Origin of the sequence: Phytomonospora sp. NPDC050363 (genome assembly GCF_040655735.1) — a bacterium.
GTDB lineage: Bacteria > Actinomycetota > Actinomycetes > Mycobacteriales > Micromonosporaceae > Phytomonospora.
On record NZ_JBFAKK010000004.1, the window covers coordinates 572,537 to 628,465 of the forward strand.

Annotated in this window: 54 protein-coding genes, 3 tRNA genes and 2 pseudogenes (2 of these 59 only partly in view); 27 read left to right on the top strand and 32 right to left on the bottom strand. The window is 68.3% G+C overall.

What is annotated here, in order from left to right:
• Together AB0I28_RS14055 and AB0I28_RS14060 are read left to right on the top strand one after the other, a co-directional pair.
• Positions 1-999, top strand: the 3' portion of a protein-coding gene (locus tag AB0I28_RS14055) for a sigma-70 family RNA polymerase sigma factor (protein WP_357493126.1). It extends 531 nt beyond the left edge of the window; only the last 999 of its 1,530 coding nucleotides appear in the window; its start codon lies beyond the left edge, outside the window; it ends in the stop codon at positions 997-999.
• A gap of 204 nt (positions 1,000-1,203) precedes the next feature.
• Entirely contained in the window at positions 1,204-3,942 is a 2,739-nt protein-coding gene (locus tag AB0I28_RS14060; RefSeq protein ID WP_357493128.1) for a beta-L-arabinofuranosidase domain-containing protein, read from the top strand.
• A 97-nt stretch (positions 3,943-4,039) separates the two neighbouring features.
• Here AB0I28_RS14060 and AB0I28_RS14065 read toward each other — a convergent pair whose 3' ends face one another.
• The 3 genes from AB0I28_RS14065 to AB0I28_RS14075 are packed head-to-tail and all read right to left on the bottom strand — an operon-like array spanning position 4,040 to position 6,235.
• Complete coding sequence (locus AB0I28_RS14065) at positions 4,040-5,176, bottom strand: hypothetical protein (protein WP_357493130.1); 1,137 nt, start codon at positions 5,174-5,176, stop codon at positions 4,040-4,042.
• Positions 5,173-5,676 (bottom strand): SigE family RNA polymerase sigma factor, encoded by a 504-nt coding sequence (locus AB0I28_RS14070; RefSeq protein WP_357493132.1) that lies wholly within the window; start codon positions 5,674-5,676, stop codon positions 5,173-5,175. The genes AB0I28_RS14065 and AB0I28_RS14070 overlap by 4 nt, the downstream gene beginning before the upstream one ends.
• Positions 5,660-6,235, bottom strand: a complete 576-nt coding sequence (locus AB0I28_RS14075; RefSeq protein WP_357493134.1) for a hypothetical protein — start codon at positions 6,233-6,235, stop codon at positions 5,660-5,662. The genes AB0I28_RS14070 and AB0I28_RS14075 overlap by 17 nt, the downstream gene beginning before the upstream one ends.
• Before the next feature lie 147 nt (positions 6,236-6,382).
• Between AB0I28_RS14075 and AB0I28_RS14080 the strand changes: the two genes are divergently transcribed.
• Positions 6,383-6,805, top strand: a complete 423-nt coding sequence (locus tag AB0I28_RS14080) for a hypothetical protein (RefSeq protein WP_357493136.1) — start codon at positions 6,383-6,385, stop codon at positions 6,803-6,805.
• Between the two features lie 13 nt (positions 6,806-6,818).
• Here AB0I28_RS14080 and AB0I28_RS14085 read toward each other — a convergent pair whose 3' ends face one another.
• The 6 genes from AB0I28_RS14085 to AB0I28_RS14110 all read right to left on the bottom strand — a co-directional run bounded on the left by AB0I28_RS14085 (position 6,819) and on the right by AB0I28_RS14110 (position 11,505).
• Entirely contained in the window at positions 6,819-7,631 is an 813-nt protein-coding gene (locus tag AB0I28_RS14085) for a M23 family metallopeptidase (protein ID WP_357493137.1), read from the bottom strand.
• A 198-nt stretch (positions 7,632-7,829) separates the two neighbouring features.
• Positions 7,830-9,074 (bottom strand): cation:proton antiporter, encoded by a 1,245-nt coding sequence (locus AB0I28_RS14090; protein ID WP_357493139.1) that lies wholly within the window; start codon positions 9,072-9,074, stop codon positions 7,830-7,832.
• 4 nt (positions 9,075-9,078) lie between these two features.
• Positions 9,079-9,549: a TrkA C-terminal domain-containing protein gene (locus tag AB0I28_RS14095; RefSeq protein ID WP_357493141.1), complete on the bottom strand. Its 471-nt coding sequence runs from the start codon at positions 9,547-9,549 to the stop codon at positions 9,079-9,081.
• A gap of 45 nt (positions 9,550-9,594) precedes the next feature.
• The gene (locus AB0I28_RS14100; RefSeq protein WP_357493143.1) at positions 9,595-10,131 is read right to left on the bottom strand and encodes a hypothetical protein; all 537 of its coding nucleotides are present in this window, start codon (positions 10,129-10,131) and stop codon (positions 9,595-9,597) included.
• A gap of 115 nt (positions 10,132-10,246) precedes the next feature.
• Positions 10,247-10,537 (bottom strand): hypothetical protein, encoded by a 291-nt coding sequence (locus AB0I28_RS14105; protein ID WP_357493146.1) that lies wholly within the window; start codon positions 10,535-10,537, stop codon positions 10,247-10,249.
• A gap of 41 nt (positions 10,538-10,578) precedes the next feature.
• Positions 10,579-11,505, bottom strand: coding sequence for an alpha/beta hydrolase (locus tag AB0I28_RS14110; protein ID WP_357493149.1), 927 nt, complete (start codon positions 11,503-11,505; stop codon positions 10,579-10,581).
• A 90-nt stretch (positions 11,506-11,595) separates the two neighbouring features.
• Here AB0I28_RS14110 and AB0I28_RS14115 point away from each other — a divergent pair.
• From AB0I28_RS14115 to AB0I28_RS14125, 3 genes are all read left to right on the top strand, one after another.
• A tRNA-Gly gene (locus AB0I28_RS14115) sits at positions 11,596-11,668 on the top strand.
• 58 nt (positions 11,669-11,726) lie between these two features.
• A tRNA-Cys gene (locus tag AB0I28_RS14120) sits at positions 11,727-11,798 on the top strand.
• A gap of 1 nt (position 11,799) precedes the next feature.
• A tRNA-Val gene (locus AB0I28_RS14125) sits at positions 11,800-11,874 on the top strand.
• Between the two features lie 165 nt (positions 11,875-12,039).
• On the opposite strand, the gene AB0I28_RS14130 is transcribed toward AB0I28_RS14125, so the two are convergent.
• Positions 12,040-12,474, bottom strand: coding sequence for a hypothetical protein (locus AB0I28_RS14130; protein ID WP_357493151.1), 435 nt, complete (start codon positions 12,472-12,474; stop codon positions 12,040-12,042).
• A gap of 15 nt (positions 12,475-12,489) precedes the next feature.
• Between AB0I28_RS14130 and AB0I28_RS14135 the strand changes: the two genes are divergently transcribed.
• Positions 12,490-12,666 (top strand): hypothetical protein, encoded by a 177-nt coding sequence (locus tag AB0I28_RS14135; RefSeq protein WP_357493153.1) that lies wholly within the window; start codon positions 12,490-12,492, stop codon positions 12,664-12,666.
• Between the two features lie 6 nt (positions 12,667-12,672).
• Here AB0I28_RS14135 and AB0I28_RS14140 read toward each other — a convergent pair whose 3' ends face one another.
• The 5 genes and pseudogenes from AB0I28_RS14140 to AB0I28_RS14160 form a co-directional block, all read right to left on the bottom strand.
• A complete protein-coding gene (locus AB0I28_RS14140) occupies positions 12,673-13,932 on the bottom strand; it encodes a hypothetical protein (RefSeq protein WP_357493156.1) in 1,260 nt (419 codons plus the stop codon).
• A gap of 247 nt (positions 13,933-14,179) precedes the next feature.
• Positions 14,180-14,857 carry a hypothetical protein gene (locus AB0I28_RS14145; protein ID WP_357493158.1) on the bottom strand — a complete coding sequence of 226 codons (678 nt, stop codon included), beginning with the start codon at positions 14,855-14,857 and terminating at the stop codon, positions 14,180-14,182.
• A 432-nt stretch (positions 14,858-15,289) separates the two neighbouring features.
• A pseudogene (locus AB0I28_RS14150) lies at positions 15,290-16,155 on the bottom strand (IS5 family transposase).
• Positions 16,156-16,398: 243 nt separating this feature from the next.
• Positions 16,399-17,202 carry a hypothetical protein gene (locus AB0I28_RS14155; RefSeq protein ID WP_357493160.1) on the bottom strand — a complete coding sequence of 268 codons (804 nt, stop codon included), beginning with the start codon at positions 17,200-17,202 and terminating at the stop codon, positions 16,399-16,401.
• A 279-nt stretch (positions 17,203-17,481) separates the two neighbouring features.
• On the bottom strand, positions 17,482-18,414 hold the full coding sequence (locus tag AB0I28_RS14160; RefSeq protein ID WP_357493162.1) for a family 43 glycosylhydrolase: 933 nt from the start codon (positions 18,412-18,414) through the stop codon (positions 17,482-17,484).
• Positions 18,415-18,906: 492 nt separating this feature from the next.
• On the opposite strand from AB0I28_RS14160, the pseudogene AB0I28_RS14165 reads away from it, so the two are divergent.
• From AB0I28_RS14165 to AB0I28_RS14175, 3 genes and pseudogenes are all read left to right on the top strand, one after another.
• Positions 18,907-19,011: pseudogene (locus AB0I28_RS14165) on the top strand (IS5/IS1182 family transposase); the annotation flags it as partial.
• A gap of 288 nt (positions 19,012-19,299) precedes the next feature.
• Positions 19,300-19,572, top strand: a complete 273-nt coding sequence (locus AB0I28_RS14170; RefSeq protein ID WP_357493267.1) for an ATP-binding cassette domain-containing protein — start codon at positions 19,300-19,302, stop codon at positions 19,570-19,572.
• Positions 19,573-19,592: 20 nt separating this feature from the next.
• Positions 19,593-20,225 carry an ABC transporter ATP-binding protein gene (locus AB0I28_RS14175; RefSeq protein ID WP_357493268.1) on the top strand — a complete coding sequence of 211 codons (633 nt, stop codon included), beginning with the start codon at positions 19,593-19,595 and terminating at the stop codon, positions 20,223-20,225.
• Positions 20,226-20,962: 737 nt separating this feature from the next.
• Here AB0I28_RS14175 and AB0I28_RS14180 read toward each other — a convergent pair.
• The gene (locus tag AB0I28_RS14180) at positions 20,963-21,826 is read right to left on the bottom strand and encodes a hypothetical protein (RefSeq protein WP_357493164.1); all 864 of its coding nucleotides are present in this window, start codon (positions 21,824-21,826) and stop codon (positions 20,963-20,965) included.
• 486 nt (positions 21,827-22,312) lie between these two features.
• Between AB0I28_RS14180 and AB0I28_RS14185 the strand changes: the two genes are divergently transcribed.
• Positions 22,313-22,468 (top strand): hypothetical protein, encoded by a 156-nt coding sequence (locus tag AB0I28_RS14185; RefSeq protein WP_357493166.1) that lies wholly within the window; start codon positions 22,313-22,315, stop codon positions 22,466-22,468.
• Positions 22,469-22,712: 244 nt separating this feature from the next.
• Here the strand turns inward: AB0I28_RS14185 and AB0I28_RS14190 are convergent, their stop codons facing one another.
• Together AB0I28_RS14190 and AB0I28_RS14195 are read right to left on the bottom strand one after the other, a co-directional pair.
• Positions 22,713-23,294 (bottom strand): hypothetical protein, encoded by a 582-nt coding sequence (locus AB0I28_RS14190; RefSeq protein ID WP_357493168.1) that lies wholly within the window; start codon positions 23,292-23,294, stop codon positions 22,713-22,715.
• A gap of 30 nt (positions 23,295-23,324) precedes the next feature.
• Positions 23,325-24,218 (bottom strand): universal stress protein, encoded by an 894-nt coding sequence (locus AB0I28_RS14195; protein WP_357493170.1) that lies wholly within the window; start codon positions 24,216-24,218, stop codon positions 23,325-23,327.
• A 199-nt stretch (positions 24,219-24,417) separates the two neighbouring features.
• Here AB0I28_RS14195 and AB0I28_RS14200 point away from each other — a divergent pair, with 199 nt between their 5' ends.
• From AB0I28_RS14200 to AB0I28_RS14215, 4 genes are all read left to right on the top strand, one after another.
• Positions 24,418-24,930 carry a cyclic nucleotide-binding domain-containing protein gene (locus AB0I28_RS14200; protein WP_357493172.1) on the top strand — a complete coding sequence of 171 codons (513 nt, stop codon included), beginning with the start codon at positions 24,418-24,420 and terminating at the stop codon, positions 24,928-24,930.
• On the top strand, positions 24,927-25,781 hold the full coding sequence (locus tag AB0I28_RS14205; RefSeq protein WP_357493175.1) for a universal stress protein: 855 nt from the start codon (positions 24,927-24,929) through the stop codon (positions 25,779-25,781). The genes AB0I28_RS14200 and AB0I28_RS14205 overlap by 4 nt, the downstream gene beginning before the upstream one ends.
• Positions 25,782-25,929: 148 nt before the next feature.
• Entirely contained in the window at positions 25,930-26,880 is a 951-nt protein-coding gene (locus AB0I28_RS14210) for a universal stress protein (protein ID WP_357493177.1), read from the top strand.
• Positions 26,881-26,922: 42 nt separating this feature from the next.
• Entirely contained in the window at positions 26,923-28,650 is a 1,728-nt protein-coding gene (locus AB0I28_RS14215) for a GAF domain-containing sensor histidine kinase (protein WP_357493179.1), read from the top strand.
• A 5-nt stretch (positions 28,651-28,655) separates the two neighbouring features.
• Here AB0I28_RS14215 and AB0I28_RS14220 read toward each other — a convergent pair whose 3' ends face one another.
• From AB0I28_RS14220 to AB0I28_RS14260, 9 genes are all read right to left on the bottom strand, one after another.
• The gene (locus AB0I28_RS14220; RefSeq protein ID WP_357493181.1) at positions 28,656-29,309 is read right to left on the bottom strand and encodes a response regulator transcription factor; all 654 of its coding nucleotides are present in this window, start codon (positions 29,307-29,309) and stop codon (positions 28,656-28,658) included.
• A gap of 108 nt (positions 29,310-29,417) precedes the next feature.
• Positions 29,418-29,924, bottom strand: a complete 507-nt coding sequence (locus AB0I28_RS14225; protein WP_357493183.1) for a flavodoxin domain-containing protein — start codon at positions 29,922-29,924, stop codon at positions 29,418-29,420.
• Positions 29,921-30,802 carry a universal stress protein gene (locus AB0I28_RS14230; protein ID WP_357493185.1) on the bottom strand — a complete coding sequence of 294 codons (882 nt, stop codon included), beginning with the start codon at positions 30,800-30,802 and terminating at the stop codon, positions 29,921-29,923. Before AB0I28_RS14230 ends, AB0I28_RS14225 begins: the two co-directional genes overlap by 4 nt.
• A complete protein-coding gene (locus AB0I28_RS14235) occupies positions 30,799-33,288 on the bottom strand; it encodes a cation-transporting P-type ATPase (RefSeq protein ID WP_357493187.1) in 2,490 nt (829 codons plus the stop codon). Before AB0I28_RS14235 ends, AB0I28_RS14230 begins: the two co-directional genes overlap by 4 nt.
• The gene (locus AB0I28_RS14240; RefSeq protein ID WP_357493189.1) at positions 33,276-35,672 is read right to left on the bottom strand and encodes a phosphoketolase family protein; all 2,397 of its coding nucleotides are present in this window, start codon (positions 35,670-35,672) and stop codon (positions 33,276-33,278) included. Before AB0I28_RS14240 ends, AB0I28_RS14235 begins: the two co-directional genes overlap by 13 nt.
• Before the next feature lie 161 nt (positions 35,673-35,833).
• Positions 35,834-36,868 carry an alcohol dehydrogenase catalytic domain-containing protein gene (locus AB0I28_RS14245; RefSeq protein WP_357493190.1) on the bottom strand — a complete coding sequence of 345 codons (1,035 nt, stop codon included), beginning with the start codon at positions 36,866-36,868 and terminating at the stop codon, positions 35,834-35,836.
• Positions 36,865-37,743, bottom strand: coding sequence for a universal stress protein (locus AB0I28_RS14250; RefSeq protein ID WP_357493192.1), 879 nt, complete (start codon positions 37,741-37,743; stop codon positions 36,865-36,867). Before AB0I28_RS14250 ends, AB0I28_RS14245 begins: the two co-directional genes overlap by 4 nt.
• A gap of 323 nt (positions 37,744-38,066) precedes the next feature.
• A complete protein-coding gene (locus AB0I28_RS14255; protein ID WP_357493194.1) occupies positions 38,067-40,703 on the bottom strand; it encodes a GNAT family N-acetyltransferase in 2,637 nt (878 codons plus the stop codon).
• 40 nt (positions 40,704-40,743) lie between these two features.
• Complete coding sequence (locus AB0I28_RS14260) at positions 40,744-41,634, bottom strand: universal stress protein (RefSeq protein ID WP_357493196.1); 891 nt, start codon at positions 41,632-41,634, stop codon at positions 40,744-40,746.
• Positions 41,635-42,080: 446 nt separating this feature from the next.
• On the opposite strand from AB0I28_RS14260, the gene AB0I28_RS14265 reads away from it, so the two are divergent.
• The 12 genes from AB0I28_RS14265 (at position 42,081) to AB0I28_RS14320 (ending at position 52,631) form a co-directional block, all read left to right on the top strand.
• Positions 42,081-42,758 carry a hypothetical protein gene (locus AB0I28_RS14265; protein ID WP_357493198.1) on the top strand — a complete coding sequence of 226 codons (678 nt, stop codon included), beginning with the start codon at positions 42,081-42,083 and terminating at the stop codon, positions 42,756-42,758.
• Between the two features lie 306 nt (positions 42,759-43,064).
• Positions 43,065-43,340 carry a hypothetical protein gene (locus tag AB0I28_RS14270; protein WP_357493199.1) on the top strand — a complete coding sequence of 92 codons (276 nt, stop codon included), beginning with the start codon at positions 43,065-43,067 and terminating at the stop codon, positions 43,338-43,340.
• Positions 43,341-43,413: 73 nt separating this feature from the next.
• Positions 43,414-44,088: a DUF4389 domain-containing protein gene (locus AB0I28_RS14275; protein ID WP_357493201.1), complete on the top strand. Its 675-nt coding sequence runs from the start codon at positions 43,414-43,416 to the stop codon at positions 44,086-44,088.
• Positions 44,078-44,518, top strand: a complete 441-nt coding sequence (locus tag AB0I28_RS14280) for a flavodoxin domain-containing protein (RefSeq protein WP_357493202.1) — start codon at positions 44,078-44,080, stop codon at positions 44,516-44,518. The genes AB0I28_RS14275 and AB0I28_RS14280 overlap by 11 nt, the downstream gene beginning before the upstream one ends.
• Before the next feature lie 250 nt (positions 44,519-44,768).
• A complete protein-coding gene (locus AB0I28_RS14285; protein WP_357493204.1) occupies positions 44,769-45,413 on the top strand; it encodes a hypothetical protein in 645 nt (214 codons plus the stop codon).
• Between the two features lie 167 nt (positions 45,414-45,580).
• Complete coding sequence (locus tag AB0I28_RS14290; RefSeq protein ID WP_357493206.1) at positions 45,581-45,859, top strand: hypothetical protein; 279 nt, start codon at positions 45,581-45,583, stop codon at positions 45,857-45,859.
• A gap of 397 nt (positions 45,860-46,256) precedes the next feature.
• Positions 46,257-46,886 carry a TetR family transcriptional regulator gene (locus AB0I28_RS14295; protein ID WP_357493207.1) on the top strand — a complete coding sequence of 210 codons (630 nt, stop codon included), beginning with the start codon at positions 46,257-46,259 and terminating at the stop codon, positions 46,884-46,886.
• Positions 46,883-48,145: a glycosyltransferase gene (locus tag AB0I28_RS14300; protein WP_357493209.1), complete on the top strand. Its 1,263-nt coding sequence runs from the start codon at positions 46,883-46,885 to the stop codon at positions 48,143-48,145. Before AB0I28_RS14295 ends, AB0I28_RS14300 begins: the two co-directional genes overlap by 4 nt.
• On the top strand, positions 48,142-49,335 hold the full coding sequence (locus AB0I28_RS14305) for a cytochrome P450 (RefSeq protein ID WP_357493211.1): 1,194 nt from the start codon (positions 48,142-48,144) through the stop codon (positions 49,333-49,335). Before AB0I28_RS14300 ends, AB0I28_RS14305 begins: the two co-directional genes overlap by 4 nt.
• A gap of 88 nt (positions 49,336-49,423) precedes the next feature.
• Positions 49,424-49,870, top strand: coding sequence for a CBS domain-containing protein (locus tag AB0I28_RS14310; protein ID WP_357493212.1), 447 nt, complete (start codon positions 49,424-49,426; stop codon positions 49,868-49,870).
• A 184-nt stretch (positions 49,871-50,054) separates the two neighbouring features.
• Positions 50,055-51,341, top strand: coding sequence for an ArsB/NhaD family transporter (locus AB0I28_RS14315; protein WP_357493214.1), 1,287 nt, complete (start codon positions 50,055-50,057; stop codon positions 51,339-51,341).
• A 387-nt stretch (positions 51,342-51,728) separates the two neighbouring features.
• Positions 51,729-52,631: a hypothetical protein gene (locus AB0I28_RS14320; RefSeq protein ID WP_357493216.1), complete on the top strand. Its 903-nt coding sequence runs from the start codon at positions 51,729-51,731 to the stop codon at positions 52,629-52,631.
• A gap of 31 nt (positions 52,632-52,662) precedes the next feature.
• Here the strand turns inward: AB0I28_RS14320 and AB0I28_RS14325 are convergent, their stop codons facing one another.
• From AB0I28_RS14325 to AB0I28_RS14345, 5 genes are all read right to left on the bottom strand, one after another.
• Entirely contained in the window at positions 52,663-53,184 is a 522-nt protein-coding gene (locus tag AB0I28_RS14325; protein WP_357493217.1) for an STAS domain-containing protein, read from the bottom strand.
• Between the two features lie 68 nt (positions 53,185-53,252).
• Positions 53,253-53,663, bottom strand: coding sequence for an arsenate reductase ArsC (locus AB0I28_RS14330; RefSeq protein WP_357493219.1), 411 nt, complete (start codon positions 53,661-53,663; stop codon positions 53,253-53,255).
• Complete coding sequence (arsB, locus tag AB0I28_RS14335; protein WP_357493220.1) at positions 53,660-54,736, bottom strand: ACR3 family arsenite efflux transporter; 1,077 nt, start codon at positions 54,734-54,736, stop codon at positions 53,660-53,662. The genes AB0I28_RS14330 and arsB overlap by 4 nt, the downstream gene beginning before the upstream one ends.
• Positions 54,733-55,086, bottom strand: a complete 354-nt coding sequence (locus tag AB0I28_RS14340; protein ID WP_357493222.1) for a metalloregulator ArsR/SmtB family transcription factor — start codon at positions 55,084-55,086, stop codon at positions 54,733-54,735. The genes arsB and AB0I28_RS14340 overlap by 4 nt, the downstream gene beginning before the upstream one ends.
• A 98-nt stretch (positions 55,087-55,184) precedes the next feature.
• A protein-coding gene (locus AB0I28_RS14345) for an NAD(P)-binding domain-containing protein (RefSeq protein ID WP_357493223.1) crosses the window boundary here: on the bottom strand, positions 55,185-55,929 show its 3' portion. 296 nt of this gene lie beyond the right edge of the window; 745 of the gene's 1,041 nt are visible here — the last part of the coding sequence; its start codon lies beyond the right edge, outside the window; it ends in the stop codon at positions 55,185-55,187.

Consider the following 55,929-nt stretch of genomic DNA (forward strand, 5'->3'; position numbering starts at 1 on the left):
CAGCGTATGCGCGAACAACTCGACCAGGGACGCTCGATCGTGGCGGCACTGGCCGCCGCGCCGAGATGCCGACGGCTGGCGGCGACGATCGGCGACTGGAACGGAGACCGGAACCCGCTGTGGCGCAAGCGCATCACCCGGCACGTCCGCGACTGCGCCGAATGCCGGGCGGCGACCGGTGAGCAGATCCCCCTCGAACGGCTGCTGTTCGCCTTGGCGCCGCTGACCGTCCCGGCTGGACTCGCCGCCGGAATAGCCGCCGGGATCGCCGCCGTCGAACTCACCTCGGCCGCGGTGGGCTCGACGGCCGCCGCGCAGGTCTCCGTGCTCGGAAAGCTGCTCCAAGCCGTGCTGTCGCACCCGGCGGCCGGCATCGCCACAGGTACGGCGGTCGCGATCGCCGGGACGGTCATGTACGTCGCCACCCCCGAACCGGCACCTCGACCACCGGTCGCCGTCACCGCTCCGATGGCGGGGAAGGCCGAACCGGTGCCGGCCACCCCCGACGACACCCCCGCCTCCCCGTCGCGACCGTCGCCCTCTGAGTCGACCCCGCCGAACGGCCCGCTCGTTCCACACGGTTCCTGGTCACTGGAATCGGTGGCGGCGGACGGCGAGTACCTCACCTACAACGGGGACTTGGCCGCGCTCGCGCTTCCCGGTGACGAGCAGAACCGTCAGCGCGCCACCGTGACCATCGTCGAAGGGCTCGCCGACGCGGACTGCGTCACTTTCCGCGCCTCCGACGGCCGCTACCTGCGCCACTATGAACTCCGTCTGCGCCTCGACGCCGACGAGGGCACCGACCTGTTCCGCGAGGACGCGACCTTCTGCCCCGTCGCCGGCGCGACCGAAGGGTCGGTGACCCTGCGGGCGCACAACTATCCGGGGTCGGTCCTGCGATACCGCGACGGCGGCGTCCATCTCGACGGCTCCGACGGCAGCGAGACCTTCGGACGCGAGAGCTCCTTCGTCGTCCGCGACCCCTTGAGCGGCTGAAGTCGGCATCGCGGGTGCGGCGCACCGGCCCCTGCCGGCATAACGCCTTTTCGCGGTGACTCCTCTCACCAAGGTGACAAGGCGATGACGCCTGAGTTTCCGTTACGCGAACGTGACGCGCGAAGCCTCCTGTCACAGATGGGTTCGTCCACGTCGCCGACCGGCTCGGGCCGGCCGCGTCCCCCGAGTCCCCCAGGAGCACCCATGTCCTCACCCCTGAACCGCCGTCGGCTACTCCAGGTGGCCGGCGCCACGGCCGTCGCCGCGTTCGTCCCGGACGTCGAGAGCGCCGCCGGTCCGGCGGCACTCGCCCCCGCACGCCCCGACATCGGCGTGTCCGCCTACCCCTTCGAGCTCGGCCACGTGCGACTCACCGCGAGCCGCTGGCTCGACAACCAGAACCGCACGCTGTCGTACCTGCGCTTCGTCGACGTCGAACGACTGCTCTACAACTTCCGGGCCAACCACCGGCTCTCGACCAACGGCGCCGCCGCCAACGGCGGCTGGGACGCCCCCACCTTCCCGTTCCGCACCCACGTTCAGGGACACTTCCTCACCGCCTGGGCCCAGGCCCACGCCGCGCTCGGCGACACGACCTGCCGGGACAAGGCGAACCGGATGGTCGCCGAACTCGCACGCTGCCAGGCCAACAACGCCTCAGCCGGGTTCGGCGCCGGCTACCTCTCCGGCTTCCCCGAGTCCGACTTCGCCGCCCTCGAAGCAGGCACACTGTCCAACGGCAACGTGCCGTACTACTGCGTCCACAAGACCCTCACCGGCCTCCTCGACGTCTGGCGCCACCTCGGCAGCACGCAGGCCCGCGACGTCCTCCTCGCGCTCGCCGGCTGGGTCGACACCCGCACCGGGCGGCTGAGCCCCGCCCAGATGCAGGCCGTGCTGCGCACCGAGTTCGGCGGGATGAACGCGGTCCTGACCGACCTGTACCAGCAGACGGGCGACGCGCGCTGGATGGCCGCCGCGCAACGCTTCGACCACGCGGCGGTCTTCGATCCGCTGGCGTCCGATCAGGATCGGCTCAGCGGGCTGCACGCCAACACGCAAGTGCCCAAATGGATCGGGGCCGTGCGCGAGTACAAGGCCACCGGTACCAGCCGCTATCGCGACATCGCGGCGAACGCCTGGAACATCTGCGTGGGAGCGCACACCTATGCCATCGGCGGCAACAGTCAGGCCGAGCACTTCCGCGCACCCGACGCGATCGCCGGTCACCTGTCGGCCGACACCTGCGAACACTGCAACACGGCCAACATGGTGAACCTGACCCGTGAACTGTGGCTGCTCAACCCCGACCGGGCCGAGTACTTCGACTACTACGAGCGGGCGCTGCTCAACCACCTCATCGGCGCGCAGAACCCCTCCGACGGCCACGGGCACATTACTTACTTCACCTCGCTCAACCCGGGCGGTCGGCGCGGTGTGGGCCCCGCCTGGGGCGGCGGGACCTGGAGCACCGACTACCAGTCGTTCTGGTGCTGCCAGGGCACCGGCGTCGAGACCAACACCAAACTCATGGACTCCGTCTACTTCCACAACGGCACCACGCTGACCGTGAACCTGTACCTTCCATCCGTCCTGGACTGGAGCCAACGCGGGATCACGGTCACGCAGACGACGGCCTATCCGGCCGGCGACACAACGACCCTTCAGGTCACCGGCGAGGTCGGCGGATCCTGGTCGATGCGGATCCGCATTCCCGCCTGGACCTCGGGCGCCACGATCAGCGTCAACGGAACCGCCCAGAACATCACCGCCACACCCGGCACCTACGCGACCCTCACCCGGGCCTGGGCCTCCGGCGACACCGTCACCGTCCGGTTGCCCATGCGGGTCATCGCGCGCGCGGCCAACGACAACGCGGCCATCGCCGCGATCACCTATGGACCCGTCGTCCTGTCGGGCAACTACGGCAACTCGGCCCTGAGCGCGCCGCCGGCCCTCGACGTCGGATCGATCACCCGCACGAGCACGACGGCCCTGGCGTTCACCGCGACCGCCAACGGCTCGGCGGTCGGTCTCGCCCCGTTCTACGACGCCCACGGCTTCAACTACGCGGTGTACTGGAACACCAGCGGCTCGGGCGGCCCCTCCGGCGGCTCCGGATTCCGGCTGGTCAACGCGGCCAGCGGACTCGTCCTGGGTGTGCAGAACATGTCGACGGCCGACGGCGCCCCGGCGATCCAGTGGCCGGACAACGGCACGGTCGACCACCTCTGGGAGCTGCTCGCCGACGGCTCCGCGCTCAGGTTCCGCAATGCCAACAGCGGCAAGGTCCTCGGTGTGGAGAACATGTCCACCGCGGACAACGCGCGTGTCCTGCAATGGGCCGACAACGGCACCGCCGACCACCGCTGGACCGTCCTCGACGCCGGCGACGGCGGCCACAAGATCCGCAACGCGCACACGGGCAAGCTGCTGGCCGTCCTCAACGGCGCGAGCACCGTCGGCGCCCCGGCGGTCCAGGATCCCGACAACGCCACGCCGGACAACCTGTGGCGCTTCGTGCCCGACGGGGCCAGACGCATCCAGAACAAGGCCAGCGGCCTGGTCCTCGGCGTGCGGGACATGTCCACCGTCAACGGCGGCGGCGTCGTCCAGTGGGACGACAGCGGCACCGCCGACCACCTGTGGACCGCCGTTCTGGACACCGGAGGCCATCTCCGGTTCCGCAACGGTCACAGCGGCAAGGTCCTCGGCGTGGAGAACGCGTCCCCGGCCAACGGCGCCCGCGTCGTCCAATGGGACGACAACGGCACCGCCGATCACCGCTGGCGGATCCGCCACGGCACCGACGGCCACTTCCGGATCCAGTGCGCCAACGGCGGCCGCGTCCTCGGTGTCACCGACGCGTCCACCACCCGCGGTGCGCAGGTCGTGATCTGGGACGACAACGGCGCGAACGACCACCTCTGGCGTTTCATCTGAGCCCGCTCCTCCCGACGAAGCCGGCCGCGCCGCCCCATCGGCTCCGGCGCGGGCACCGGGGGTCTTCGGCGCACCGAAGACCCCCGGCCCCGCTGGGTCAGAAGCCGAGGTCGGCGGCCTCGGGGGGAAGCGCGGAGGACGGGCCGATGCCTCCGATCTCCAGGTCGTTGGGCCACGCGGCATCGCCGCGGTCGACGGTCCCGTCGGGTACCGCGATCCGTTCCCAGACACCGGGTTCGTTCATCCATTCCTGGCACAGGACGGTCGTCGAGTCGGCCCAGCCGACGATCGTGCGCCGGACGTCGGCGTCGTCGATCTTCATGGAGAGCACCGTCTCACCCTCCTCGACCTCCATGACCCGCACGCGCCGGTCATCCTCATCTGGGGACGAGTAGTAGAGCAGGTAGCGCCCGTCGGGAGAGAATCCGGCCAGGACCGGATGGTCGCCGTCGATCTCCGTCCGCGGGCCCAGAGACCCGTCGACGGCCAGAGACCGCAGCGCGGGTCTCGCGCCCTGGCGTTTCTCCAGGACGGCATAGCCTTCGGAGTCCGCCGCCCAGATCGCGTGGCTCACGTCGACATCCGCCGGCGCCGGTGTGCGCGTGAAGGCAGCGGTGGTCACGTCGTAGGCGACGAACTCGACGATGCGCGGTGGGTCTTCGGCGACCACCGGAGGCAGCTGGAACCTCGTGCCGTCGGGCGACCAGGTCATGAGCCCACCGAGGCCTCCGAAGAAGGCCGAGTAGCCGGGTAGGCCGGCCGGCCACGACACCGCGTCGGCCCCATGGGTCAAGTAGTCCGACCGGTCGGCGAAACCGTAGGCGACGCCGTCGGTGACGGCGACGTGGCCCTGGTCGGGCGAGACCTGCGCCCGGAAGGGCACGCTCCGGTAGACGCCCGTGTCGCGGTCGAGCAGGTAATGGCGATCCGGGCCGGCCGTGAAGGACTCGACCACCAGCGGGCCGCCACCCGGGCGTGGCAGGTTCGGCTCGGTGTACGGGCTCGACGTCCACTCCGGTGACTGCGCGGGATCGGCGCCACCGCCCGAGCCGCCCATCACGGCCGTGGCCCCGGCCATCATGCCGATCACCGCGAGAACCGCGGCCACCGTCCGATAGCTCCGGCTGCGGGCCCGTCTCCGCAGAGCCTCGTCGATGTAACCCTGCGGCGGCACCAGCTCGGGCGGCATCGGCACGGCCCGCAGTTCCTCGGCGATCGGCTCGTCGCTGTTCATCGCAGCGCCTCCTTGATCTCACTCGTCTCGTGGATCCGCCGCAGAGCCGCGATTCCACGAGACGCCTGGCTGCGCACACCGCTCGCCGAGATCGAGAGCATCCGCGCGACCTCGACCTCCGAGCGGTCCTCGTAGTACCGCAGCACCACGATCAGCCGCTGCCGGTAGGGCAACCGCGCCAGCGCGGTCTGGAGGTCGCGGCGGCGGGCGACCCGGTCGGCGTGATCGGGGTCCGTTCGCTCCGGGACAGTGTCGACAATGGACTCCGGCTTGCGGGCTCGGCTTCGCCAGGCGTTGTACTGCGAGCGGTACATGACCTTGCGGACGTAGGCGTAGGGCTCGTCGATGCGGTGCCACTTCTTGACGCACGCGGCCAGCGCCGACTGCATGAGGTCCTGCGCGAGGTGGACGTCGCCGGTCAGCAGATAGGCGACACGCAGCAGCGCCGGCGACTGGGCGGCGGCGAAGTCGCGGAACTCCCTCTCATGGGCCGGATTCATGCGGGCTCCTGCTCACGTCGTCTCCCGTCGGTGAAGCCTCTGTCATCTGTATAGACACCGCAGACGTCGAGAACGCTGCGCCTTGCGCCCGCGACAACGCGCCCCGATGCCGAGGCCGGTGCGACAGCGGCTCGCCGGCCACCGCGTCGACGTCGACCGCCTGCAGGTCCGGCAGTGAGGCCACCGGCGGATGGCCGGCGTACCCGGCCTCGATCGCCGCGACGGCCGTGGCGCGTTCGGAGTCGGTGACCTCGTCACGGTGTCCGATGTGGATGGCGAGGGCGGTCCCGCCGGCGCCGCCGATCCCGGAGACGGCCGAGATGAGCAGGGTCGGGGCGGAGTCGTCGAGCAGGGCCGCGGACAGGCCGGCGACGAGTTCGCCGCGCCCGACGAAGTCGGCGGTGGCCGCCGGCAGCTGGGCGGTGACGTCGGCGAGGACATAGCCCCCGGCGACGGTCGTCAGGACGCGCCAGCGCGGGCCGCCCGGTTCGAGGACGGCCCGCAGCCGGGAGACCAGGATGCGGACCGAATGTGTCGCGCGGGCGGTGAGGCGCCCCACGGCCCCTCGATGAGGTGACCGCGGCCGAAGGGGCCGGTACAAGAACCTTCCGCCCCGAACCTGGGACCGGTAGCGCACCGGCGCCGCTTAGCGTCCACACCATCAAGCGCGGACACGTCGGTGCCGCCGCGACCGAGAGGAAGAACCATGGGAATCTTCGGAGGACGCAAGAACCGCGAGGAGCGGGCCGCAGAGATCGCCGACAAGGTCGCCAGCGGCAAGGGCTTCTACGGCGGCCTCACACGCCGCTTCCTCGGCGAGGCGGACTTCGCCAAGGTCCAGCAGTCGATCGGCGCCCACAACGCCGGCGGCTACGTCCAGCAGCTGCTCGCCGCCGGCGCGCCGACCATCCCCGCCGCCGTCGTCTCGATCGCCGACACCGGCAGGCTGGTCAACTTCGACCCCATCGTCGACCTGGTCCTCCAGCCGGTCGGCGCCACCGAGCGGCTGGCCATGCAGACCATCGTCTCCAAGCTTCAGATACCGCGAGTCGGCGACCAGGTGCTCCTGGTCGCCGACCCCGCCCAGCCCGGCGCATACCTCTACGCCGGAGCCGGTACAGCTCAGTAGGGGAGTGCGGGAACTAGAAGTTCACGCCCTTCTTCTTCAGGAACTTCGCCGGGTCGGTGTACTCGCCGTGCACCGTCACCTCGAAGTGCAGGTGCGGGCCGGTGCTGTCACCGGTCGAGCCGGCCTTGCCGAGCAGGTCGCCGGTCTTGACCTTCTCGCCGGGCTCGACCTTGAGCTTCGAGAAGTGGCCGTACAGGGTCTGCACACCACCGGCGTGCTTGATGACGACACAGTTGCCGTAACCGCCGTAGCGCTGCGCCATGATGACGGTCCCGCTGAAGGGGGCGTAGATCTTGTCGCCCTTGTCGGCGGCGAAGTCCATGCCCCAGTGCATTTCACCTTCGCGCCAGCCACGAGGGCCGTAGGTGTCGCTGACCTCAGCGGTGGAAGGCGCGGCCCAGCCGCTCTTGGCCTTCATCGGCTTGGCGGGCTTCTTCTCGGCGGGCTGCTCGGCCTTGGTGCCGCGCTCCTGGTCACGGGAGGACTGGTCCTCCGTGTCGCGCTGGCCGCCGATCACCGCGGAGGCGCCCGACGGGTTGTCGGACGAGCCGGTGCTGGCGAAGTTCGCCATGAAGACGACCACGAGGACCGCCACGAGCAGGACCGCGGCGAGGCCGGCCCGCGGTGCGGCGGTTTCGACCGCGCCCGAGAACCGCGGGAAGCGGCTCCGGGCACCTGCGACGACCGGGGCCGCCGCACGAACGGAATGTCCCGCGAGGGTGCGGAGACCGGACAGACGCTTGCGGAGGAGGGGCGCGACGCTGCTCAGGTACTCGCTGGTGGCGTCGGCGACTTTCCTCGCCAGATGCTTGGGGTATCGAGACATAACGATGGAAAAGCTAGCGGGAACAGTCGCCCCATCTGGTTGAATACCGGACGATCAGGCCGTATCCGTCACCGGAACCGGCCGCACGCCGGGCCTAGTCCGCCCGGACGGTCCCGCCGACTGGCACGTCTGGACGATGTCGGGGCGTAGCCCGCCTCACAATCCGGGCACAGCCCTGACCAGCCACTACAGGCGTGTTCAGGGCGTGTGGACCTCGTCGTCGACCGGTGCCTTTTCGGCCGGCGGCGCGCCCGCGGAGTCGACCGACCGGGCCCGGGCGGGCTTCCGCAGCAGCCGGCCGAGCGCCTCGGCGGCAGGCTGCGTGAAGCGGGCCGTGAGGGGCCCGACGATGACGAGGATGAGGACGTAGGAGGTCGCCAGCGGCCCGAGCTCGGGCGCGACACCGGCGGTGACGGCCAGCCCGGCGATGACGATGGAGAACTCGCCCCGGGCGACCAGGGTCCCGCCAACGCGCCATCGTCCCTTGACCGGCAGTCCGGCTCGCGCCGCCGCCCAGTACCCGGTGGCGATCTTGGTCAGCGCGGTGACGAACGCCAGGATCAAGGCCGGGACCAGCACCGACGGGATGCTGGCCGGGTCGGTGTGCAGGCCGAAGAAGACGAAGAAGACCGCCGCGAACAGGTCGCGCAACGGGCTCAGAAGGGTGTGCGCGCCCTCGGCGACCTCGCCCGACAAGGCGATGCCCACGAGGAAGGCGCCGACCGCGGCCGACACCTGCAGCGCCTGCGCGATACCGGCGACCAGCAGCGTCAGGCCGAGGACGACCAGCAGCAGCTTCTCGGCGTCGCGGGACGACACGAAGCGGGAGATCACCCGCCCGAAGCGCAGCGCGAGGAACAGCACGGCACCGGCGACGGCCAGCGCGATCGCCAGGGTCAGACCGCCGGCCGCCCAGCCGACACCGGCGACCAGTGCGGTGACGATCGGCAGGTAGACGGCCATGGCCAGGTCTTCCAGGACCAGCACGCTGAGGATGGTCGGGGTCTCACGGTTGCCGATGCGCCCGAGGTCGCCGAGGACCTTCGCGATGACACCCGAGGACGACACCCACGTGACCCCGGCGAGCACGACCGCGGCCACCGGCCCCCAGCCCATGAGCAGGGCGGCGAGGGCTCCCGGTACGGCGTTGAGGCCGAAGTCGATGAGGCCGGCGGGGTACTGCGTCTTGAGGTTGGTGACGAGGTCGCTGGCGGAGTACTCGAGGCCCAGCATCAGCAGGAGCAGGATGACGCCGATCTCGGCGCCGATCGCGACGAACTCGTGGCTGGCGCCCAGGGGCAGCAGGCCGCCCTCGCCGAAAGCGAGCCCGGCGAGCAGGTAGAGCGGGATCGGAGAGAACTTGAGGCGTCCGGCGATGCGGCCGAGCACGCCGAGGGCGAGGATGATGGCACCGAACTCGATGAGGAATAGCGCTCCGTGCATGCGGTCAGTCCCTCAGGAGGATCGCGGCGGCGGCGTCGACGCCCTCACGTGTACCGATGACGATGAGGATGTCGCCCCCGGCCAGGCGAAACGACGGGGTCGGCGAGGGCAGGGCCTCCGTGGTGCGCAGGACGGCGACGATCGACGCGCCCGTTTCGGTGCGCAGGCACGCCTCGCCCATGAGGCGGCCGTTCCAGTGGGACGTCGAGGGCAGTTCGATCCGCTCGGCGACCAGGCCCAGCGCGGTGGTGTGCAGCAGGCTGGGGCTGTGGTGGTCGGGAGCCAGGGCGTTGATGAGCAGCTGCGACTCGCCCGAGGTGAGGTGCACCGCCTGGGCGCAGTCGTCGGGGTCGTGGCTGTGGTGGACGGCGACCGTCCGCGACCCGTCGCGATGGGCGACCACCGACACGTGGCGGCGCTCCTCACTGTCCAGGTCGTATCTCACACCGATCCCGGGCAGAGGCGTCGAACTCATTCGTGCGGAACCCATGACGGCCCTTTCTCGTGTTCGGGCGACGGCTCAGTAGGCGGTGAGCGCCTGCAGGAGCGAGACCGCCCCGCACAGGAGCAGGACCGAGCCGGTCAGCAGTCCCGTCACGTAGCTGATCGTGACGTCGCGAGCGCGGGCGATCCGTACCGAGGTCCAGGCCCCCACCGCGACCAGCGCGCCGGCGGGAAACAGCAGCGGCATCTGCAGCAGCGAGGCCAGGGGAATGAAGTGCACGCCGACCACGAAGGCGATCCAGGGTGCGGTGTACTCCGACTTCTTGCGCACCGCCAGGACGGCCGCGCCGATGCCCGCGATGGCGAACTCGACGCCGACGATGATGCCGAAGCGCGGCCCGGACTCGGCGTCGATGGCGCTGCCGTCGTTCCAGTGCCGCCAGGCAAGGACGCCCGCGATGGCGGCCAGCAGCGCGCTGAGGATCGACCCCGCGCCGAGGAGGCGGCGGGCGTTCGCGGGAGGGGCTTCCTGGGCCCAGCCGAACCAGGCCATGCCGAAGAAGCCGAAGATCACGGTGAGCATGGCGGCGTCGCGCAGGAACGCGGCGGTCATGGAGGGCTCCGGGTCGTAGAGGTGCGGTCGGGGAGTCCGCGAATGTGGATCATATCCGCTGCCGTCGATGCCCGGACAGCGCGTTTCCCGGCTGCCGGACGCTTCGGGGCCGTCGCTAGTCGACGACGCTGACGACCTCGGCGACGTTGACGCGGAAGTGCGCGTTGATCGTGGCGCCCTCGATCACCACGACGAAGGTGTTCTCGTCCTGGCAGAGCACCGTGCGCCGGCCCTTGCTGAACGGATGGCGCGGCTCGTGCTCGTGGGCGAGCGCGTAGGCGGCCTGTCTGGCGGGTTCGGGGTGGGGGTAGGTCGGTTCGACGAGCCGGGGGCGCCACACCATGGCCTGTCCGCCGCCCATCACCTCTTCGATGAGAATCTGCCACCGTCGCTGCCGCTCGGTCATCCCGTCTCCTTCGCGAGTGCGGTCGCGACATCGTAGACGGGTCAGTCGATGAGGTCGGCGCAGAAGTACTGCAGGGTCCGGTTGAAGACCGTCGGCTTCTCCCACATCACGAAGCGCCCCGCGCCCGGCACCACGAAGGGCCCGACCACCTTCGGGTAGGCGGCCACGCAGCGGTCGACGAAGTCGTCGCCGACGGCGGAGTCCGCCGGGCCGACCAGGACGATCACCGGCTGGCGGACCTGCCGGTCGAGCATCGCCGGCGCCGACGTTTCTCGGGTGCCGCACAGCGCCTGCGCGTATCCGAAGGCCGCCTCCATGCGTGCCGCGTCGGCGAACGGCGCCGTCAGGCCGGCCAGCTCCGCGTCCGTGAACGCCCCCTCGCTCGCCCACTCACGCAGGAAACCCGCCGCATACTCCTTGCGCCCGCCGGCTCCTTCCAGTCGCCGGACGAGGTCACCCGTTTCCCGCCCCTGCTCTTCCACATAGGAAGGCAGACGACCCGCCGCAACCGCCCCGTCGACCACCGGCGGCTCATGGTTGAGGAGAAGCAAACGGTCCACCCGCCCCGGATACCGCCCCGCCACGTCGATCCCCACCGACGCGCCCAACCCGTAACCGCTGAGTACCACCCGCCGCCACCCCAAGGCGTCGCAGAGTCCGATCACGTCGCCGGAGAACGCGGCCACGTCGTAGAACCCGTCAGGGGCGAAGTCCGACTCGCCGAACCCCCGCAGGTCGGGAGCCGCCACGTCGAACCCCGCGTCGGCCAGACCGCCGATGTTGCGCTCGAAGATCGCGCTCCCGGCAGGAAACCCGTGCAACAACACGAGGGGTACGCCACCCGCGCCGGCCCGCCGCACCGCGAGCGAGTGGGCACCCACCGACACCTTCACCGACTCAACCATCTGGACATCTTCCCAGCACAACCCGGTCATGAACACGTATTTCGGATGGGCCCACCACAACACGTCGACCCCCCGATTTGCTCCCCCCACAGGCGTCAGCTAAAGTTCTCTTCGTTGCCAGGTCACAGGGAAAACGGCCAGAAAGCAACAAATGCGGACGTAGCGCAGTTGGTAGCGCATCACCTTGCCAAGGTGAGGGTCGCGGGTTCGAGTCCCGTCGTCCGCTCGGAGGCCGACTCCGTCGGCTCAACCAGCCGGTCCCATCACGCCGAGGGATCAGATCCGGCGGGATGGCCGAGTGGCTTAGGCAAGGGCCTGCAAAGCCCTGTACGCGGGTTCGATTCCCGCTCCCGCCTCGCGCGATTAGCTCAGCGGGAGAGCGCTTCCCTGACACGGAAGAGGTCACTGGTTCAATCCCAGTATCGCGCACCAGCAGAGCCCCAGGTCAATTGGCCTGGGGCTCTTTTGTGGGCTATCCCTTGTGGATTCGGGGTGGAGCATTTCTGGAGCAGGCTGCTCCAAAAGGAGCATTCGATCCGGAAGCGGTCGCGTTTCGGGTAGAGGTCAGCGGCCCCGTTGAAACCGGGTCAAGCCTGTTCAGACGGCTTGGACGGAGCTGAAGCCGGTGTGAGCCTCCCAATGGTCTTGGAGCCGGGTGCGGACTTGGTGTCGCATCGCCGGGGTGACGTGTGAGTAGACGCCCGCTATGCCACTCATCCGGTGGCCCATCCGGTCGTGCTTGATCACTTCGGGGAGTTCGAGCTCATCGAGAATCGTCTTGTGCAGGTGCCGCAGCCCGTGGAACGTCGCCCCGGGTGCGATCGGCCCCCATCCGAGGTCGGGGTCCCCGTCAATGGCGGGCCGCCAGATACGTCGTGCGAAGTTCGACCGGCGGTGCCATTCGCCTTCTTGGGTGGTGAACAGCTGGTCGTGGTTGTGGGAGTCGAGGATGGTGTGGAGGATGTCGGCGAGGAAGTCGGGTAGATCGATGCGGCGAACGGCCGCTTGCGACTTCGGCGGTCCCAGCCACAATCGGTCGGCGCCCTCGTGGAGGGCGCCCTCGTCGGGGTCGACGTGCGGATCGTCGAGGAGATCCCCGTGTACTACAACGGCCGCCCCGACCGCCCGAAGCGCCTCTGCGAGTGCGCCGACTGCGGAAAGCGCTTCGAGGTCGAGGAAGGCGAGTACCACTACACGTGGTGGAAATGGACGGTCAAGCGGTGACGCGGCTCAGCCCGCGGCCCGCGGACGCGGATCGTGCCCGCCGAACGCCGCCACCCTGCGCCAGAACAAGTCCGCCAGGCTTTCCGCGACCCGCTCGTCGGCGGCCCCGGGCCGCCGGATGACGACCTCGCCGGTCATCAGCTCGACGAGGTAGGCGCCGGCGTCGTCGGTCATCAGCTGGTCGTAGTACTCGTCGACCTGGGTGGTCCGCCACTGCGGGTACGCGTCCGGGTCGGCCTCGATGGCGTCGTCCATCGCCTTGATCTCCTCGGCGGACATCAGGCGGAAGTCGCCCGACAGGCCCCAGACCGCCCCGGCCCCCGGCGCCTGCCCGGCGTGCCACATCGCGATCTCGGTCGACATGCTTCCGGCCCGCGCCGTCTCCTTGTCGACGGGCGGCTTCAGGACGGTTCGCAACTCGGCCGGCATCACCTCGTCGAGCGCGTCCAGGGCGGCCGGCAGGTCCAGGCCGAGTCTGCGGTCGCGCATCTGGGTCCACAGCCGCTCGAACAGGCCGGTGTGGTGGAGCTCGTCGAGGGTCCGCCCGTCCTCGGCGAGCGTCGCCTGTAGGTTGCGCATCATTTCGAGGGGGTGGGCGAGGGCCGTGTTGGTGGGGTCCAGGCGCAGCATCCGCAACGCGAGTTCCTCGGCGTCGCCGAAGCGGCCTTCGTGCAGGTAGGCCCACATGAGCGGACCGCCGACGTTCTCGTCGGACGGGTCGGCGCGCACGGCCTCCTCGGCGGCCGGGACGAAACGCGCCGGCGGCGCGCAGCTCGACAGCAGGTACAGCGCCCGCCGCACCAGCGCCAGCGGCAGCGAGCTGGCACTGGTACGCGCGCACATCGCCACGGCGTCGTCGAGGAACCGCCAGCCTTCCTCGAAGGCCCCGTTGAGAGCGGTCATCCCGCCGAGTTCCATCCAGTCGAACCAGCCGTCCTGCTCCTCGCGCAGCACGTACTCGGCCCAGCGCAGGGCTTCTGCGATGTCGCCGTCGTGGTGCTCAAGGCTGAGCAGTTCCCGCGCCGCGCCCAGGGACCGCTCGTCGCGCACGGCGACGACGGCCTGGAGGATCTCGCGGGCCTCGGCGACCTGACCGCAGGCGTAGCGGTGCTTCGCCAGAAGGATCCGGATGCCGCTCATCCAGGGGTTCGTCGCCAGGAGGCGCTGGGCGATGCGCTCGATCTGGGGATTGGTGGGGCTGGCCCGGTAGAGCTCCCAGCCCAGCAGCATGTCCCGCTCGACGGCTTCCATCTCCTGATCGCTCACCGCATTCCCCGCTTCATCCAGTCGGTCCGCAGCTGCTCGAAGGTGCCGTCGTCGGCGCCGTACTCCAGCACCGGCGCCACCTGGTCAAAACACGACGCACCACAACACCATTCTGGACACCACCAGATGATCACCAGGACACGCCCAAGGACGCTCGCTGGTCTCCACGTGTGTCTTGACGGCGTCGTCGAACCCCGCGCACGCGGCAAGTGGCAGCGCGTCGGCCCGCCTGAGGGTTCAGGCTCAGTCAAAATGGGGTGCTGTCGTACCCGTTGAAGTCCTTGTGCGCTACGACGTTTCTGGACCGCAGGATCACCAGCGCCCTCCGACGCGCCTTCCTCAGGATCTCGATGTCCCTCGGTGACAACGACGCGACGGTCACCGCCGGGGGCTTCTCGGTGCCCCGAAGCCGCGCATGAACGATCAAGACGCCGATCGCGAACGCCAGCAACACCACGAAGGGCACGGCCAGCGCCGCGTTCGAGGCGTAGTCCCACCGCCGGATGAGCGCCGCCCCGAGCGAGAGCACCGCGATCACAATGGTCATCACCGCGATGCCGTTCAAAGTCCGGTCCCACTGCCGGTAGGGCGTGAGCACCCATGGCATGAAGAAGCCGAGGAGCGCACAGCAGGACAGGCCGGCGCCCACCCACACCACCGGAAGCAGCGCCTCGTTGTCGATGGCGCCGGTGAGCATGAAGATCCCCAGCCCCACCGCCGCGATCAGGCAGATGATCGTGAAGCTGTAGCCGGCCACGGCGACCGTCCTGCCCAGCGCCGTGCGCCGGTACCAGCGGTTCGCCAGCGTCAACTCGACAAGCGCGTAGTCGAGCACGACCCGGTTCAGCGCGCCGATGTCGAAGGGGGTGAAGTTGTTGTGGATCGTCGCCCATTCATTGGGCTGGATCGCAGCGGCCCTCGGCACCAGACGTCCTCACTCTCGAAGGCATGGGCATGGGGACTTTAACCTCTCACGTCAAATTCGCGCCCGACGTGGCGCCGCTCAAGCCCTCCGCAATTCGCGCTCGGCGGGGCCGTCGAGCTCGTTCCTGTACCCAGGGGCACCTCGCCCCCGTCTTCATCTCGAACACCGACTCCATACCGACGGCGACGATCGTGTGCCTCGACCTTGAAGCCATGGTCTACACCGCGCCGCCTACAGGAGTTGCGAGTCGCCCGAGGAAGGTGCCGAGGAGGGACGGCTGACACAGCAACGGGAGGAGCAGATCGAAGCCCTGGCGCAGTAGAGCACCAGGACGACGATGGCTGCGGCCGAGGAGGTACGGCGGTAGTTCGTGCGCTCCGCCTACCGCTCCGCCAAGACGATCGAAACCTTGTTCGTCGAGGCGCTACCGCCCTAGGGTGTGTTTGCAAAGGTGGGTAGCCATTGGTGGATGGCGGCGAGGGTGATGGCTGCCTGGTAGGACTGGCTGGTCTTGTCGTATCGGGTGGCGATGCCGCGCCATTGCTTCAGCTGGTTGAAGCAGCGTTCGACGACGTTGCGTTTCTTGTAGAGCTGCTGGTCGAAGGCTGGCGGCCTGCCTCCGCGGCTGCCTCGGCGGGCGCGGTTGGTCTTGTGGTCGGCGCGTTCGGGGATCGTGCAGGAGATGCCGCGTCTGCGCAGGTGGGTGCGGATGGCGCGGGTCGAGTAGCCCTTGTCGGCGATGACGTGGTCGGGTCGGGTGCGGGGCCGCCCCGGTCCGATGCGGGCGATGCTGACCGAGTCCATGACCTGTTCGAAGCGGGTGCAGTCATTGACGTTGCCCGCCGAGAGCACAAAGGACAGGACACGCCCGTTCCCATCGGCGGCGAGGTGGATCTTCGTGGTTAATCCACCACGGGATCGTCCGATGGCGTGAACCGATTCGCCCGAATCACCACGCCCCCTTTAGCGCCAGCAGCGTGCTGATGAGCACGCGTGATCGTCGAATCGATCGAGACGAGCCAGTCCACGTCGCCACGCGCGTCAGCGTCGGCCTGGAGCCCGGCCAAAAGCCGCTGAAACGTCCCATCCAACGCCCACCTGCGAAAACGCGCATAGACACTCCGCCAGGGACCATAACGATCAGGGACATCCCGCCACGGAGCACACGAACGGATCTTCCACACGATCCCGTTCAACACCCGCCGATCATCAAGACGAGGCCGACCACCCTGCATCACCGGCGGCAGCAACCCCACCAGCACATCCCACTCAGCATCCGACAACTCATACCGACGAATCACCCACCCACCATCCCACCCCTTTGCAAACACGCCCTAGCCGAGGCAGAGTCCGCCAGCGAGACCGACCACGACGTAGAGGACATCGACACCTCGGCCAGCTGCGCCTAACCCGCTGGTGACGCAGCGCATCTCGCGGTCCCGCACCATTCCTGGTGCGGGACCGTCCCATGTCTTCGTTCCCGTGCTCTCCCCGCGGGTCCTGGCAGTCTTTCCTTCGAGCTTCGAGCGGGGTGGGCCGTATCAGACGGCGCGGACGTGGAAGATGGCCAAGCGGGCATTGTGCCCGTCGACGTTCATGTCGACGGTCTTGGTGTCGTTCAGCGTGATCTGTACCGAACCGTTGCCGGGCAGCCAGTGCAGGCGATCGATGCCGGTACCGAATGCCTTCTTCTCTGCGGCCAGGTCCGACGCGGTGCCGAAGTCGGGGCGGTTGGTGTCCGCGCCCCAGATCACGAGCCTGCCCGCGTCGTGGTGCGCGCGTGCCCTGGCCCGGTGGATGTCACGCATGAGCCACCATTCGTCGCGCAGGTCCGTGCGCTGGTCGCCGTTGAACGCGTTGGCGATGTAGTGGGTGTTGAGCACCGCGAACTCTACGGCCGGATGGTCCTCGTGCCGGACGATGACCTCGTTGAACCAACGTGTCGGGGTCACGCCGGGGATGCCGCCGTGCGCGCGCTGGGTCCGGCTGGACACGACGATCCACGGCCTGCCGACGCAGATCGGGATCCGAAACGACGTCTCGTGGCGCAGGAAGGCCTTGGTGTAGAGCGGGCCGAAGTAGTGGTCGATCATCGCTTCTTCGCCGGTGTCGCCCTCGCTGATCTCCTGGAAGCAGACCAGTGGCCTGTTCGTGCCATCGGCGTTGCGCACAGCGTCGAACGCCGCGTTCCGGGCTGCGAGGTTGTCCCGGCCGACGTTCGCCGTGATCACCGGCAGCCGGAACCAGTCGGTCGCCGCCGATGCGGGGCTCGCGCCCACGAGGGCGCCGGCGAGTACGCCGCCGCCGAGCGCGATTGCCTTGCGCCTGCTCATACTGCTGGTCATTTGCGGCCTCCTGTGAAGCGTGTGATTTCGGACATGATGGTCGAAGATGGATTTCTTGAGCGCGGTGGATCGCCGGTGTCTCAGGTCTGTGTTGCCGAGTCGGTCCGGGCCGCCGCCCGCCGTCCTCTGGAGACGAATCGGCGCCGTATGCGAAGACCTGCCAAGCGGCCCGGCTGCGGATCGGATGTCGGATGAGTGAGGCGGCCCCTGGGCCGTGGCCGGACACCAGGGGACCGCACTGGGCTCACCTTTGCGGAGTAGTGGTGATCGGGCTGGCGATCACGTGACGTAGAAGCCGCTGGAGTCGAGCTTGAGCTCGCCGATGATGGGGTGGCGCTTACCGGTGGCGGGGTTGTACCAGGCCCAAACGACACACCGGCGGTTGTCTTCGGTGTAGAAGACCGCCATGGCTCCGGGGCCGGGATGGTTGCCAGGTAGCCCTCGGTACGGACCGAGCCCGCCGGATCCGGTGTAGCCGAAGAACGGCCGGTTCGCTCCGTCCCTCAGAAGGGTGCACCGGGTCGAGGGGAGAGGGTTCGTGCCGCAGTCGGCGATGCCGGTGGAGTACCGGGCGCTGTTCCAGTTGTTGCCGGAGAACATCAGGTAGTAGCGGCCCTCGCCGCCGACGAAGATCGACGGGTTCTCGATGACGTGGGTTCCACCGGAGGAGCTCTCGGTGTCCCAGGCGAGGTCGGTGCTCTTCAGCGCGTCGCGGCGGGTGCTCCAAATGGCGGACCCGTTCGAGCCGACCTGCACGATGGAGATGCCGGTCTCCGGATAGGAGGTGATCGCGTCATCGCGATAGGTGACGTAGAGTTTGCCGTTGGCGACGAATGGATTGGCGTCGATGGCCCATCGGCCGCCGCCGGGGCAGGCCCATTCTCCCCTGTTGATGAATGGCGATTTCGCTCCGCCGGAAGTCGCCAGCCCGATGCACTTCTGCCCGGATCCGGCCCTTGTGGCCGTGTAGTACATGTAGTAGGTGCCGTTGAACTCCGCGACGCCGGGCGCCCAAATGGCGCCGTTGTCCACTGCCCACGAACCGGGTCCGGAGGGAAGCGCGTCGCCGGCGACGCAGTCGGACATGCCGACGCTGTCACCCGATCCGTGGTTGAGGAAGGGCACGTACAACGTCACCCCTGCCTGGGCACCGCAACGCGGGCCGGCGCCGGAGCCGACGGTCGTGCCGTAAGTGACGTAGGTGCCGTCCATAGCCTGCACCGTGCTCGGATCGGCAAGGCTGAACGACGAAGATCCGGTAGACGCCTGGGCCGCGTCCGGTTCCTCAAGTGCGCCGAGTGCCGCTACTGCCGTGGCCGCTATCGCCATTGCAAGCGTTAACGAGAGCAGCTTTCGCCGTGGTCTGGGCATGAACCCTCCTTGATCGAACCCGTATCTCCAACTGATCTATGAAGACCACCACTTTTTTATCAGGGCCGACCGAAAAAGGGAATAGAACCGTAGGGAATATCGAACGACCATTACTTTGTGGTGGCTTTTTAGAGGTATGCGCACTTGACGGGCCCGCAAACTCTGAGTAAAAGCAGTCCCGCCCCTGGAAGGTCCTCGCCGAGTCGCCGTCAAGACGGAACCGACCGCCGCCTGGATACGAGAGTCGGTCGGCTGGCGATGAGCGGCCGGGCCGCGATCAGGCCGCGCAGTGCGTCGAGGGCCGCGTCGAGCGCGGTGCGCCGCTCGGTATGCGGAGGCAGGCTACCAGACTTCGACAAGTGGGCCTACAGGCAACGCAACGTCGTCGATCGAGCCTTCAACCGGTTGAAACAATGGCGCGACCTGGCCACCCGCTACGCCGAACGCGCCCAGCATCCACCAAGCCAGCCTAGCCATCGCCGGCATCATGATCTGGCTCCCATGATCACCAGGACAGTCCCTAGTACTGCGGCGACACTTGTTGGTGGGTGGTTCGTTGGGCAGGTTGTGTCTGATGTGGATGTCGCGGTGTGGGGCGCGGGGTTCGATCGTTTAATGGTGCGGGTCGGGTCTCGGTTCGCTCGTGCCGAGCCGCGTGAGCGGGTGGCGCGGTATGTGTCGGGGCTGGTCGCGCCGTTGGAGCGCGAAAGCCTCACACTGTTGATCATGTCGGTCAATTCGCTGTTCGAGCAGGGTCTCTACCTCCGACCACGACGACTTCATGCGCCGAGCCCGAGCCCGCATCCCCACCCAACGCCGACATCGGTTCTCCGGTTCGCAACGCGCATCACCCTTGACAAGGTGTCGCTGCGCTATCCCGATACCGACACCAACGCCGTGGACGACGCCTCCCTGAAGATCCAGCATGGCCAGACCATCGCCCTGGTTGGCGAGAATGGATCCGGCAAGACCAGCCTCGCTGCCCTTATCGCCTTCTGAACGAACCGACCAGCGGCACCATCCGCTGGGACGGCGCCAACACCACGACGGTCGACACGGCCGACCTCAGCGCCAATATCGCCGTCATGTGCCAGGACTATCAGCACTGGCCGTTCACCGCACGCATGAACATCCACATCGGACGCACCACCGCTGAAGGCAATGGCCAGATCGAAACTGCCGCGCGGGATGCCGGTGCCCACGACATGATCACTAAACTACCGCAGGGCGACGAAACCCTCCTCGACAGATCCTTCAAAGACGGCCACGACCTGTCCGGTGGCCAGTGGCAACGCCTCACCACCACTCGCACCTTCATCCGCGATGCCCCGCTTCTCATCTGCGACGAACCTTCGGCGGCACTCGATGCTCGGGCCGAGCACGCCATATTCGTGCACCTGCGCGCCCGCGCTGGAACAGCAACCACGGTGCTGATCACCCACCGGCTCGCCAATGTTCGCCACGCAGTCGCGATCTATGTTCTCGGCAAAGGACACGTCATTGAAGAAGGAACCCATGATCAGTCGATGGAGCTTAAAGGGCGCTACGCCAGTCTGTTCAAGCTTCAAGCCGCGGCTACCTCGGCGACGCCGAGGTACACGACACTCCTACTCAGTCGCGGAGCACAGAGGACGCCATGCGCGGCGAAGTAGGGTCTCCCTCGCCGGGGAGGTGCGCATCAGCGAGACCGCCCTGCGGGCGTTGATGGAGACCAGAGAGGCTGAGCATCTAGCCGATGTAGACGGTTTTGAGGTGCTGTGGTGGGACAGTGAGCTCGTAGTCTCAGTCCGGGGCGCTGCGACGGCGCAACGGGTGCTCCCTTTACGCGACGGCTGCTAAGGGAACAGGTGGGGCGGGACATGGGAGGATGTGCTCGCCGAGCACTGTGATCGGGTGATCAGGGCTCGGTGATGTGGTGGCCCCTGGGGCTCATGGTCGGGAAGACCAATAGAACCCAGGGGCCTCTTCATGCTTTGTTCGGCCGTGTTTTGCAGCGTTCCTCCGGTTCGACGTTTCGCATGGGTGTGTCGCTAAGCATTGTCCTCGAGTGCGTCGAGTTGTTGGAGGATTATCGCAACATGAGTGACCAATTCCCCGTCTGTCACGTCACCACTGCTATGCAACTTTGGATCGATCGCATAATCCTCTAGCACAAAGAAGACGTCGTTGAGTGCACGTGCGAAATGCTCACGAACACGCTCCCCGTTCGCCAAAGCTTGCTGGCGCGCCAACAACCAGGATCGCGCAAATTCCGGCCCGCCAATGTGGCCCCTTACTAGTGCACGCATGACTCGAACTTGTCGATCTATCCCAGCCCCGGACGCAACTTCGGATGGGCGCATCCACACTTTTTGTGCGCTGCGACGCGAGTGCCAGTCAGACTTACCGGTCACCTTAGCGCCCCTTCATCCACAATCATCTTGAATTTATTATCCCCTAGAGTGGGAACGCTCCAGAACTCCCCCATATTTGCATGCAGCATAACCATTTTACCGTCGGGGTCAATGAATCCTACGGTTTGCCCTTGATTTCGATAATTAAATCTGTAAATTCGAACACCGGGCTTGAGCATGCGGCCCTTGACTGCACTCTTAAATGCGTTCAGATTGGCCCCATTTCTCGGCCCAGTGATTTTAAACTCTGGGGCGGCGTGCGAATCATATTTCTTACTGAGGTTCGACGTCTTCGAAAAGCCAAGTTTTGCAGCCCATGAATCAGCAGCGGAGGGACCGGCCGCCTTCGCAGTGCCATTTGGAACGAGCTTGTCGAGAATTCCGTCTGCTGCACTCTTGCTCGTACCCTCACCAAGGGCTGGCAACGCCCCCTTAGCTGCGTATGCCGCACCGTAGACCGCACCAACCAAACCAAGGAAGCCTCCAATGACGGCGCCTTCCGGGGGCTGCGGTGGTTGTTCGTCGGCGGAGTCGCCTTCGAAGGCACTGGCGGCCCATGAGTCGACGGCGCCCCCGACCATGCTGCATACGACGCCGGCGGGTGCGACCCCTAGTCCGAAGGTGGCTCCGGTGGCGATGCCCCAGCAGGCTGCATCAGCGGCGAATCCCACGACTGTGCCGACGAGGTCGGCGTTTTCGCCGATCCATTCACCGGATTCGTTCCATGCGTCGCTGACGGCGTCGCCTGCGTCGCAGGTCCAGTCGCCCATCCAGTCGCCCCAGCAGCCGTCGTCTTGTTCTGGTTCCCTGCTCGTGACGGCAAAGGCCTTGGCAACCCGCCGCAGTCTGCCCAACACCATCGCCAGGCTCCTCCCCACCCCACGCGCCAGCGACGGCACCAAAGGCTCACCCCGGCAACGTGGGTCGAACCTTTAGCTCATGGGCCTCGATCACGGCTGGGTCAGCGCCCTGGGCCTCCCGCGAACCCGGGCCATACGCGTCCTCGGCGACGGGGCGGTGCCCACAACAAGGGGGAGCCGCCTTCCGAGCCCTGCTGGGCGGCTACGGTCCTGGCCCACGCCTCAGCCGGAGGAAGGCTGCGTTAAGGCACGCGGAGCTACCGCAGGGTTCCGGCGTCTCGTATCTCGATGGGAACTCCCCATCGCAACCGTGGGCTGTTTTCTCGCAGCGAGCCGACTCGCCCTCGTCGGGCTCTGCTCGCCGCCGAGGCCGACGTGACGACCTCCACACTGCTTCGACACTCATCTAGTTTGACGGATGTCGAATCAAGGTGCATGATTGCCCGATCGGCTTGATTCGGTATTCATCGAAATAGGGAGCGCATCATGTTTCTGGCGAAACTCAGGCAGCGTCGCGCCGAGGCCCGAGCGGTGTCCTTCTGCGACTCCTGCGCGCAGGTCTGCACCTCGGAATGCCGTGCACAAGCGCGGCTGGAACGCGTGCACGCGAAGGTCGCCTACGAGGTCGGATACCTTCGCTGACGCGAGCGCGGAGATCCTCGGCGAGCGATTCAACGCAGGGTCTCCGCGAATCCGGGCGGCCGCGCTGTCCCGTGACGGCGGCCTGTATCGGAGGCAATACCAGGGCCGGGGCCGAAGTTCGGTACCTCTCAGGTTTGCGGGGCGGGCCTGGGTACAGCCGGTCCACCACCGTGTTCCGATCTTCGACGGTGACGCCAAAGCCGCCGACGTCTTGTGACGTCGACGGCTTTGGTTCTGCACACTGCTACTTCAGCCAGGGGTTGCTGTTGACGATCGGGAGTTTCTCCCAGATCCTGCCCAGTCCCCAGGTGCGGCCTGCGTAGGCGGCGGCGCAGGCGATGAGGGCGATGGCGTAGATGAGGTGGTAGTCGACCAGGGGGTTGTTCGATCCGCTGGGTTCTCCGGCCGAGGTGGTCTGGTCGAGGGGCCACTCGGCGGCCCACATGAGCAGCATCATGACGGTGGCCGAGCCGGCGGCCAGGCGCAGCCCGATGCCGGCGATGGCGGCGATGCCGATGGCGCCGAGGCCGAGCATGAACAGCCAGTCGGCCCAGGCCGCGCCTGCCCAGGACTGGAAGGTCGACTCGAAGGGTCCGACGGAGACGTGGCCGAGGAAGCCCTGGGTCGGCGAGCCTCCGTTGAGCCAGGCTCGCTCGGCCGGGGTGGCGTAGCCGAGGCCGAAGAGCTTGTCGGCGAAGGCCCACAGGAAGATCAGGCCGGTGGCGATGCGCAGGACGGCCAGGGAGCGGGCCGCCCAAGGCGAGGCGGTGGTGGCTTCGATGTTGTTCTCGGTGCCGGTGAGGGTGATGCGGTCACGAACGGACATGGCGGGGGCCTCTTTCGGATGTCAGGTTGTTCAGGCTTCGGGGATGACGACGACGGGCGACCAGGAGTGGTGGAGCAGGGCCTGGCTCACCGAGCCGGTGTAGGCGCGGCGCCCGCCGGTGCCGACGACGATGAGGCGGGCGGCGACGGACCACTCGACGAGTGCCTGGGCCGGTCGGTGCTCGGTGACGGTGCAGGTGACGTGCAGGCCGGGGTGGTCCTTTTCGATCATCTGCACGTTCTCGCGCAGCCAGGCGGTTCGGCGGCCGGCCTGCTCGCTGACGGAGCCCGCGGTGCGCTGGTCGACGGGGTGGAAGGCGTGGACGACGATGAGCTGGGACCCGTGGCGGGCTGCATGGTCGGCCGCGAAGGCGAGAGCGGTGCGGCTGGCCGGCGTTCCGTCGAAGCCGGCGACGACGGGCATGTCGGTGGCCTCCACGGGCACGGCGCGGGTGTGCGTGCGAACGACGGCCACCGGGCATGGCGGGTCGGAGGCGATGGCGCTGCTGACCGAACCGAGGAGCATGCGGCCCAGAAGTCCGCGACTGTGGCTGCCGAGAACGAGAAGCGAGGCGTTGCGGGCTTCGACTTCGAGGGTCTCGAAGGGCACGCCTTCGACGACCTTGGTCTCGACCTCGAGACCGGATCCGCTTTCATTGACGATGGCCGTGGCGTCGGCGAGCATCTCCTTGGCGTTCTGCTCGTACTGCTCGCGGGCGGTCTTGTCGAGGCCTTCGTCGCGCAGCGGGAAGTAGTAGTCGTCGCGGCCGAGTCGCGTTTGGGGCAGCCACTCGAATGCGTGGACGAGAACGAGCGGACTGTAAGTCGTGGCCGCCTCCTGGGCCGCCCAGCGCAGTGCCACCACACTCTCGGGACCCTCGTCGATACCGACGACGATCGGTGACTTTTCGCGGTTCGTTTCCATGGCACCAGCATCTCGGCCGGGTCCGGAGTGGCGTCAGTGACGAAACATGGCTTTGTGCCGGGTCTTTGGTCCCGGTTGAGGCGGAGGCGTTGCCAGCGGGGCCGAAAGTCCCTGCTCGACGCATTCCAGCGTCTCTGTTCGCGCCTGCGCCGTTGGATGACGGTGTAGCCAGAGACCAGTACCCACCGAGGAGGCCGACATGCCCTCGCTCAGCGAACTCAAGGGCTTCGCTCCGTTCCGCGACTTCCAGCGGAGCCACCTCGCGCAATTGGCTGCGACTGCGCGCGATGTGCACTACCGCCCCGGGGACCGGCTCTTCAAGGAGGGAACGCCCGCCTGGGGCTGCTGGCTGATCACCTCCGGCCAGGTCATCCTCGATGCCGAGGGCGCCGTCTTGGAGACGCTCGGCGCCGGCGATCTCGTCGGGTGGTCGTGGCTGGTACCGCCTCACCGGTGGCACTTCGGGGCGACGGCCGTCACCGATGTCAGCGCGATCGTGCTCGACACCGATCGCTTGAAGAACTTCGCCGAGGGCGACCCCGGTCTCGGCTATGCCGTCACCAGAACCCTCTTCTCGGTCCTGCTGCAAAGGCTGCAGGCGACCCGCTTCCGGCTTCTCGAAATGCGATCGGAGAAGCCGATCCAGCCCATCCGCAGACCCACCATGCAGGACTACTTCCCGAAGTCCGACCAGAAAGGGGCGGTCCGATGACCGACTCGCTGCCGATCACCGTCGGAGTCGACGGTTCCAAGCCCAGCCTCACCGCTGTGGAGCACGCCGTCGAGATGGCCACGCGCCTTGGCGCGCCCTTGCGACTCGTGCACGCGTACGAGAGCCCTCTCTACGACTACCCGCTTTACCCCTACACCGGTGACTCCATGGAGGAGTACCTCCGCGAGCATGCCAAGGAAACCCTTCAGGAGCTCGTCGACCGTCTCCGTGCCGACAACCCCGCACTCGACATCCGCGGCGAACAGGTCAACGGTGTCGCCGCGGAGGCGATCATCGAAAGGTCGGGACGTTCGAGGATGACCGTGCTCGGCTCGCGAGGGCACGGAGGTTTCGTCGGGTTGCTCCTGGGCTCAGTGTCGACGCAAGTGGGCACCTACGGGCACGGCCCGATCGTGGTCGTCCGTGACATCGATGGGGAACGGCCGGAGGACGCGCCAGTCCTCGTCGGCTACGACGGTTCCGCAGGGGCCGAGGCGGCGTTGTTGTTCGCTGCCGACGAGGCCCTGTCGCGCGGCGTCGTCCTGGAAGTGCTCTCCTTCCATGGTCCCGCGCTTGACGACGAACGTGCCCACGCGCAGGCCGCCGTCGCTTCGGCCGAGCGGAAACTGATGCGGAACCACCCCGAGCTGAAGGTGGATGCGCGGGCGGTGCCCGGTATGGATCCGGCGTTCCGCCTGATCACGCACAGCCGGACGGCGAGCCTGACCGTGGTCGGTTCGCGAGGGCGGGGCGGCTTCACCGGCATGGTGCTGGGCTCCGTGGGCCGGACGCTGCTGCACCATGCGTTCGGTCCGGTCGCCGTCGTCCATCCGCCGGCCGAAGTCGGCTGAAAACCGCTGCGACGCCCCGGGGAACGCTCCCCGGGGCGTTCGGCTGCGTGCGGCTTGCGGCGGGCCAGCCGATACGGCGACTTTGGTCCCTGCCGGGTCGTGCGCTCTGGCTCTGGCTCTCCGAACCCGCAGGTAGGACGCTTGATTCATGAGAACACAGAGCATGGGACGGGCCGTCGTCGTCGGCATCGACGAGAGCGCACACAGCGTGGCGGCGCTGCGATGGGCGGCGCGGGAAGCCGAGACCAGCGGCAGCCCGTTGGTGATCGTGCACGCCTACGAGTGGGAGCTGCCGACACGAATGTTGGAGGGGGGCTATTACTTCCCGCTGCGCGACGCCGGTGTCGAGGAGGTCTCGCAGTCCGACTTCGAACGGTTTGCCCGCGAACTCGTGGCCAACGCCAATGACGTGGTCACCGAGACCAGCGCGCACCTGTCGGTAATGACGAGGATCGTGGAGGGCCCGGCAGTCGATGTGCTCAATGCCGAAGCGAAGGACGCTTCCATGCTGGTGCTGGGTAGCCACGGGCGGGGCTTGCTGGGCCGGATGCTCCTCGGATCGGTCAGCAGCGCCATCGCCGCCGAGCCGCCTTGCCCGATAGTGGTCGTCCGCAGCGAAGCCGCACCGGCGCACGTTGGCAGGCACCTGCCGGTCGTCGTTGGAGTCGACGGCACGCCGGTGAGCAGTGCAGCCGCAGCCTACGCGGCGGCCCATGCGGCGCGGCAAGGTTCGCCGCTGCGGATCGTGCACGTGCATCGGGAAGCCGCGAACGGCGGCAACGTTGAGTCTGAGTGGCTGCGCGAGCTCGTTTTGAGCGTCGAGAAGCAGTACCCCGGCCTTGAGGCCGCCGGCTCGCTCATATCCGGCAGGCCGGTCCAGGCCCTTGTCGAGCTGTCCTCGGAATCCGAGCTGGTCGTGGTCGGAGCGCAGCGCGGGCGCGGCGGCTCGGTGGCACGCGGCTTGCTGCACCACGCCTGGTCTTCGGTCGCCGTCGTTCCGCAGCACTCATGGAGCACCCCAGCGGCCAAATCAAATAGTGAACGTAAGCGTCCGAGCCGTCCCGTTCGAGCAAGGCTAGATGGCACCGGGAACGACTAGCATCGAACCCGGCTCGGTTCGCGGCGGTATGAGCAGAGATGGATGGGCGAGGACGACGTGCGACACAAGGGGACGAAGTGGCACGGCACCGCACGTCTCGGCGATCTGCGTCTCGGTGAACTCCTCGACGAAGTGCGCGACAGACTCGACGAGATCGCCGAGACCCGTGATCGCCTCCAAGGACTCATCGACGCCATCATGGCAGTCGGCGCCGGCGTCGAACTCGACTCGACGCTCCAGCGGATCGTCCAGGCCGCCGTCGAACTCGTCGACGCCCGCTACGGCGCACTCGGCGTTCTCAGCCCCCAAGAGGACGGGCTCAGCGAGTTCGTCTACGTCGGTATCGATCCCGGACAGCGGGAGAAGATGGGTCATCTCCCCGAGGGGCGGGGGCTGCTGGGGCTGCTCATCGACGAGCCGCACTCGATTCGGCTGCCCGACTTGAGCGCTCATCCCGCGTCGGTGGGTTTCCCGGCGAACCACCCGCCGATGCACAGTTTCCTCGGTGCCCCGGTACGCGTCCGCGAGAGGGTGTTCGGCAACCTCTACCTCACTGAGAAGCGCGGCGGTGGCGAGTTCACCGCCGACGACGAGATCGTCCTCGGCGCCCTGGCCTCGGCCGCGGGCGTCGCCGTGGAGAACGCCCGCCTGTTCGAGGAGTCCAAACTCCGCCAGGGCTGGCTCGCGGCGTCCTCGGAAGTCCGCGTGGAACTCCTCTCCGGCGCCTCCCCCGACGACGCCCTCGGACTCGTCGCCCGGCACGCCAAGAACCTCAGCGACGCCGACAGCGTCCTCATCTTCATCGACCCGAACGGCTCGGGCGAGACCCTGGCGGTCCGCACCGGTTTCGGTGACGCGATCGCCGGCCTCGTCGACACCGAAGCCACGACACGCGTTCCCGAACTGCTCACCGTTGCCCGTGACGGGACACCCCTGCCCATCCGCGACTTGCAGGCACTCCTCGACGGCGACCTCAGCGCCCATCACGGAGTCTTCGGACCGGCCATCGCCGTGCCGCTGCGCTCCGCACAGGGCATCAGCGGCCTGCTCCTGGCCATCAAGGAGAAAGGCCGGGCTGCGTTCGACACCGCGCAGATTCCGCTGCTGGCGTCCTTCGCCGATCAGGCGGCGCTGGCCTTGGAGGCCGCCGACCGGCAGCAGACCCGGCGGCTCCTCGATGTCCTCGCCGACCGCGACCGGATCGCCAGCGACCTCCACGACCAGGTCATCCAGCGCCTTTACGCGGTCGGGATGAGTTTGCAGGGCACGGTGCGGCGCGTGACCGACCCTCAGGCGCGCGCCCGTATCGCCGCAGCCGTCGAGCAGCTGGACCACACAGTGCGCGACATCCGGGGCTCGATCTTCGACCTGCACTCCACCGGCGACGAGGCGAACAGCCTGCGCCGCCGCCTCCTCGACATCGTCACCGAACGCACAGCGGATCTGTCTGTGACGGCTTCCGTCCGCATGTCGGGCGCCGTGGACACCCTGGTGCCGCCTTCCATCGCGACACACGCCGAAGCGGTGGTGCGCGAGGCGATCAGCAACGTCATCCGCCATGCTGACGCCTCCACGGTGACGGTGACCGTCGACGTCAGCAAGGATTTGGTCGTCGAAGTCCGCGACGACGGCCGCGGGCTGCCCGCCGATGTCGCTCGCAGCGGGCTGGCCAATCTCGCCGAGCGCGCCGAATCGTGCGGCGGGCACCTGTCGGTTACCTCAACCGAAGGCGGGGGTACCCGGCTCGCGTGGTGTGTGCCGCTGCCGTAGAGGGGTCACTCGCCCCGGTTCGCCTCGCCCGATCTCAAACGGGTCAGCAGGACCGCAGCCTGGGTGCGCCGCTGCATACCGAGTTTTGCCAACAGGTGGGATACATAGTTCTTGACGGTCTTCTCGGCGAGGAACATTTTCTTGGCGATCTCGCGGTTGCTCAGGCCGTCGCCGATGAGTTCGAGGACGGCGCGCTCCTGCTCGGTGAGGGTCTTGAGCGGGTCGGCCTGTTCCTGCTCGCGGCGCAGGCGGGACATGAGAGCGGCGGTGGCCCGCAGGTCGAGGAGGGAACCGCCGGCGGCGACGGTGCGGATCGCGTCGACCAGGTCGGCGCCGAGGACCTGTTTGAGCACGAAGCCCGAGGCACCCGCCATGATCGCGTTGAAGAGGGCTTCGTCGTCGTCGAAGGAGGTCAGCATGAGGCAGTTCAGATCCGGCTGGACGGACTTGAGGTCCCGGCACAGCTCGACGCCGTCGCCCTTGCCGATGCGCACATCGAGGATCGCCACGTCGGCGTTCGAAGCCGGGATGCGCGCCAGTGCTTCGGGCACCGAGGCGGCCTCGCCCACGACCTCGAGGTCGGCCTCTGACTCGAACAGGTCGCTGAGACCGCGCCGGACGAGCTCGTGGTCGTCGACGAGGAACACTCGGATCGGCATCGGGGCTTCCTTTCACCACGGAAATGTGGTTGGGGCTCACATCGGCATGTGAACGCTACCGCCCGCGTGCCGAGCCTGCATAGAACCTCGGCCACTACCGCGCAGGGACTAAAGACCCTGTCGAGAACCGGCCCGGATCGACGACGCGATCGACGCGGCCCATGTTCGGACGTCGTCGAGGTCCCGATAATCGCCCTCGGGCACCCGCAGCATGCCCGTGACGACACGTTCGGCGAGGCCCAGCCGGGCCCGGTCGAGGCGCCCGGCGAACAGCCGGTGCTCACGTGCGCCCGTGGTGCGCATGAGTTCGCCGATGTCGGCAGGGTCCTCAGCCGGTCGCGGTGGATCGCCGACCGGTCCGGTGGAGAACAGCCAGACGGGCAGTGTCGACAAAGCGGCGTGGTGCCGGTCGGCGAAACGCAACGCGGGCCGCAACCAGTGACCGAGGTAGACCGCACTGCCGAGCACGACGGCATCGGCGTCTGCCAGGTCGCGCACTTCCTCGGGCCGACGGCGGTCGACGTCGAAGCCGGCCGCACGCAGCACCTGGGCGAGGACGGCCGAGATCTCCTCGGTGGATCCGTGCCGGCTGGCGGCGGCGACCAGGACCTTCATCGGGCTGTTCCCTTCTCGTCAGTCAAGGGCGGCGGAACGATGAGGACGGGGCAGGGTGCGTGCCGCAGGACGTGACGCGACACCGACCCCAGGACCCGGCCGAAGAAGCCGGTGCGGCCGTGCGCGCCCACCACGATCAGCTGGGCATGGCGGGCGCGGGCGACGATAGCCTCGCCGGCGTCGCCGACCATGACCTCGTCGGTGGCGACGACGGTGGGTTTTCTGCGGCGTTCGCGGTCCAAGGCGGCGGTGAAAGGCCACTCCCGCTGGGTCCAGGTCGCGTCGCGCTCGTACAGCGAGGCCGGAGTCGCGTCGAAGACGACCGCTTCAGCCCTCACGTGCGCTGCGACGAGGTCGACACCGCGCAGCGCGGCGGCGTCGAACGCGACGCGGAGGGCACGCGATGAGGCCGGGGAACCGTCGAGACCGATCAGGACGGGACCGGAGCCGCGCGTGCGGCCCTTGACCACGAGCACCGGTACCGGTGAGCGCTCGGCGACTTGCAGCGCGACGGAGCCGATCACCATTTCCGCGACGGCTCCGAGCCCACGGTCCCCGATCACGACGAGTTCGGCCGTCGCCGCCTCGGCGAGGAGAACCTGGGCGGGGAAGCCGGTGACCAGTTCTGTCTCCACTTTGACCGCTGGGTCGGTGGCCGCAGCGGTCTCGGCGGCCTCGGCGAGGATCCGTTCGGCCTCGTGGCGCAGTCCGCCGGTGGGCGGCCCGGACGGGGAAGGTCCCAGGGGGACGTGCATGAGGGGCCAGAGGAAGGCATGGACGATGCGCAAGTGTCCACCGCGCCTGGCGGCTTCGACGGTGGCCGTGCGCACCGCGTTGAGGGCGGAGGGCGATCCGTCTGCGCCGACGATGATTCTCATTGACCTTTCACCTTTCGGGTGATCCACAAGATGAGGGCGGGGATGATGGCGACGGCCGCGCAGAATGCGAGTTGGGTCGCCGACAGCGGTTCGGTTCCGAGCAAGGTCCGCAGCGGCGGGACGGTCACGGCGGCGATCTGCGCGACGGCCGACAGCGCGACCGCGGCGGGGAGGGCGAGGTTGAGACGCCACGGGCGCCGGGCCCGGACGGCGACGGCGAGGCCGAGCTGGCTGAGGCCGAGGGTGGCGAATACGACGCTCTGCCACGGCCAGTCCTTCGCCTCGGCGAACACGCCCGCTGCGAGGGTCGCCGCGGTGAGCAGGGAGCCGAGAAGCAGAATGCCGCGCCAGAGGCCGTCGCCGAGGATCTGCTCGCCGGGGGCGCGGGGGCGTCGGCGAAGAACGTTGTTCTCGGCGGGTTCGGCGCCGAGGGCGACGCCGGGCAGGCCGTGGGTGAGCAGGTTGATCCACAGGATCTGGGCTGGCAGGAGGGGGATGGGCATGCCCAGCAGGGGGCCGGCGAGCATGACGAGGATTTCGGCGGTGCCACCGGCCAGTCCGTAGCGCAGGAAGCGGCGGATGTTGTCGTAGACCCGGCGGCCTTCGCCGACGGCGGCGGCGACGGTTTCGAGGTTGTCGTCGACGAGGACGAGGTCGGCGGCCTGGCGGGCGACTTCGGTGCCGCCTCCCATGGCCACTCCGATGTCGGCGCGGCGCAGGGCGGGGGCGTCGTTGACGCCGTCGCCGGTCATGGCCACGACCTGCCCGTCGGCTTGCAGGGCGGCGATGATGTCGAGTTTCTGTTCGGGCTTGGTGCGAGCGAAGACCTGGGTGTCGAGAGCTTGTTCGGGCCGGTCTCCGGCGCCGACGGCGTCTCCCGGGGTCCAGATCCCGATGCGGGCGGCGATCGCCGAGGCGGTGCCGGGGTGGTCGCCGGTGATCAGGATCAGGCGGATGCCGGCGCGGTCGAAGATGGAGGCGACGCCGGTGGCGTTGTCGCGCAGCGGGTCGCCGATGCCCACGATGCCGAGCAGGGACAGTCCCACGGGCGCGCCTGGGTCCGCGGGCGGTTCGGCGGTGAGGCTTTCGGCGACGGCAATGACGCGCAGCCCCTCGGCGGCGAGTTTCTCTGCGGCGGCGCGTGCCGCGGCTCGGGATGTTTCGGAGTCGACCACGAGGGCCAGGACGCTTTCCGGCGCGCCTTTGCAGACGGTCCGGTAGCCCGTTCCCGTGCGATGGACGGTGCTCATGCGGCGGGTGGCCTGATCGAAGGGGTACTCGGCGACGCGGGGCCAAGTAGAGCGTGCGGCATCGGCGTCGACGCCGCACCGGGCGGCGAAGGTGACGAGCGCGGCCTCCATCGGATCACCGATGGCCTTCCACTCGCCGCCGTTGTCGGGTGCGGCGATCGTGGCGTCGGAGCAGAGGACGGCGGCTTCAGTGAGCGTTCGCAGCGCCTGGGTCGGTTCGGGGGTGACGACCCCCGCGGGTCCGTAGCCGTGCCCCGTGGCGGTGTGGGTGGTGCGGCCACCGACGGCTTCCTGGACGGCCATGCGGCCTTCGGTGAGCGTGCCGGTCTTGTCGGAGGCGATGACCGTGACCGACCCGAGGGTTTCGACCGCGTGGAGACTGCGGGGAATCGCGTTGTGACGAGCCATGCGGCGCGCGCCGAGAGCCAAGGCCAGCGTGACCACGGCCGGCAGCGATTCGGGAACCGCGGCCACGACGAGGCTGACGGCCACCAGCGCCATGCTCAGCACACCGGCCCCGCTGCCTACTCCGACCGCGAAGACCACCGCGCACAGCAGGACCGCGGCGGCGCCGAGGATCCGGCCGAGGCGGGCGATGCGCCGCTGGAGCGGCGTGGCGCGCTGCCCCGCTCCGGCCACGAGGCCGGCGATCTTTCCCATCGCGCTGTCGGCGCCCGTGCGCACGACGGTGCCCGCGGCGCGGCCGATGACCAGGACCGTCCCGGCGAACACCTCCATGTCGGCGTCCTTGGCGACCGGCAGCGACTCACCCGTGAGGGCCGACTCGTCGAGGCGGCAGCGGACCGCCTCGGCGAGGAGCATGTCGGCGGGCACGATGTCGCCGGCCTCAAGGCGCACCAGATCGCCGGTGACGAGTTCGGCTGCGGGAACGATCTGGTCGACGCCGTCGCGTACGACCCGCGCTGCAGGGGCGGTGAGGTCGTCGAGGGCGGCGACGGCTTTGTCGGCGCGGGTCTGCTGGACTACGCCGATGGCGGTGTTCAAGGCGACGACCAGGGCGATCACAAGTGTGTCGGTCCAGTCGCCGAGCAGTGAGGTCACCACGGCGGCGATCAGCAGAAGCGTCACCAGCGGGTCGGCGAGCTGGGCGCCGATCCGGCTCAGGAGGCGCTTCGGTTTGGGCTTGGCGACGACGTTCTCGCCGTGGGCGGCCAGCAGGCTCGCCGCCTCGGCCGAAGACAGTCCGGCAGGGCCGTGGCGGGTCATGAGTTCCATCGCCAGTCCTTGATCTTCGGGGCGTCGTCGCCGTGCTCGCGGGTGTAGTCGCGGGCATGCTTGCGGGCGTCGACCATGCGCCGGCGCAGTGCCGCTTCTTTGACGGCGAGGCCGGGGACACGGTCGATGACGTCGATGACGAGGTGGTAGCGGTCGAGGTCGTTGAGCATGACCATGTCGAAGGGTGTGGTGGTGGTGCCTTCTTCTTTGTAGCCGCGGACGTGGATGTTGTCGTGGTTGGTGCGCTGGTAGGTCAAACGGTGGATCAGCCACGGATAGCCGTGGTAGGCGAAGATGACGGTCTTGTCGGTGGTGAACAGGGCGTCGAACTCCCGTGGGGACAGACCGTGCGGGTGCTCCTTTTCGTCCTGGAGGCGCATGAGGTCGACGACGTTGACGACGCGGATCTTCAGGTCCGGTAGTTCCCGGCGCAGGATGTCGGTGGCGGCGAGGGTCTCCAAGGTGGGGACGTCGCCGGCGCAGGCCATGACGACGTCGGGGTCGCCGTCGTCGTTGCTCGCCCAGTCCCAGATCCCGATCCCCCGGGCGCAGTGGTCCTTGGCTTCTTCGATGGTGAGCCAGTTCGGGGAGGGTTGCTTTCCCGCGACGACGACGTTGACGTAGTTCCTGCTGCGCAGGCAGTGGTCCATGGTCGACAAGAGAGTGTTCGCGTCGGGTGGCAGGTAGACGCGGATGATCTCGGCTTTTTTGTTGACGACGTGGTCGATGAAGCCGGGGTCTTGGTGGGAGAAGCCGTTGTGGTCTTGGCGCCAGACGTGGCTGGACAGCAGGTAGTTGAGTGAGGCGATGGGGCGGCGCCAGGGGATGTCTCTTGTGGTCTTGAGCCATTTGGCGTGCTGGTTGAACATCGAGTCGATGATGTGGATGAAGGCCTCGTAGGAGGTGAACAGGCCGTGTCTGCCGGTGAGGAGGTATCCCTCCAGCCAGCCCTGGCACAGGTGCTCGGAGAGGACCTCCATGACGCGGCCGTCGGGCGCCAGATGGTCGTCGCCGGGCTGGATCTCGGCGGCGAACGCACGGTCGGTGACCTCGAAGACCGCGTCCAAGCGGTTCGACTTCGCCTCATCCGGTGCGAAGAGACGGAAGTGGTCGGGGTTGGCGGCCATGACATCGCGCAGCCAGGTCCCGAACCGGCGGGTCGGCTCGGTGTCGGTCGCGCCGGGACTGAGTACTTCGACGGCGTAGTCGTCGATGGAAGGCAGGGTGAGGTCGCGCAGGATCGCGCCGCCGTTGGTGTTCCGGTTGGCGCTCATCCGCCGGTTCGGGCGGGGAGTGAGACGAGCGATGTCCTGGTGCCACGTGCCGGCGACGCCGAAGAGTCCGGCCGGGCGGTAGGAGCACAGCCAGCGTTCCAGCATCTCCAGGTGCGCAGGATTGTCGCGGACGCCTGAGAGGGGCACCTGGTGGGCGCGGTAGGTGCCCTCCACCTGAACGCCGTCCACTTGCGACGGTCCGGTCCAGCCTTTCGGTGTGCGCAGCACGATCATCGGCCAGCGCGGACGCGACCCGTTTCGGGTCTCTCGGGCGTGCGTTCGAATGTCGCGGATGCTGTTGAAGGCGGTGTCGAGGGCTTCGGCGAGGTCGTGGTGGATCTGCGTGGTGTCGTGGCCGGAGACTTCGATCGGGTCGTAGCCGTAGCCGCGCATCATCGACAGCAGGTCCTCGTCGGGGATGCGCGACAAGACGGTGGGGTTGGCGATCTTGTAGCCGTTGAGGTGCAGGATCGGCAGGACCGCGCCGTCGCGTACGGGGTCGATGAACACGTTCGAGAGCCAGCTGGCGGCGAGGGGGCCGGTTTCGGCTTCGCCGTCGCCGATGACGCAGGCGGCGATGAGGTCGGGGTTGTCGAGGACGGCGCCGTAGGCGTGGGCGAGGGAGTAGCCGAGTTCGCCGCCTTCGTGGATGGAGCCGGGTGTCTCGGGGGCGACGTGGCTGGGGATGCCGCCGGGGAAGGAGAACTGGCGGAACAGGCGGGTCATGCCGGCCTCGTCGCGGCTGATGGCGGGGTAGACCTCGCTGTAGGTGCCTTCCAGCCAGGTGTTGGCCACGATCGCGGGGCCACCGTGACCGGGGCCGGTCACGAAGAGCATGTCGAGGTCGCGCTGGATGATCGCGCGGTTGAGGTGCGCCCACAGGAGGTTGAGGCCCGGTGAGGTGCCCCAGTGGCCCAGCAGGCGCGGCTTGATGTGCTCCGGCCGCAGCGGTTGGCGCAGCAGGGGGTTGTCGAGGAGATAGATCTGGCCGACGGTCAGGTAGTTCGCCGCGCGCCACCAGGCGTCGACGGCGGTCAGATCCTCGGTGCTGAGGTAGGGCTGGGGGCCGCTGCGCTCGGTACGCTCTTCGGTTCCGATGGCGATGCTCATGCTTTGATCGTCGTCGGGATCGGCGGTGGTGGCCCGATGCCGATTCCTCATTTCGACAGGGACCTTGTACCCGGTATCGCCGCGGTCCTTCGGCGCCACGGCCGCATGCGGACACGGGAACGGCGGGGCCCGGCCGGGCCCCGCCGTTCTCATGCCCGCCGCTAGGCGGTGAGCAGCACCTTGAGCGCCCCGGTGCCACTGGCGTGGGCGAAGGTGTCGTAGGCAGTCTCGATGTCGCCGAGTTCGAATCGGTGAGTGATCATGTGGTCGACGTCGAACTGGCCGGCCGCGAGCATCCGCAGCAGCGTGGGTGTCGTGCTGGTGTCGACCAGGCCCGTGGTGATGGTGACGTCGCGGATCCACAGGTCCTCGAGGTGCAGCGTCGCCGGTGCCCCGTGGACACCGATGTTGGCCACGTGCCCGCCGGGGCGAACCAGTCGCGTGCACATCTCGAACGCGGCCGGCGTGCCGACGGCCTCCATGACCACGTCGGCGCCGTCGGTGGTGCAGGCCGCGACCATTTCGACGGCCTCCTCGCCCGGTGCGACGGTGACGTCGGCGCCGAAGAGTTTCGCGGCTTCGCGTCTGACAGGGGCCGGCTCGACAGCGATGATCCGCGAGGGCGAGAACAGCTTCGCGGTGATGATCGCCGCCAGCCCGATCGGTCCGGCGCCGACGATGACGACGGTGTCGCCGGGCTTGACGTGGCCGTTGAGGACGCCGACCTCGTAGGAGGTCGGCAGGATGTCGGCCAGCAGAACGGCCTTGTCGGCGGCGAGGCCGTCGGGCAGTTTGAACGCCGACAAGTCGGCGAAGGGGATCCGCGCGTACTCCGCCTGCACACCGTCGCTGGTGTGGCCGAGGATCCACCCGCCTCCTCCGCGGCACTGGCCGTAGCGGGTTGATCGGCAGTACTCGCACCGCCCGCAAGCGGAGATGCAGGAGGCTACGACGCGATCACCGGGGAGAAGCGTGGATACCGCGTCGCCGACTTCGACGATGGTCCCGACGGCCTCGTGCCCAAGGATCCGACCGGGCGTGACGGCGGGAACGTCGCCTTTGAGGATGTGCAGGTCGGTGCCGCATATCGTGACGGCGTCGACGCGGATGATCGCGTCGGTGGCGTCGGCGATCTCAGGGTCGGGCCTGTCGGTCCACGACTTGGCGCCGCCGCCTTGGTACACGAGGGCTTTCACGACACGTTCCTCTCGGCGTGGGTGGGGTGCACGACAGCAACGGGGCCACGTGCGTGATGGAGAAGGGCACGGCCGATGGAGCCGAGCAGCAGGCCCGCGAACCCGCCGTGGCCGCGAGAACCGACCACGGTCAAGCCGGCCTCAGCGGAGATCTCGATCATGCCGCGCGCGATGCTCTCGCTGGGCAGCGTGTCGGCGTCCACTCGCAGGCTGGGGTACTCGTCGAGCAGAATCTTGACGGCGTCGGCGATGGAAAGGGCGGCATAGGCGCCGTCGCGATCCATCACGGGGTCATAGAGGCGGGTGACGGCGAGGGCTGTGCCGCGCAGGAGCGACTCCTCGGCGGCGAATCGCAGCGCGCGCTCGGCCCCCGTCGAGCGGTCGAAGCCGACGGCGACGGGATCCTCGGCGCGGTCGGGGCCGTCTTCGGCCGCCGGCGGCACGACGATGACGGTGCCGTGGGCATGGGTGGCGACCTGCGCGGCCACTGAACCGAGCAGTAGCCCGGCGAAGCCACCGTGGCCGCGAGTGCCCACAACCGTCACATCGGCACCGCGAGCGAGTTCGATGAGCACGGCGGCGGCGGGACCGGCGACCTGCTCGGCGTGGACGGCGACAAGGTCGGGGTGCTCGGCGCGGATCCGCTCGGCCAGGGCCTTCAAGGTCGCCGCGATCTGCTCGCGCGCGGCTTCGCCACTTCCATCGCTGGGATAGGCGAACCCGACCATGGTGTAACCCGGCAGCGGGTACTGGTAGGCGTGTACAAGGTGCAGCGGCGTCTGGCGCCGCTCGGCCAGACGGACGGCGTAGCGAACCGCGGCCAGACTGGCCGGCGATCCGTCCACGCCTACGACGACCGGTCGGGAATCGAGCATGACGGGCTCCTCTCAGTGCGGTGACCACTTCGGTTAAGGCGGTTCACCAGGCTCGACTCCATGGTCGAACGATCCCGGGGCGACGGCGAGTGCCCAACGACGGCATCCGGTAGTGACCTAAGTCCACGCCAGACGGGGCACACCGTCCTCCGTCGCGAGTGCCCACATTACCGCCAATATGTCCGCAATTGTCGGTCTTGGACGCTTCCGGGCCGGGCGCCGCTTTTTAAGCGCCGTCCGCGAGGTCGGCGTTTCGATGTGCGGGTGCGCTCGGTGGCGACGCCCGTTGGGATCTCGCCTACCCTTCCGTCCAGTTGAGCCCTTCAATCCCGCAGCGCCCTCTCCGGTACGAGCAGCCGGGCGTCCGACCGCGAGAGCCGCAGTTTGACGTCCACCGCCACCACGCCATCGGAGAAGGCGAGCAACGGGTTGGCGTCGAGCTCCGCGATTTCGGGGAAGTCCTCGGCCAAACGCGCGATACGGATCAGAACGTGTTCGACGGCATCGGTGTCGACCGGCGCTGATCCGCGGAAACCGGTCAGCAGCGGGGCTCCTCGCAGGCGTCTCCAGATTCCGGCGGCGTCGACGTCGGTGAGGGGCAGCAGTTGGAAGATGCGGTCGCCGAGCAGATCGGTGTGCACTCCACCGAGGCCTGCCATGAGCAGCGAGCCGAAGAGCCTGTCGTGGACCACACCGGCGACCAGTTCGACACCACCGGTGCGCATCTGCTGCACGAGAACCTCCGGAGCGGCTTCGCCGAGACCGCGGGCGATGCCGTTGTAGGCGGCTGTGACGCTGGCACGGTCGCTTAGTCCGAGCCGTACGGCGCCGAGCTCGGTCTTGTGCACCAGCGCGGGGTCGGCCGCCTTCACCGCGACGGGGAATCCGATCTCGGATGCGGCGCGCCGGGCCTCCGCTGCGCACTTGGCGATACGGGTGGTGACTACGGGGATGCCGTAGCAGGACAGGAGTTCCATCGAGACCTCCCACGGCTGCCATGCGCCTTCTTCGCCGATGGACACGGCCAGAGCCCTGGCGACGATCGCGCGGGCGCGCTCTCGGTCGATGCCGCTGGGTTCTGCCAACGTCCCTTCTGGGCGAGACCTCCAGGCGGCATAGGCGGCGGCGTGGCCAAGAGCGCGCACCGCGCGTTCGGGCGTGCCGAAGACCGGGACTTTGCGACTGCCGACGGTTGCGGGCGCGTCGGGGAGGCCCACGACCACCAGCGCGGTGGGCAGGGTGGGGTGTTCGTCCAGAACCGTGGCGAGGTCGGCGATCGTGGACGCGGCGCTGTTCGACCGGGTCGCGGCGATGATGACCAGGAGGCTGTCGAGGTCGTCGCTGTCGGCCATGGTCCGCACCGCCGTCGCCAGGGCGGTCTTGTCGGCGTCCGCGCCGAGATCGAACGGGTTGTCGTACTGCTCGACGGCTTCGGGGAGGGTGAGCCCTGCCGCGGACGCGGCGTCGGCGGCCAGAACGTTGAGGCCGCCGGCGTTGCCCACGACACCGAGCCGGAAACCGATGGGCAGCGGTGAATCGACGAGTACCCGGGCGGCGTCGACGAGTTCGTCCAAGGTGTCGACTCGGATCACTCCGGCCTGCGCGAACAGCGACTCCACCGCGATGTCGGGAGCGGCGGCCGCGGCGGTGTGCGAGGCTCCGGCGCGCAGACCTCCCGGTGAGCGGCCCGACTTGATGGCAAGGACGGGCTTGCGGGAGGCGACGGTGCGGGCGAGTCGCGCGAACTTCCGCGGGTTCCCGAAGGACTCCAGGTACAGCGCGACCGCCCTGGTGGAGGGGTCGTCGTACCAGTACGACAGGAGGTCGTTTCCGCTGATGTCCGCCTTGTTGCCCAGCGAGATGAAGGTCGAGATACCGAGGCCGGCCTCCTGGGCGTGCTCTAGGACGGCAATGCCGACGGCGCCCGACTGTGTCGCCACGGCCAGCCCTCTGGCCTGTTGGGGTGCCGTCGCAGCGAATGTGGCCGCCAGTCGCACACGCTCGGCGGCGTTGGCAACGCCGAGACAGTTGGGGCCGACAAGGCGCATGTGGTGGCGGCGGGCGATGTCGACCAGTTCCCGTTGCGCGGCCCGGCCTTCGGGACCGGTCTCGCTGAATCCGGCGGTGAGAATGACCGCGGCGCCTGCACCGGCGGCGCCGGCGTCGCGGAGTACGTCGGCCACAAGAGGTGCCGGGACGGCCACGACGACGAGGTCGACCGGCTCGGGAACGGCCGATACGGTGGGGAAGGCTTTGTGCCCGTCGATGTCGGCGACATGCGGGTTGACCGCGTACACCGAGCCGGTGAAGCCGTGCTCGCGGATGTTCGTCCACACCTCCCGGCCCACCCCACCGGCTCGGCGCCCGACTCCCACGACGGCGACGCTGCGAGGTTGCAGGAGTGGTTGAAGCGATGCCTTCTCGGAGACGCGCTCGCGGGCGTCGACCTCGGCGAGTGTCACACCGTTGAGTTCGGTGGGAATGCGCAGCGTGACCGTGTCTCCGCAGCGTTCGAAGCGAGCATGGGAGTCCAGGCCGGCGACGACTTTGAGCATGTTCGCGTTGTTGGACAAGGCCTCGCCGCGCAGTTCTTTGATCCCGTCGCCGCGAGCTATGACCTGCAGTTGTTCCAGAAGCAGCGTCCCGACACCGTGGCCGTGCCACTCGTCGGCCACCAGCACGGCGAACTCAGCCCACTGGGGATCATCGTCGCGTTCATAGGAGGCGATCCCCACCATGTCCTCGCCTGCCGAGGCGATCACCGGGCGCAGACTTTTATCGTGCGGCCGGGTCAGGCGGGCTACCTCGCGATCGATCGGCAGCTTGCCCAGGGAGAAGAAGCGCAGTTGAAGGCTGTCGTCGGAGGCGGCCTCGTACAGCGAGCGGATCCGCTCGGCGTCGCCGGGCTCCACCGGGCGGACGCGGACGATGCGTCCGTCGGTGGCGAGCATGTCGGTCATCGAAGTGCCTTCCTTAGCTGGTTACAGCCCGTCGCCGGTGTCAGCGGCCAAATGGGGCGGGGACGACCGTCACCGGTGACCACGCGTGATGCAGCAGCGCCTGAGTCACCGAACCGATGTGGGAGTGGTGTTCGCTGGCGCCGACCACGACAAGCCGCGCCCTCCTCGACCAGTCGACCAGTGTCGCGGCCGGTGCCTCGCTGGCAACGGCGCGGACGATGTCCAGGGCGGGGTGTTCCTGCCGGATGTGGTCGACGACTCCGTGCAGCCAGTTGTCGCGGACGTCGAGTTGCTCATGGGCGGTGCCTGCGGAGCGGCGGGAGAGCTTGTGCCAGCTGTGGACGAGAACGAGGCGCCTCTTGTGCGCGGCGGCGTGGCCGACGGCGAACCGGAGTGCCGCACGGCTAGACGGCGACCCGTCGACGCCCACAACGATCGGGCGAGTCGCGTCGTCGCGGGACTCCGGGTCGATAACGGCGCGGACCACCGTCACGGGGCAGGGCGGTCGAGAGACGACGGCACTGCTCACCGAGCCCATGAGGACCCGCCCGGCGAAACCGCGGGCGTGGCTGCCCAAGACCAGTGCGGAAGCCTGACGGCCCTCCTCGGTGAGTACTCGCGACGGGGTCCCCTCGACGACATGCGTCGTCACCGGCAATCGTGAGCTCATCGCCCGGACGAACACCTCGGCGTCCTCGGCGATCCTGCGGCCGCGCTGCTCGAAATCGACTCGAGAGACAACGTCGAGTCGGTTGTTTCCGACCGGATGAAAGAACGGCGGCTGGTCGACGAGCCATTCGTAGGCGTGGACCAGCCGCAGCGGCCGTTGTGTCGCCTCGGCTTCGTCGATGGCCCACACCAGCGCGTCGGCACTGTCGGGCTCACGGTCGATTCCCACGACGATGGGTGCATTGCGGTCGGAAGTCTCCATACCACCAGGCTGCCGCCACGCGGTGCGCCGACACAGGGCCGAGAGGAGCCGGGTCGGCAGGGTCTTTCGACCCCGTTTCACAACCGCGTCCCACCCTCGCGAGAATCCCCCCGGCCGCCGGGTCTTTCGTCCTTGGACGGTTCAGCCCTCCGCCACTGCCCGTTGTGCCGCCGGCGTCCCGACCATGGACTGAGCCAGGACGGTGCCGCTCCCGGCCTCGAAAACGGCCGTAGGTTCCACCTGCCATCACGATCCACGAAGCGAAGGAGCGTGTCGCGATGGTCCACCAAAATGAACGACCACCCCGACAGGGTGCACCAAGACCGCCGAGGCCACCTGAGTCGCGGACGCGGCGCGGCGCCGAGGCGCTCAAGGCCCTCGCCGAACATCTGTGGGATGAGGCCACCGACAGGACTTCACCGCGATGGCCGCCCAGATGGCTCAGCGTGAGCGCCGTGGCGGTCGGGCTGGTACTCCTGATCTACCTGGTCGTGCCGATTCTCCTGGCCGTCGGCCGCGCCCTGAGCGGTGAGTACGACCGCAGCGGGGAGCTCACCTGGCGGGCCGGAAGCGACCTCGGCCACGTCGTCACCGATCCCGTCCGTACCTGGCTGCAGGCAGGAGCCGCCGACTTGCCCGTCGGCTGGCAGCTGCTGTGGACCCTCTGGTGCGCAACCGGGGTCACCTTGTTCGTTTCGGGAACGCTGACCGTGCGCGGAGCGCGTGTGGGGTGGCTGCTGTTCGGCCTGGGCACCGCGGCCATGGTCTACGCCGAAACCCCTGCGGCGTCGGCCTGGGCCGCCGTCGGAGTCACCGCCGCCTGGTGGGCCCTGGGCACCCTGTTCGTGCTGCGACGCCCGACTGCTCCACGCCTCAGGGTCGAACCAGACCTCACCGCCCAAGGCCACGCCACACGCGATGCCTGCGACCTGCTGGACGCACTCGCCGAGGCCTACAGCCGCGACGAAGCGCGAGCCGACACCGCCGCAAGGATCCGACAGGTCCGAACCGCCCTGCTCGCACCCCGCATCTACCCGGTTGTCACTCGGGATGAGGATGACGCCAACCACTGGCGCGAACGGCTCGCCGCACCCCTGGAAGACCAGTCATCAGCCCTCGGCTGACCATCGATCTGACCGACGCGGCCCGCTCGTTTCCAGCAGCGGGCCGCCCTATCGCCGCCCGTCACGTGGGCCGCTGCAAGCGCCGGCGAAGCAGGAGCCCTTGAGCGCGCCCGATGCCGTCCGCTCTTCCCGTGCCGCCCCAGCGTGGATCGTCGCCTCGGCCTTCCCCGGGCTCGACCTCGTCGGGTCCACGGCGGTCCTGCCCGAGACCGATCAGTCCGCCACGACAAGGGTCCAAAGTCCTCTTCGATCGAGGTCCGCACAAGGGCACTTGAGCCCGTGCGCCGAGTCGGCCATGGCGGGAACGTGGTGTTGAAAGAAGGTGAGAACGGTGACGAGGACGACCACTCGACTGACCTGGCGCGACGGCGTCACGAGCTTGCTGACGCTGTCGGCGGCGAGCCTGTGCGGAGCATCGCGTTCGTCATCACCGTGATCACCGCCAGCGGAGTCACGCTCGGCCTGTTCATGGCCGCCTTCGTCCTGATGTGGGCGGCGACCACGGCACAACACGCCTTCGGGCCCGACACCCCTCTCTCACAGAACAGCCCGTCACAGAACACGGCTCAGAAAGTCGGATGAAGTCCCTGGACCGGTCCGGTCCAGGGACACCGTCGGCAAGCACGCTCGCCCATCTCCGGTCCAGGAGGCCCTCATGTCCAGCTCCGAACTCATCCTCACCGGCCGCGCCGACGATTCCCTCAGCCGCTGGCTGTGGCTGGTGAAGTGGCTGCTGCTCGTTCCGCACTACATTGTGCTGCTCTTCCTCTGGCCGGCGTTCGTGCTCCTGGCGGTCGTCTCCTATGTCGCCGTGCTGTTCACCGGCCGCTACCCGCGAACGCTCTTCGACTTCAACGTCGGCGTCCTGCGCTGGAACTGGCGCGTGCAGTACTACGGCTACGCCGCCCTGGGCACCGACCGATATCCCCCGTTCAGCCTGGCCGACGACACCTCGTACCCGGCCCGCTTGACCGTCGACTACCCCGAACGCACCGCCAACTGGCGTCCCCTCGTCCACTGGCTGCTGGCCATCCCGCACTTCGCGCTGCTCGCCGCGTTCACCGCCGGCCCGGCCAGTGCCGTCCGCGACGAACCCGGCCGCACCACCGCCTCCCTCGGAGTGCTCGGCGCAGCCGTGCTCATCCTCGCTCTCGGCCTGCTGTTCACCGGCAAACGCCTCACCGGTCTCTACGATCTGCTCCTCGGCATCGCCCGTTGGGGCTACCGAACCGCGGTCTACGTCGCCCTCCTCACCGACGACTACCCTCCCTTCCGTCTCGACCAAGGCGACAACCCGACGACAACCGGGGAGGCCCGAGATGACCGCTGAAGTCCTGGTCGCCTACGCCACCCTGCACGGCTCGACCCGAGACATCGCCGAACGCATCGCCGCGGCGATGCCCAACAGCGGAATCCGAGCGCTCCCCACCGATGACGTCGGCGAACCCTGCGCCTACATCCTCGGCAGCGCCGTCTACAGAGGTGCCTGGCTGCCCGAGGCACTCGACTTCCTCGAGAAGCACCGCGAGAAACTGGCACGCCGACCCGTGTGGACGTTCAGCGTCGGTATGCCCGGGGCACTCGCTCGCCGGGCCCGTCCCCTGGCGATGAGCGAAGCCCCCAAGATCGTCGAAGCGTTCCCCAGTACCATCCAGCTCCGCGATCACCACCTGTTCACCGGTGTCGTCAACGCCATGGACTCAATTCGACCACTGTCAGCCGAGCACCGCGACCTTCACCAACACCCAATTTGCCGGTGATGCCTGGTTCGAACGCATGAACTTCGCTGCTGATGCATGGTCGGACGGAGCCGTGCTCGCGGGCGCAGCTCGGTTCGACGGGGCGGTGCTCGCTAGGCCCGCCTGGTTCGGTGGGGCGTCATTCGCCGAGGCAGCTCGGTTCGGCGGGGCGAAATCCGGCTGGCCTGCCAGGTTCAATACGGCGACGTAGTCCCTCATGCGACCACAAGTTTTGAAACCGCCCTGGATACCGAGCCGGTTGGATGGAGCGATGATGAGAAAAGCAAGGATGCATGCCGCACAGATGCACGGCGTGTTGACGGCCGTGGGTGCATTGCTCACTGGCGGCGCCCTTCTCTTCCTATCGCTGGTACCGGACGTGCCTTCCGAGGTGTCTGAAATAACGGCGTGGGTCGACAGTGGGAAGTCGCTGCTGTCGTTGAGCGACGAGTTGCTGTTCTTCGCGATCGTGTGCTGGGGAGCCGGCGCGCGTGGACTCTTCGGCGCGCAGAAGGTCGAACGTTCTGCGCGGATAAACGTAGGACTGACCGCTCTTGCAGTCGCGCTTGTCGCTCTCGTGGTGCTTCTGCTCGTCGTGGGTCGCCTGGTCTACCCGGTGTTCGGGATTCACCTGTCGCCTGAGGTGCTGGCGCTGTTGGTCAGCTCGACGTTCGGTGCGGTGCATCTGGCGCTGCTGGGTTTCGCCGTCGCTGCGGTGGCACTCAGTTGGTCGACGCGCAGCGGACTGCTCGGGAGGATCGTCGGTATCGTCGCCGCTGTGGTGTTCATCGTGGGTTCGTTCCCCTGGCTCATACCGAGCTGGTGGAACGCGCTCGTCGCGGTGCTGCTGGCTGCTTGGGGTGTGTTTCTGGGTGTCATCGGCGTCGCACAGCACGGCAACGAAGGCGGCGTCTGATCGCCGCGCAGCCCGCGACACGGCTCACCCAGACCAGACTCACCCCCGCACACGCGGGGAACGGTGGTTGACGATGACGTCCGCCGCCGCCACTTTCCTCGTTTCGCACTCCGTCAGGGATTGAGGAGAGAGCTGCCGAAGCCTTCAATAGACCGACGGTCGGTCTATTGAAGACGGAGATCGAGCGCCGGAAGCCGTTCCTCGCCCTGGTCGAGACCTGGTACAGCGACGACAACGCCTTCGTCCGGCAGAAGATGCGCCCCGGGCGCACCGGCCGCATCGTCCCGCCGCTTGGTCGCATAGTCCGCGACGGTGCCGAAGACGGGACCTTCACGTCGAGGCGGCCGGAGCTGACCGCGCATCGTCGTCGGCCTCGTGAACGACCTCAACGACGCCCTTGGAGCGCTGCTGCCGCAAAAAACCCCGATGTGGAGACGCTCGCCTAGGTGGAGTCGACCGTCGTGGCCTACACCGATGCCATCGAACGCGTTCTCGGCCTTCCGCCACGATCGCTGACCATCGTTGCTCCGGGCGCCTTGGCAAGTTGGTTCGCTCTCACCCCTGGAGAACAGTCGTGACCTAGCGCTCAAGATCTCCAGCCGCTGAGTTTCATCACCGGGCTCATGGTCGGCCTGACACTCACCCAGCTCCTGTTCCACGTCCACGATGCCCCTCGAAATGGTCGGCGCCATACCCATCGCCGTCCAGACTTTCGGCTCACCTGACGCCGGTATTGCCGGCCGAGAAGTCCTCAAGCGCACGAACCGCAGGTGAAAGGGTCTTGACGAATTCCTGACGCCGCCACCTCACCACGTGGCTGTACAAATGGCTAGTCTGCTGTACATGCGTTCAGTCGATGATCTGACCGGGCGGGCCCGCATCCGCGACGCCGCCCTGGAACTGTTCGGCGAGCAGGGATTCGCCCGAGTCACGGTGCGGGCCATCGCCGCCCGCGCCGGCGTGTCGCCCGCACTCCTGGGGCACCACTTCGGCTCCAAGGAAGGCCTCCGCCAGGCCTGCGACGCTCACGTCTCGGATCTGGTGCGTGGGGGGCCGGACGCCGCCACTGCTCTCGACGATCCACGCCGGCTTGCGGCCATGCTCGAAGCCGCGGCCCCCGTCCGCCGCTACCTCGCTCGAGCCTTCCTTGAGGGGAGCGACGACGCCGCCGCCCTTTTCGACGACATCGTCACCGCCACCGCCGGGTTCCTCGACGACGGCACACGCGACGGCCGCGTCCAGCCCGCCGACGACCCGCAGACGCGAGCGGCCGTGTACGTGACCTGGCTGCTGGCACCGCTGGTCTTCGACACCCACCTCGCGCGCGTTCTCGGCGTCGACGACATCCACGACCCGGCGGCGACCATGCGCTTGTCCCGCAGCGCCGTCGAGATGATGACCCGAGGCGTCTTCCGCGACGACAGTGTCCTGGACGCGTGGGACGCCGCGGCGAAAGAGACGAGGCGGGCGTGAAGGTCCTCATCCTCACCCACGGCACACGCGGCGACGTCCAGCCCTACGCGGCTCTCGCCGTGGCCCTCAAACGCGAAGGGCACGATCCGGTCCTGGCCGGACCCGCGGCCTCCGCACCCCTGGCCGCATCCCACGCGCTGACCTACATGCCTCTCGACGACGGCCCCAACAAGCTCATCGACGACCCACGCATACGCCGGGCGATCGAGAACAACTATCGCGGCCTGCGCGGCAAACTCACCGCCCTCGACGTCATCCGCGCCAGCAAACCGCTCATGGCGAAGGTGCTCGACGACATGGCCACCGCCGCCGAAGGCGGAGCTGACCTGGTCGTCCACGCCGCCGGAATGCCCGGCCAGCACTTCGCCGAAGCCCTAGGCGTGCCTTCGGTACCGGTCGCCCTCCAACCCGTCTGGGTGCCGACCGCCGCCTTCGGCAATCCAATGCTCCCCATCCCGCTGCCCCGTGCACTCAATCGCGCTTCATACCAGCCGATCAAGCTCCTCCTGCGATCCTTCAGCGGCATCGCCGACAAGATCCGCAAGAACCGCCTCGGCCTTCCCCGCCGATCCGGACGACACGACATCCTCCACCAGCCCGACGGCACCCCGTCGACGGTTCTCCAGGCCTTCAGTCGTCACGTTCTGCCCGCCGCCCTCGACTACCCGGCCCACGTGCACACCACCGGCTTCTGGTATCTGCCCGCGCCGCCGGACTGGACCCCGCCGGCCCGGCTGGCGGCGTTTCTGGACGCCGGAGAACCCCCTGTCTACATCGGATTCGGCAGCATGGCCGGAAACGACCCGCGACGTGTCGGAAGCATCGTCACCGAGGCCGTCGGCCGCGCGGGTGTCCGCGCCGTTCTCGTCTCCGGTTGGGGAGGAATGGCCGCCGAACACCTCCCCGACCACATCATGCTCCTCGACCAGGTCCCACACGACCAGCTCTTCCCACGCACCGCCGCCGTCGTCCACCACGGCGGTGGCGGCACCACAGGCGCAGCGCTGGCCGCAGGCCGACCCCAGGTCGTGTGCCCCTTCGTCGCCGACCAACCGTTCTGGGCGCAACGCATGCACGCCGCCGGCGTAGCCCCACCACCCCTGCCACAGCGCAGACTCACCGCCACCGGGCTGGCCGAGGCGATCCGCCGCGCCACGACCGACACCACCATGAACGATGCCGCCACCACCCTCGCCGACCGCATTCGCGCCGAAGACGGCGTGCGCACCGCCGTGAAAATCCTGGAGACCCTGGCATGAACCTCGACGAACCCGACCTGACCGAACTGATCACCACCCCTGACCGCGACGCCTTCTTCACCGCCCTGGCCGCCGGACCACCAGTCCGCCGCGCCCGCTACCTCGACGGCACACGAGTCTGGCTGATCACCGGCTACGCCGAGGCACGCTCCGCCCTATCGGATCCACGATTCAGCAGCGACGGCGAGCGGGCGGGCGTACTGGACGTCGGCGCCACCGCCGGCATCCCCGAGGACATCCGGCCCTACCTCATGAACACGCTGGGCGCCTACGACCCACCCGACCACACCCGGCTGCGCAACCTCGCCGCCAAGGCGTTCACCGCACGCCGCGTCGCCCGGCTGCGCCCGCACATCGAACGCATCTGCGCGTCCCTGCTCGACGGCCTCGACGAGGAAGCCGAGTTCATCGAGGACTTCGCCTACCCCTTCCCCATCCAGGTGATCTGCGAACTCCTCGGCGTCCCCGACACCGACCGCGACATCTGGCGCTCGGCCGCCGTCGACCTCACCGCACCCGACCCGACGCGTATCGCCACCGGAGCGCGAACCCTGGTCGCCTACATGCGCGATCTCATCACCACCAAGCGAGCCAACCCCGCCGACGACCTGATCTCCGCCCTGGTCACCGCCCGCGACGACGCCGGCGACAGGCTCAGCGACACCGAAACCGTCGCACTCAGCCTCAGCATGCTCATCGCAGGCCACGAGACCACCGTCGCGCTCATCGCCTCAAGCATGCTCCACCTGCTCGCCGAGCCGGACCTTCTCGACCGGCTGCGCAACCACCCCGAACAGATCCCGGCGGCCGTCGAGGAGTTCCTCCGCCACAGCGGACCGGCCGAGATCGCCGTCATGCGCTACACCACCGAGACCGTACGATTCGGCGACGTCGACATCCCCGAAGGCCAGGCCGTCCAGATCGCCTACGCCGCCGCCAACCACGACCCCCGCCGCTTCGACGCGGCGGACAGCCTCGACATCACTCGGCCCGACAACCCCCACCTCGGATTCGGTCACGGCATCCACTACTGCCTGGGCGCCGCGCTCGCCCGCGCCGAGACCGAGATCGCGCTGACCGGGCTCCTCATCCGCTTCCCCCGCATCGAAGCCACGATCCCGACCGAAGAGGTCGGGCTGCGCCCCGGTCTGATGCGCATGCCCGCGACGCTGCCCCTGCGGCTGCGCTGAACCAGCCCGATCGGCTTGTCACGAGTACCGAGGGGACTATCGTCAAGTCTCAGCCGGAGCCTCGCGGCTCCCTGTCTTGGAGGTGCCCGTGCGCGCGCGTGATCTGGCGAGCGAGTTCCCGACCGTGAAGCGCGAGACTCTCGCCATCGAGGCCGCTCGTCTCCTGGCCGGCCAGGACCTTCCCGGTCTGATCGTGGTCGATGACGAAGGTCTGCCCTCGAAGGTCCTGCCGGGCACCCAAGTCCTGCGCATGGCAGTGCCGGGCTACTGCCAGGACGACCCTGTTCTCGCCCGCGTCATCGACGAGTCCGAGGCGGACCTGTTCCTGCGCGAGCTGGGGGAGCGCACGGTCGGCGACGGCCTCGACGAGGCCGATCGGGAGCTGCCGGTGGTCGACGGGGAGGCGACCGTTCTGGAGATCGCCTCGGTGATGGCCGCCAGTCGTTCACCGCTGGTCGCCGTGGTCGAGGACGGCCGAATGCTCGGCGCGATCAGCTTGGACGCGTTGCTCGACCGGGTCCTCGATTTAGGTTAGGGTCAGCGACGTCGCCGACGTCTCAAGGTCGGCGACAACGGTGTGCCGGGAAGTCTGGTCGGCGGTTCTGTCGGCGACTCCAGGAACAGGGTGCGCACTGTGGACAAGTCAAGGTCGGCGACAACGGTGTGCCGGGAAGTCTGGTCGGCGGTTCTGTCGGCGACTCCAGGAACAGGTGCGCACTGTGGACAAGTTCGACGTGATCGCCGCGTGTGTCATCTTTCTGGCGGCTTACGTCCTCATCGCCACCGAGAAGATCAACCGTGTCGCCGTCGCCCTCGGCGGTGCCGGTCTGATGCTGATCCTGCGGATCACCGACGCCCACCATGTCTTCTTCGATGAGGCGACGGGCATCGAGTGGAACGTCATCTTTCTGCTGCTCGGCATGATGGTCATCGTCGGCGTCCTGCGCCCGACGGGCGTGTTCGAGTTCGTCGCGATCTGGGCGGCGAAGCGGGGGAGGGGCCGGCCTTTCCGGGTGATGGTCCTGCTCATCGTCATCACCGCTTTGGCGTCCGCTCTGCTCGACAACGTCACCACGGTACTGCTGGTCGTGCCGGTCACCTTGCTGATCTGCAAACGCCTCGACGTCAGCCCCGTGCCGTTTCTGCTGGCCGAGGTGTTCGCGTCCAACATCGGCGGCGCGTCGACCCTGGTCGGCGATCCACCGAACATCATCATCGCCGCCAAGGCGAACCTGACCTTCAACGACTTCCTCGTCCATATGGCACCGATCGCGATCGTCTTGGTCGCGGTCCTCATCGGTTTGAGCTGGCTGCTGTTCGGCCGCAAGATGAGCGTCGACTCCGAGCGCGCCGAGGCGATCATGCGCCTGTCGGAGAAGGAGGCCATCCGCGATCGGACCCTGCTGGTCAAGGCGGGTGTGGTCCTCGTGGCTGTCCTGGCCGCCTTCGTGCTGCATCCGGTCCTGCACTACGAGCCGTCGATCGTGGCCCTGCTGGGCGCCGGGATCCTGGTGATGATCACCAAGCTCGATCCGGCCGAGGCGATGCGCGACGTCGAATGGCACACCCTGGCGTTCTTCGCCGGCCTCTTCATCATGATCGGCGGGCTGGTCAACGTCGGCGTCATCGGCGAGCTGTCGGCGGCGGCGGGAAACGCCGTCGGCGACAACCTTCCGCTGGCCGCCGGCGTGCTGGTCTGGGGTTCGGGCGTGTTGTCGGCGATCGTGGACAACATTCCGTATGTCGCGTCGATGAGCCCGATCGTGGTCGACCTCGTCGGCGGGGATCCCGATCGCAACGTCCTGTGGTGGTCGCTGGCGCTGGGCGCCGACCTCGGCGGCAACGCCACGATCATCGGCGCCTCGGCCAACGTCGTTGTCGCCGGCATCGCCGCCCGCAACGGCCACCCCATCGGCTTCTGGAAATTCGCCAAGTACGGGGTGGTCGTCACGGTGATCACCCTGGCGATCTCGCACGCCTACATCTGGCTGCGCTACCTGGCCTGACCGGCAGGGGTAGGGCGCCGACGACTGTCCGAAGCGGATTGACAAGCGGCTGCGTGGTCAGGCAAGGTCGAGACCGGTGAGCCGGGAAGTCTGGTCGGCACAGGTCCGCGAAGCCCGTCGCGGTCCTGTCGAGACGAAGGTGTACTCCATGCCCAACCGCCACCTTGGTGCGCACCTGTGAGGCGCAGCGGACGAGGATCCGCGGCGCCCTTCAACGACCCGGCGTACCCCTTGATCAGATGGCCGGACGGCTGGATCGCCCCGCCGGTGCCGCACGGCTTCGGCGGCATCGCCGTACGGACACGCCGGCCCGGTGGAAATCGTCGGCCGCAACCGGCCCGCAACGTCGGGGTCAATGGCCGACCACTCTGGCACGGGTGGGGCCGGATGATCGCCGTGGTGCCTCCCGGTGAGCACCTGGTCGAGATTCGCGAGGAATCCGTCGAAGGCGCGTGCTGGGTCTCGGTACGCAGCGGCCAGACGGTCGAGCTCGAGTACGTCGCCTCACGAGCACCAGGCTCTCCGGGCCTGCTGGGGCACATCCCGATCCGCGGAGTCGGAACGACAAAGCGCTCCTGGGCGCTGTCCCTCGGGCTGCTCCTGGTCGCGCTCGCGATACTTCCGTACACCCGTCTGCCGGAACTCCTGGGCAGACCGCCCCGGTTCACGCTGCTCGTCGCGGCGATGGTCTCGGCCGCACTCGCCGGTCCATGGCTGTGGGAACGGCGGCGCCGTCGCAAGGACATGCGCCTCAGGACTGAAGCGGCAGACGAGGCAAGGCTCGTCACGGACGCGGCCTCGCGTAAACCGGGGCACTTTCTCGGCACGACGCCCAAGGCCGTTCCAAAACCCGACTACGGGACCAGCGGCCTGCTCGTCGCCTTCAGACATCGTCATACGCTGACCCCAGGTCAGGAGCACGCGGGAAACCGGTGCTCCTGGCTGGCCGATCCACGCCTGTGGATCGACGGCCGCAAACGGCCCGCTTCGTGGGCGACGTGGTGGTTCGAGCTCCCCGACGGGCACCACGAGGTCGAGGTCTGGTTGCCCACGGGACAGGATCACGCCGGCCCGACGCGGTCTCCCGACGAGCGGATCGCGCCGTTGACCGTGCCCGTCGACATCGCCGAAGGGGATACGCGTCTTCTCGTCATCGAGGTCGAGACGCATACGACCTTCGGTACGGCCACCCTGAGCCTGGTCGAGGACGGTAGTCACCGGCCTGTGCCGAGGCGGACGACCGAGCTTCCGCTCAATGTGAGCCACCAGATCAGTGTGACGACACGCTGAGGGAGAGCGCGGCGGACGGTCGTGCCTGACCTCAGGTGCTCTCCCGGGCCCGCCGTTGCTCGGCGGCGGTGCTCGGGACCGTGGCTTCACTGAGGTACGTCGGCGGGTCGGGGTGCAGTGTGAGCGGGTCGCCGGAGTACTTCTCGGCCCTCGGGGTGACGAGGTCGAGTTCGGCGTGTTCGAGATCCGGGTGGAAGCGGAAGTAGGGCGTGAGGCCGAAGATGTCGAGCTGTCGCGCGAGGTGCGCGTGCAGCCCCACCAACTCGACGGTTCGCTTGTTCGCCCAGGCGGCCTTGGCGGCTCGCAGCAGCATTCCGATGCCGATGGAGTCGCAGAAGGTCACCGCTGTCATGTCGATGACCACCCGCAGCGAAGGGGCACCGGCCGCGGCGTCGGTGAACGCTTGCTCCCGAGGACCCGTCATCAGGATGTCGATCTCACCGGTCAGCGCCACTACCCGCGCCCCGGGGTGGTCGCTGACGGTCAAGGTCGGATCCTGTCGTTCTGCCACGTCGATCATCCTGTTCTCGTCGTTGCGGTCATTGCTGTCCACGCTTCTTGCCACCTGATGGCCCAGGCCGATCGACACCGGTGGGGAGCGGTACCGAAAGCGCCGGTCCGTCACTTCTTCGGGACCAACTCGGTGAGCAGCTTTTCGACACGCCGGTCGATGTCGTCACGGATGGAGCGGACGGCTTCGAGTCCTTGTCCGGCGGGGTCGTCGAGTTCCCAGTTGAGGTAGCGTTTGCCGGGGTAGATGGGGCAGGCGTCGCCGCAGCCCATGGTGATGACGACGTCGGAGGCTCGCACCGCCTCATCCGTGAGCGGCTTGGGAAACTCCTTGGACAGGTCGAGGCCGAGTTCCTCCATCGCGGTCACAACCGCGGGGTTGATGGTGTCGGCGGGTGCGGATCCGGCGGAGCGGACGGTGACGCGGCCGGCGGCGTGGTGGTCGAGGAGGGCGGCGGCCATTTGGGAGCGGCCGGCGTTGTGGACGCAGACGAAGAGGACTTCGGGGTTTGGGGCGGTCATGCGGGTTTCCCTTCGAAGCGGCGGCGCAGGGACAGGGCGGCGTAGACGAGGGCGACGAGGACGGGGACTTCGATGAGGGGTCCGACGACGCCGGCGAGGGCTTGTCCGCTGGTGACGCCGAAGGTGGCGATGGCGACGGCGATGGCGAGTTCGAAGTTGTTGCCGGCGGCGGTGAAGGCGAGGGTCGTGGTGCGTTCGTAGGTCATGCGCAGGCCCTTGCCGAGGGCGAAGGATCCGGTCCACATGAGCGCGAAGTACGCGAGCAGGGGCAGGGCGATGCGGGCCACGTCCCATGGGCGGGAGGTGATCTGGTCGCCTTGGAGGGCGAAGAGGATGACGATGGTGAACAGCAGGCCGTAGAGGGCGGCGGGTCCGATGCGGGGGAGGAACTTCTTCTCGTACCAGGTGCGGCCTTTCGTCTTTTCGCCGAACTTGCGGGTGAGGTATCCGGCGAGCAGTGGGATGCCGAGGAAGATGAGGACGGACTTGGCGATCTGCCAGGCACTGATGTCGAGTGCGGTCTGTTCGAGTCCGAGCCATCCGGGGAGGATCTGGAGGTAGAACCAGCCGAGGACGCCGAAGGCGATGACCTGGAACACCGAGTTGAGCGCGACGAGGACGGCGGCGGCTTCGCGGTCGCCGCGGGCGAGGTCGTTCCAGATGATGACCATGGCGATGCAGCGGGCGAGGCCGACGATGATCAGGCCGGTGCGGTACTCGGGGAGGTCGGGCAGGAAGATCCAGGCGAGGGCGAACATCAAGGCGGGGCCGAGGATCCAGTTCAGTACCAGCGAGGCCCACATGAGCCGGCGGTCTCGGGTGACGGTGTCGAGGCGGTCGTAGCGGACCTTCGCCAGTACCGGGTACATCATGATCAGCAGTCCGAGCGCGATCGGCAGGGAGATTCCGTCGATCTGGACGGCGTCGAGGACCTGGCCGAGGCCGGGAATGCCGCGTCCGGCGAGCAGTCCGATGCCCATCGCCAGGGCGATCCACAAGGGTAGGAAGCGGTCCAGTCGCGACAGGCGCGCGACGACAGGTGCGGTGTCGGGCGTCTGTTCGGTGCTGGTCACGCGGCCACCGCCGGGAGCGGGGCGAGGACGGCCGACAAGCGCTCCATGGTTTCGGGCACCGCGCGGTAGTAGACCCAGCTGGCGCGGCGCCGGCTGGTGATCAGCCCGGCGTCGCGCAGGACCTTGAGGTGGTGGCTGATGGTCGGGCCGGTCAGGGTGAAGGCGTCGGTGAGGTCGCAGACGCAGGCTTCACCGCGCGGGTCGGAGGCGATCATGCTCAGCAGTTTCAGGCGGACCGGGTCACCGACCGCCTTGAACATCCGGGCCAGCTCGGCGGCCTCGCCGTCGGGCATCACGGCGCGGGCGACGGGGGTGCAGTCGTCGAGGATCGGCAGCAGCGGTTTCGGCATCCGTCTATCTTGACAGGCATCTAATTCGATGTCCATCGAGGCTGGCGGTCGATCGTCTTCGCCGCTTCTCTGGCCTGGCGGGGCCGTGCCGTCGGTGGCTAGAGTCGCAGCCTGCTCAGGACGTATCTCGCGTCGCGCCACGACCCGCGCAGGGAAGCCGATGCGAGGCTGCGCTGGTACTCAAGTCCCACGTAACCGAGGCCGCGGACCGTTGTGGAGACGCCCTTGCGCTGGATCGGCAGGCCCTCGTCGTCGAGGGCGCCGATCCCGGTCAGGTAGGGCAGGTCGGGACGGTAACCCGTGGCGAGGATGATCGCGTCGACCTTCTCGATCGTCCCGTCGGTCCAGGTGACGCCGTCGGCCGACAGGCGGGCGAACATCGGGCGGTGGTCGGGGTTGCCCGAGGCGAGTGCGGTCTTGTAGCGGCCGTCGTCGATGACGGCCATGGTCTTGCCCGCCTGGAGTCTCGCGCCGAGGGCGGAGGAGTCGAGGCCGCTGCGGATGGTCCACCAGTGGAAGTCGCGGCCGACGATGCGCTGCGGCATCCACTTCAACGGGCCGCGCGTGGCCAGGGTGACGCGTGCGTGCGGTCCGAGGTCGGCGGCGATCTGGACGGCGGAGTTTCCGGCGCCGACGACGATGGCGCGCATGCCGGCGAAATCCTTCGGTGTCGTGTACTCGGCGGCGTGCAGAACCCGGCCGGTGAAGGTTTCGAGGCCTGGGAGGTCGGGGCGGTGGGGGCTGCCGAAGCCGCCGGTCGCGGCGATGACCCGCTTCGCCGTCAGCTCCGGGCCGTCTGCGGTGGAGACCGCAAGGCCGTTCGGGGTCGGCGCGACGGACGTC

Excerpts from the sequence above, each read along its gene's own strand:
- AB0I28_RS14060 (WP_357493128.1), top strand. The coding sequence starts at position 1,204 with ATGTCCTCACCCCTGAACCGCCGTCGGCTACTCCAGGTGGCCGGCGCC.
- AB0I28_RS14065 (WP_357493130.1), bottom strand. The coding sequence starts at position 5,176 with ATGAACAGCGACGAGCCGATCGCCGAGGAACTGCGGGCCGTGCCGATG.
- AB0I28_RS14070 (WP_357493132.1), bottom strand. The coding sequence starts at position 5,676 with ATGAATCCGGCCCATGAGAGGGAGTTCCGCGACTTCGCCGCCGCCCAG.
- AB0I28_RS14080 (WP_357493136.1), top strand. The coding sequence starts at position 6,383 with ATGGGAATCTTCGGAGGACGCAAGAACCGCGAGGAGCGGGCCGCAGAG.
- AB0I28_RS14085 (WP_357493137.1), bottom strand. The coding sequence starts at position 7,631 with ATGTCTCGATACCCCAAGCATCTGGCGAGGAAAGTCGCCGACGCCACC.
- AB0I28_RS14090 (WP_357493139.1), bottom strand. The coding sequence starts at position 9,074 with ATGCACGGAGCGCTATTCCTCATCGAGTTCGGTGCCATCATCCTCGCC.
- AB0I28_RS14095 (WP_357493141.1), bottom strand. The coding sequence starts at position 9,549 with ATGAGTTCGACGCCTCTGCCCGGGATCGGTGTGAGATACGACCTGGAC.
- AB0I28_RS14100 (WP_357493143.1), bottom strand. The coding sequence starts at position 10,131 with ATGACCGCCGCGTTCCTGCGCGACGCCGCCATGCTCACCGTGATCTTC.
- AB0I28_RS14105 (WP_357493146.1), bottom strand. The coding sequence starts at position 10,537 with ATGACCGAGCGGCAGCGACGGTGGCAGATTCTCATCGAAGAGGTGATG.
- AB0I28_RS14155 (WP_357493160.1), bottom strand. The coding sequence starts at position 17,202 with ATGACCAGCAGTATGAGCAGGCGCAAGGCAATCGCGCTCGGCGGCGGC.
- AB0I28_RS14160 (WP_357493162.1), bottom strand. The coding sequence starts at position 18,414 with ATGGACGGCACCTACGTCACTTACGGCACGACCGTCGGCTCCGGCGCC.
- AB0I28_RS14170 (WP_357493267.1), top strand. The coding sequence starts at position 19,300 with ATGTCGGTCAATTCGCTGTTCGAGCAGGGTCTCTACCTCCGACCACGA.
- AB0I28_RS14180 (WP_357493164.1), bottom strand. The coding sequence starts at position 21,826 with ATGGTGTTGGGCAGACTGCGGCGGGTTGCCAAGGCCTTTGCCGTCACG.
- AB0I28_RS14185 (WP_357493166.1), top strand. The coding sequence starts at position 22,313 with ATGTTTCTGGCGAAACTCAGGCAGCGTCGCGCCGAGGCCCGAGCGGTG.
- AB0I28_RS14190 (WP_357493168.1), bottom strand. The coding sequence starts at position 23,294 with ATGTCCGTTCGTGACCGCATCACCCTCACCGGCACCGAGAACAACATC.
- AB0I28_RS14195 (WP_357493170.1), bottom strand. The coding sequence starts at position 24,218 with ATGGAAACGAACCGCGAAAAGTCACCGATCGTCGTCGGTATCGACGAG.
- AB0I28_RS14200 (WP_357493172.1), top strand. The coding sequence starts at position 24,418 with ATGCCCTCGCTCAGCGAACTCAAGGGCTTCGCTCCGTTCCGCGACTTC.
- AB0I28_RS14205 (WP_357493175.1), top strand. The coding sequence starts at position 24,927 with ATGACCGACTCGCTGCCGATCACCGTCGGAGTCGACGGTTCCAAGCCC.
- AB0I28_RS14210 (WP_357493177.1), top strand. The coding sequence starts at position 25,930 with ATGAGAACACAGAGCATGGGACGGGCCGTCGTCGTCGGCATCGACGAG.
- AB0I28_RS14215 (WP_357493179.1), top strand. The coding sequence starts at position 26,923 with ATGGGCGAGGACGACGTGCGACACAAGGGGACGAAGTGGCACGGCACC.
- AB0I28_RS14220 (WP_357493181.1), bottom strand. The coding sequence starts at position 29,309 with ATGCCGATCCGAGTGTTCCTCGTCGACGACCACGAGCTCGTCCGGCGC.
- AB0I28_RS14225 (WP_357493183.1), bottom strand. The coding sequence starts at position 29,924 with ATGAAGGTCCTGGTCGCCGCCGCCAGCCGGCACGGATCCACCGAGGAG.
- AB0I28_RS14230 (WP_357493185.1), bottom strand. The coding sequence starts at position 30,802 with ATGAGAATCATCGTCGGCGCAGACGGATCGCCCTCCGCCCTCAACGCG.
- AB0I28_RS14235 (WP_357493187.1), bottom strand. The coding sequence starts at position 33,288 with ATGGAACTCATGACCCGCCACGGCCCTGCCGGACTGTCTTCGGCCGAG.
- AB0I28_RS14240 (WP_357493189.1), bottom strand. The coding sequence starts at position 35,672 with ATGAGCATCGCCATCGGAACCGAAGAGCGTACCGAGCGCAGCGGCCCC.
- AB0I28_RS14250 (WP_357493192.1), bottom strand. The coding sequence starts at position 37,743 with ATGCTCGATTCCCGACCGGTCGTCGTAGGCGTGGACGGATCGCCGGCC.
- AB0I28_RS14255 (WP_357493194.1), bottom strand. The coding sequence starts at position 40,703 with ATGACCGACATGCTCGCCACCGACGGACGCATCGTCCGCGTCCGCCCG.
- AB0I28_RS14260 (WP_357493196.1), bottom strand. The coding sequence starts at position 41,634 with ATGGAGACTTCCGACCGCAATGCACCCATCGTCGTGGGAATCGACCGT.
- AB0I28_RS14275 (WP_357493201.1), top strand. The coding sequence starts at position 43,414 with ATGTCCAGCTCCGAACTCATCCTCACCGGCCGCGCCGACGATTCCCTC.
- AB0I28_RS14280 (WP_357493202.1), top strand. The coding sequence starts at position 44,078 with ATGACCGCTGAAGTCCTGGTCGCCTACGCCACCCTGCACGGCTCGACC.
- AB0I28_RS14285 (WP_357493204.1), top strand. The coding sequence starts at position 44,769 with ATGATGAGAAAAGCAAGGATGCATGCCGCACAGATGCACGGCGTGTTG.
- AB0I28_RS14295 (WP_357493207.1), top strand. The coding sequence starts at position 46,257 with ATGCGTTCAGTCGATGATCTGACCGGGCGGGCCCGCATCCGCGACGCC.
- AB0I28_RS14305 (WP_357493211.1), top strand. The coding sequence starts at position 48,142 with ATGAACCTCGACGAACCCGACCTGACCGAACTGATCACCACCCCTGAC.
- AB0I28_RS14320 (WP_357493216.1), top strand. The coding sequence starts at position 51,729 with ATGATCGCCGTGGTGCCTCCCGGTGAGCACCTGGTCGAGATTCGCGAG.
- AB0I28_RS14330 (WP_357493219.1), bottom strand. The coding sequence starts at position 53,663 with ATGACCGCCCCAAACCCCGAAGTCCTCTTCGTCTGCGTCCACAACGCC.
- AB0I28_RS14340 (WP_357493222.1), bottom strand. The coding sequence starts at position 55,086 with ATGCCGAAACCGCTGCTGCCGATCCTCGACGACTGCACCCCCGTCGCC.